At 50.1% G+C, this 57671-nt stretch carries 51 protein-coding genes and 3 pseudogenes (1 of these 54 running past the window's edge); 43 read left to right on the top strand and 11 right to left on the bottom strand.

Annotation, left to right across the window (positions count from 1 at the left end; all coding sequences use genetic code 11):
- The 5 genes from TY10_RS06715 to TY10_RS06695 form a co-directional block, all read left to right on the top strand.
- Positions 1-75, top strand: the 3' end of a protein-coding gene (locus TY10_RS06715) for a TIGR01457 family HAD-type hydrolase (protein WP_042161862.1). 744 nt of this gene lie to the left of the window's left edge; only the last 75 of its 819 coding nucleotides appear in the window; its start codon lies off the left edge, out of view; it ends in the stop codon at positions 73-75.
- A 38-nt stretch (positions 76-113) separates the two neighbouring features.
- Positions 114-929: an Fpg/Nei family DNA glycosylase gene (locus TY10_RS06710; RefSeq protein ID WP_042161861.1), complete on the top strand. Its 816-nt coding sequence runs from the start codon at positions 114-116 to the stop codon at positions 927-929.
- Between the two features lie 3 nt (positions 930-932).
- The gene (locus TY10_RS06705) at positions 933-1772 is read left to right on the top strand and encodes a deoxyribonuclease IV (protein ID WP_042161860.1); all 840 of its coding nucleotides are present in this window, start codon (positions 933-935) and stop codon (positions 1770-1772) included.
- Positions 1769-2104 (top strand): cyclic-phosphate processing receiver domain-containing protein, encoded by a 336-nt coding sequence (locus tag TY10_RS06700; RefSeq protein ID WP_042161859.1) that lies wholly within the window; start codon positions 1769-1771, stop codon positions 2102-2104. The genes TY10_RS06705 and TY10_RS06700 overlap by 4 nt, the downstream gene beginning before the upstream one ends.
- 95 nt (positions 2105-2199) lie before the next feature.
- Complete coding sequence (locus tag TY10_RS06695; protein ID WP_052350409.1) at positions 2200-3216, top strand: SAM-dependent methyltransferase; 1017 nt, start codon at positions 2200-2202, stop codon at positions 3214-3216.
- A 938-nt stretch (positions 3217-4154) separates the two neighbouring features.
- Here the strand turns inward: TY10_RS06695 and TY10_RS06690 are convergent.
- The 4 genes and pseudogenes from TY10_RS06690 to TY10_RS06680 form a co-directional block, all read right to left on the bottom strand.
- Positions 4155-5264 carry a saccharopine dehydrogenase family protein gene (locus TY10_RS06690; RefSeq protein ID WP_042161857.1) on the bottom strand — a complete coding sequence of 370 codons (1110 nt, stop codon included), beginning with the start codon at positions 5262-5264 and terminating at the stop codon, positions 4155-4157.
- Positions 5265-5285: 21 nt separating this feature from the next.
- Complete coding sequence (locus TY10_RS32005; RefSeq protein ID WP_063510422.1) at positions 5286-6359, bottom strand: MFS transporter; 1074 nt, start codon at positions 6357-6359, stop codon at positions 5286-5288.
- Between the two features lie 115 nt (positions 6360-6474).
- Positions 6475-6651 (bottom strand): annotated as a pseudogene (locus TY10_RS32475) (MFS transporter); the annotation flags it as partial.
- Between the two features lie 130 nt (positions 6652-6781).
- Complete coding sequence (locus tag TY10_RS06680; RefSeq protein WP_042161855.1) at positions 6782-7228, bottom strand: MarR family winged helix-turn-helix transcriptional regulator; 447 nt, start codon at positions 7226-7228, stop codon at positions 6782-6784.
- Between the two features lie 264 nt (positions 7229-7492).
- Between TY10_RS06680 and TY10_RS28720 the strand changes: the two genes are divergently transcribed.
- From TY10_RS28720 to TY10_RS06635, 9 genes are all read left to right on the top strand, one after another.
- Positions 7493-9124 carry a serine/threonine-protein kinase gene (locus TY10_RS28720; RefSeq protein WP_052350408.1) on the top strand — a complete coding sequence of 544 codons (1632 nt, stop codon included), beginning with the start codon at positions 7493-7495 and terminating at the stop codon, positions 9122-9124.
- Between the two features lie 161 nt (positions 9125-9285).
- Positions 9286-9984, top strand: a complete 699-nt coding sequence (locus TY10_RS06670; RefSeq protein ID WP_042161853.1) for a response regulator transcription factor — start codon at positions 9286-9288, stop codon at positions 9982-9984.
- Positions 9981-11336 (top strand): HAMP domain-containing sensor histidine kinase, encoded by a 1356-nt coding sequence (locus tag TY10_RS06665; protein WP_042161850.1) that lies wholly within the window; start codon positions 9981-9983, stop codon positions 11334-11336. Before TY10_RS06670 ends, TY10_RS06665 begins: the two co-directional genes overlap by 4 nt.
- 15 nt (positions 11337-11351) lie before the next feature.
- Positions 11352-12212, top strand: a complete 861-nt coding sequence (locus TY10_RS06660; protein WP_042161849.1) for a carbon-nitrogen hydrolase family protein — start codon at positions 11352-11354, stop codon at positions 12210-12212.
- A 25-nt stretch (positions 12213-12237) separates the two neighbouring features.
- Positions 12238-12906 (top strand): GNAT family N-acetyltransferase, encoded by a 669-nt coding sequence (locus TY10_RS06655; RefSeq protein WP_042161847.1) that lies wholly within the window; start codon positions 12238-12240, stop codon positions 12904-12906.
- A gap of 25 nt (positions 12907-12931) precedes the next feature.
- On the top strand, positions 12932-13606 hold the full coding sequence (locus TY10_RS06650; protein WP_042161845.1) for a GNAT family N-acetyltransferase: 675 nt from the start codon (positions 12932-12934) through the stop codon (positions 13604-13606).
- On the top strand, positions 13603-14385 hold the full coding sequence (locus TY10_RS06645; protein ID WP_042161843.1) for an MBL fold metallo-hydrolase: 783 nt from the start codon (positions 13603-13605) through the stop codon (positions 14383-14385). Before TY10_RS06650 ends, TY10_RS06645 begins: the two co-directional genes overlap by 4 nt.
- A 419-nt stretch (positions 14386-14804) precedes the next feature.
- Entirely contained in the window at positions 14805-16898 is a 2094-nt protein-coding gene (locus tag TY10_RS29380) for a peptidase G2 autoproteolytic cleavage domain-containing protein (protein WP_238327485.1), read from the top strand.
- A 459-nt stretch (positions 16899-17357) separates the two neighbouring features.
- The gene (locus TY10_RS06635; protein WP_042161841.1) at positions 17358-19361 is read left to right on the top strand and encodes an endonuclease MutS2; all 2004 of its coding nucleotides are present in this window, start codon (positions 17358-17360) and stop codon (positions 19359-19361) included.
- Positions 19362-19402: 41 nt separating this feature from the next.
- Here the strand turns inward: TY10_RS06635 and TY10_RS06630 are convergent, their stop codons facing one another.
- Entirely contained in the window at positions 19403-20047 is a 645-nt protein-coding gene (locus TY10_RS06630) for a thiamine diphosphokinase (RefSeq protein ID WP_042161840.1), read from the bottom strand.
- Between the two features lie 220 nt (positions 20048-20267).
- Here TY10_RS06630 and TY10_RS06625 point away from each other — a divergent pair, with 220 nt between their 5' ends.
- Genes TY10_RS06625 through TY10_RS06615 form a run of 3 tightly spaced genes read left to right on the top strand, consistent with a single transcriptional unit; the run spans position 20268 to position 22219 of the window.
- Complete coding sequence (locus TY10_RS06625) at positions 20268-20954, top strand: trimeric intracellular cation channel family protein (protein WP_042161838.1); 687 nt, start codon at positions 20268-20270, stop codon at positions 20952-20954.
- A complete protein-coding gene (locus TY10_RS06620) occupies positions 20951-21460 on the top strand; it encodes a low molecular weight protein-tyrosine-phosphatase (RefSeq protein WP_042161835.1) in 510 nt (169 codons plus the stop codon). The genes TY10_RS06625 and TY10_RS06620 overlap by 4 nt, the downstream gene beginning before the upstream one ends.
- 27 nt (positions 21461-21487) lie before the next feature.
- The gene (locus tag TY10_RS06615; protein ID WP_042161833.1) at positions 21488-22219 is read left to right on the top strand and encodes a class I SAM-dependent methyltransferase; all 732 of its coding nucleotides are present in this window, start codon (positions 21488-21490) and stop codon (positions 22217-22219) included.
- Positions 22220-22283: 64 nt separating this feature from the next.
- On the opposite strand, the gene TY10_RS06610 is transcribed toward TY10_RS06615, so the two are convergent.
- Both TY10_RS06610 and TY10_RS06605 read right to left on the bottom strand, forming a co-directional pair.
- The gene (locus TY10_RS06610; protein ID WP_042161831.1) at positions 22284-22700 is read right to left on the bottom strand and encodes a cupredoxin domain-containing protein; all 417 of its coding nucleotides are present in this window, start codon (positions 22698-22700) and stop codon (positions 22284-22286) included.
- Positions 22701-24256: 1556 nt separating this feature from the next.
- Entirely contained in the window at positions 24257-24994 is a 738-nt protein-coding gene (locus TY10_RS06605; protein WP_042161830.1) for an alpha/beta hydrolase, read from the bottom strand.
- Positions 24995-25272: 278 nt separating this feature from the next.
- Between TY10_RS06605 and pdhA the strand changes: the two genes are divergently transcribed.
- The 11 genes and pseudogenes from pdhA to TY10_RS06550 all read left to right on the top strand — a co-directional run bounded on the left by pdhA (position 25273) and on the right by TY10_RS06550 (position 37994).
- Complete coding sequence (gene pdhA, locus TY10_RS06600) at positions 25273-26352, top strand: pyruvate dehydrogenase (acetyl-transferring) E1 component subunit alpha (RefSeq protein ID WP_042161828.1); 1080 nt, start codon at positions 25273-25275, stop codon at positions 26350-26352.
- Between the two features lie 56 nt (positions 26353-26408).
- Positions 26409-27386, top strand: a complete 978-nt coding sequence (locus TY10_RS06595) for an alpha-ketoacid dehydrogenase subunit beta (protein WP_042161826.1) — start codon at positions 26409-26411, stop codon at positions 27384-27386.
- An 88-nt stretch (positions 27387-27474) separates the two neighbouring features.
- Positions 27475-28804: pseudogene (locus TY10_RS06590) on the top strand (dihydrolipoamide acetyltransferase family protein).
- A gap of 3 nt (positions 28805-28807) precedes the next feature.
- A complete protein-coding gene (gene lpdA / locus TY10_RS06585) occupies positions 28808-30223 on the top strand; it encodes a dihydrolipoyl dehydrogenase (RefSeq protein ID WP_042161824.1) in 1416 nt (471 codons plus the stop codon).
- A gap of 118 nt (positions 30224-30341) precedes the next feature.
- Positions 30342-30830: an acyl-CoA thioesterase gene (locus TY10_RS06580; RefSeq protein ID WP_042161823.1), complete on the top strand. Its 489-nt coding sequence runs from the start codon at positions 30342-30344 to the stop codon at positions 30828-30830.
- Between the two features lie 75 nt (positions 30831-30905).
- Positions 30906-31865 (top strand): thymidylate synthase, encoded by a 960-nt coding sequence (locus TY10_RS06575; RefSeq protein ID WP_155985744.1) that lies wholly within the window; start codon positions 30906-30908, stop codon positions 31863-31865.
- A 21-nt stretch (positions 31866-31886) separates the two neighbouring features.
- Positions 31887-32390, top strand: coding sequence for a dihydrofolate reductase (locus TY10_RS06570; RefSeq protein ID WP_042161819.1), 504 nt, complete (start codon positions 31887-31889; stop codon positions 32388-32390).
- Between the two features lie 186 nt (positions 32391-32576).
- Positions 32577-34062, top strand: a pseudogene (locus tag TY10_RS06565) (glutamate synthase subunit beta).
- 97 nt (positions 34063-34159) lie between these two features.
- Positions 34160-34483, top strand: a complete 324-nt coding sequence (locus TY10_RS06560) for a hypothetical protein (protein WP_042161817.1) — start codon at positions 34160-34162, stop codon at positions 34481-34483.
- 50 nt (positions 34484-34533) lie between these two features.
- The gene (locus TY10_RS28710; protein WP_052350406.1) at positions 34534-35679 is read left to right on the top strand and encodes a hypothetical protein; all 1146 of its coding nucleotides are present in this window, start codon (positions 34534-34536) and stop codon (positions 35677-35679) included.
- Entirely contained in the window at positions 35676-37994 is a 2319-nt protein-coding gene (locus TY10_RS06550; protein WP_042161815.1) for a type IA DNA topoisomerase, read from the top strand. The genes TY10_RS28710 and TY10_RS06550 overlap by 4 nt, the downstream gene beginning before the upstream one ends.
- 53 nt (positions 37995-38047) lie before the next feature.
- Here TY10_RS06550 and TY10_RS06545 read toward each other — a convergent pair whose 3' ends face one another.
- Positions 38048-38788 carry an HAD family hydrolase gene (locus tag TY10_RS06545; RefSeq protein ID WP_042161813.1) on the bottom strand — a complete coding sequence of 247 codons (741 nt, stop codon included), beginning with the start codon at positions 38786-38788 and terminating at the stop codon, positions 38048-38050.
- 138 nt (positions 38789-38926) lie between these two features.
- Between TY10_RS06545 and TY10_RS30305 the strand changes: the two genes are divergently transcribed.
- Entirely contained in the window at positions 38927-39067 is a 141-nt protein-coding gene (locus TY10_RS30305; RefSeq protein WP_155985737.1) for a hypothetical protein, read from the top strand.
- A gap of 41 nt (positions 39068-39108) precedes the next feature.
- Here TY10_RS30305 and TY10_RS06540 read toward each other — a convergent pair whose 3' ends face one another.
- Positions 39109-39333 (bottom strand): hypothetical protein, encoded by a 225-nt coding sequence (locus TY10_RS06540; protein ID WP_042161810.1) that lies wholly within the window; start codon positions 39331-39333, stop codon positions 39109-39111.
- Between the two features lie 161 nt (positions 39334-39494).
- Here TY10_RS06540 and TY10_RS06535 point away from each other — a divergent pair, with 161 nt between their 5' ends.
- The 10 genes from TY10_RS06535 (at position 39495) to TY10_RS06490 (ending at position 49475) form a co-directional block, all read left to right on the top strand.
- Positions 39495-40220, top strand: a complete 726-nt coding sequence (locus TY10_RS06535; RefSeq protein WP_042161808.1) for a phosphonate ABC transporter ATP-binding protein — start codon at positions 39495-39497, stop codon at positions 40218-40220.
- 80 nt (positions 40221-40300) lie between these two features.
- The gene (locus TY10_RS06530; protein WP_042161806.1) at positions 40301-40912 is read left to right on the top strand and encodes a DUF3298 and DUF4163 domain-containing protein; all 612 of its coding nucleotides are present in this window, start codon (positions 40301-40303) and stop codon (positions 40910-40912) included.
- A gap of 56 nt (positions 40913-40968) precedes the next feature.
- Positions 40969-41268 carry a hypothetical protein gene (locus TY10_RS06525; protein WP_042161804.1) on the top strand — a complete coding sequence of 100 codons (300 nt, stop codon included), beginning with the start codon at positions 40969-40971 and terminating at the stop codon, positions 41266-41268.
- A gap of 82 nt (positions 41269-41350) precedes the next feature.
- A complete protein-coding gene (locus TY10_RS06520) occupies positions 41351-42967 on the top strand; it encodes an amino acid permease (RefSeq protein ID WP_042161802.1) in 1617 nt (538 codons plus the stop codon).
- A gap of 311 nt (positions 42968-43278) precedes the next feature.
- Complete coding sequence (locus TY10_RS06515) at positions 43279-43959, top strand: MOSC domain-containing protein (protein ID WP_238327482.1); 681 nt, start codon at positions 43279-43281, stop codon at positions 43957-43959.
- A 38-nt stretch (positions 43960-43997) separates the two neighbouring features.
- Entirely contained in the window at positions 43998-45008 is a 1011-nt protein-coding gene (locus tag TY10_RS06510) for a phosphotransferase (RefSeq protein ID WP_042161800.1), read from the top strand.
- Between the two features lie 41 nt (positions 45009-45049).
- The gene (locus TY10_RS06505) at positions 45050-45973 is read left to right on the top strand and encodes a polysaccharide deacetylase family protein (protein ID WP_042161798.1); all 924 of its coding nucleotides are present in this window, start codon (positions 45050-45052) and stop codon (positions 45971-45973) included.
- A gap of 79 nt (positions 45974-46052) precedes the next feature.
- Positions 46053-47012, top strand: a complete 960-nt coding sequence (locus TY10_RS06500; protein WP_042161796.1) for an AAA family ATPase — start codon at positions 46053-46055, stop codon at positions 47010-47012.
- A gap of 9 nt (positions 47013-47021) precedes the next feature.
- Positions 47022-48134, top strand: a complete 1113-nt coding sequence (locus tag TY10_RS06495; protein ID WP_042161794.1) for a DUF58 domain-containing protein — start codon at positions 47022-47024, stop codon at positions 48132-48134.
- A gap of 57 nt (positions 48135-48191) precedes the next feature.
- A complete protein-coding gene (locus tag TY10_RS06490; protein WP_042161793.1) occupies positions 48192-49475 on the top strand; it encodes a DUF4129 domain-containing protein in 1284 nt (427 codons plus the stop codon).
- A 12-nt stretch (positions 49476-49487) separates the two neighbouring features.
- On the opposite strand, the gene TY10_RS06485 is transcribed toward TY10_RS06490, so the two are convergent.
- Positions 49488-50465 carry a YpdA family putative bacillithiol disulfide reductase gene (locus tag TY10_RS06485; RefSeq protein WP_042161790.1) on the bottom strand — a complete coding sequence of 326 codons (978 nt, stop codon included), beginning with the start codon at positions 50463-50465 and terminating at the stop codon, positions 49488-49490.
- A 142-nt stretch (positions 50466-50607) separates the two neighbouring features.
- Between TY10_RS06485 and TY10_RS06480 the strand changes: the two genes are divergently transcribed.
- The 3 genes from TY10_RS06480 to TY10_RS06470 all read left to right on the top strand — a co-directional run bounded on the left by TY10_RS06480 (position 50608) and on the right by TY10_RS06470 (position 54779).
- The gene (locus TY10_RS06480; protein WP_042161789.1) at positions 50608-51141 is read left to right on the top strand and encodes a hypothetical protein; all 534 of its coding nucleotides are present in this window, start codon (positions 50608-50610) and stop codon (positions 51139-51141) included.
- Between the two features lie 71 nt (positions 51142-51212).
- Positions 51213-52961 carry an ABC transporter ATP-binding protein gene (locus tag TY10_RS06475; RefSeq protein ID WP_052350405.1) on the top strand — a complete coding sequence of 583 codons (1749 nt, stop codon included), beginning with the start codon at positions 51213-51215 and terminating at the stop codon, positions 52959-52961.
- Positions 52962-52973: 12 nt separating this feature from the next.
- Entirely contained in the window at positions 52974-54779 is a 1806-nt protein-coding gene (locus tag TY10_RS06470) for an ABC transporter ATP-binding protein (protein ID WP_042161787.1), read from the top strand.
- Here the strand turns inward: TY10_RS06470 and xerS are convergent.
- Positions 54776-55873: a tyrosine recombinase XerS gene (gene xerS, locus TY10_RS06465; protein WP_042161785.1), complete on the bottom strand. Its 1098-nt coding sequence runs from the start codon at positions 55871-55873 to the stop codon at positions 54776-54778. The two genes, TY10_RS06470 and xerS, sit on opposite strands and share 4 nt — an antisense overlap.
- A gap of 252 nt (positions 55874-56125) precedes the next feature.
- Between xerS and sleB the strand changes: the two genes are divergently transcribed.
- On the top strand, positions 56126-56788 hold the full coding sequence (gene sleB, locus TY10_RS06460; protein WP_238327481.1) for a spore cortex-lytic enzyme: 663 nt from the start codon (positions 56126-56128) through the stop codon (positions 56786-56788).
- The last annotated feature ends 883 nt before the right edge of the window (positions 56789-57671 follow it).

The raw sequence follows: 57671 nt of genomic DNA, 5'->3' as shown, positions 1-57671 counted from the left end.
GGCTGCAAGCCGGATGCGATTTGTGCAAATTTAGATGAGCTGATTTCGTATATTTCCGGTTCAACCGGGAGATAAGAGAAGGAAGCGAACGGACAGGAAGGAAGCGAGCTGCAATGCCGGAATTACCGGAAATGGAAACCTATCGACTATTGCTCTCGGAGCGTTTGGCCGGTGCTCAAATTATCGGAACGGAAGTAACGAGAGAGCAGTCCGTTCATATGACAGCAGAACAGTTTGACAATGCGCTGATCGGCAGAACGATATGGTTCGTTGAACGCCGGGGCAAGCATTTATTATTTCATCTCGACAACGGCAAACGGTTGCTTCTGCATCTAATGCTGGGCGGATGGATGTTTTATGGTACCGACGAGGAACGTCCGGAGCGCACCGTACAGGTGACGATCAAGTTTACGACGGGCAATCTTTATTTTATCGGGCTGCGCTTAGGCTATTTGAAGCTGATGTCGGTCAAAGAAGTCGATACGGAGCTGGCAAAGCTGGGTCCTGATCCATTTGATAAAAGACTTACGCTGGAGCGCTTCAAGGGGCTTTTCGCCAAAAAACGCGGCAACATTAAAACGGCTTTAGTCGACCAGCATGTAATCGCCGGTATCGGCAATTGCTATGCCGACGAGATCGTATTTGCCGCCGGACTTCGGCCGGATGCAAAAATTCCCTCTATCGAGCAAGTGACTTGGGAACGGCTGTATGAAGCGATGCATAGAGTGCTAATGGAAGGGCAGGCTCGCGGCGGTTATATGGATGATCCATTTACTTCGGGAGATGAGCTTACCGGCGGCTTTAATGGACATATGAAGGTGTATGATCGCGCGGGCGAGCCATGTCTGCAATGCGGCAGTCCTATCGAACAGATCGAAGTTTCGTCGCGCAAAGCTTTCTTGTGCCCGAATTGTCAGAAGGAACAATAAAGGATGGTCCGCGTTGGCCGGCATTTAAGCATTAGAGGCGGTTATGCCGCTGCTGCGAAAGAAGCTTATAGCGGCGGCATGCAGTGCTTTCAGTATTTTCCGAAAAATCCGCGCAGTCTGACGATTAAGCGATTCGACCGCAATGATGCGGCGCGCTGCGCTGATTATTGCCGGGAGCATGATCTGAAATCGATTGCCCATACGCCGTATCCGACAAATCTGGCGGCTGAGGGAGAAGCAGCACGGCAGCGGGTCGTGGAATCGTTGTTGAATGATCTCGATATTGCCGATACATGCGGTTCTGTCGGTGTAGTCGTTCACTTCGGAATCTATAAAGGCGCAGAACCGCTGCAAGGCTATCAATCGATTATCCATACCCTTAACGATGTTACCTCCCGATGGAATGGCAGAGCAAAGCTGCTGATTGAAATTCAGTCCGGCGAGCATGCGTTCATGGGAACGACGTTTGAGGAATTGGCGCAGATTCGCAAGCTATGCCAGCGTCCAGAACAGCTCGCTTACTGTCTGGATACCTGTCATATGTTCGCCAGCGGCATGTGGCAAGGAGCGCGGGACGAGAAATGGCTGGCAGCTGGGGAGCGTCTGGAAGTGTTGGGCGACGTAGCTGCCGTTCATTTCAACGATTCGCTGTTTCCATTGGGCTCTAGAAGAGATCGTCATGCGCCGGTCGGCAAAGGGTATATTGGAGAAGAAGCGATGAAATGGATGCTGACGCTTCCGCAATTGATTGATGTGCCATTTGTTCTGGAAACGCCTCCAGATGAGGACGGAAGCTACGAAACGCAACTGAATCTGATGCGCGAATGGGGGAGTCAATCATGATTCATGTTTACTTGGATGATTACAGAACCTGCCCGCCAGGCTTTGTCCTGGCCCGCAACGCGGAGGAATGCAAGCTGCTGATCGATTCGGAGTCGATCGGCATTTTGTCATTGGATTATGATTTGGGCTGGAACGAGCCTACAGGCTACGAGGTCGTGCGCTATTTGGTCGAAACGGGAAAATATCCCGAGCAAGTCTATTTGCATACGTCCAGCGCGGCCGGAAGAATGCAGATGTATCATATGCTTTCCTCGAATGCGCCGATAGAGCTGAAGCTGCATAACGGTCCGATGCCATCGTCGTTGTTGGAGGAAATTGCAAAAAGATCTTAAATGGAACTGCCGCACCGCCCGCAGCTTTCGCAGTGCGGTGTTTTGCAGTATGACGGCGGTCGGAAGGTCGGTCGATCACAGATGGAGGTGTTGGCGTGAGCCAATGGATTGGCACGGCTAACCAAGGGTATTCACCCTATGCAATAGAAGAGCTTCGGCGGCTGCTGCCGGAAGTGAAAGTTTCGCAGCTAATCGCCGGAGAGATTTTTAGATTTGATACGGTGCTTACGCAGGAGGAGACGGTCGCAACGATTCAGAACAATCGTCCGACCTTCCTCCGGCATATGCAGCCGATAGACCACAGCATTCCCGTTCAAGGCGATGCGGATGATTTGCAGGCGCTATCGGAATATATCCGCGGGGCGGAGTCTATTTTGTCGGACAAGCGTGTATCGATTCACGTGAGAAAAGCGAAAACGACGAGCTTTTCCTATTCGACAGCCGATACGAAAGGTGCGCTTGATGCCGTTCTGGGGGAGCTGAACGCAGAATTGGTGTTTCAGCAGCCGGATTTCATTATCGCAATCTTCGCGGGCGAGAATACGATCGACGTAGGAATCGGCAAGCCGTCGGACATGCTGTCCGATTGGCCTGGCGGCGCTGTTCGTTTTCAACGGGAGGAAGGGCAAATCTCCCGTGCCAAATTCAAGCTTTTGGAAGCGGAGCGGGAGTTTGGACTCGATTATTCGTCATATCGCCGCGCGTTAGATGTCGGCGCAGCTCCCGGCGGCTGGACATCGCTGCTGTTGGAGCGTGGATTGCAAGTAACTGCTATTGATCCCGGCGACATGCACCCGTCGCTTCAGGGTCATCCGTCACTCACTTATTTGAAAAAGAACGCTTCCGACGTAAAATTTGGGCCAGGAACGTTCGACCTTCTCGTCTGCGACATGAGCTGGAGCCCAATGCAAATGTGCAGGCTTGTGCTGGATCTGGAGCCGGCGCTTGCACGTCATGCAACAGCTGTCATTACCGTGAAGCTGATGCACCGCAAGCCGCTGCAGACGATCCGCGAGGTGAAGGAAAGACTGTCTACCTCGTTCATCATTGAGCAGTCCCGGCAGCTGTTTCACAACCGGGAAGAGATTACGCTGCATTTGATTAAGAAATAATGCGGTTTGAATAGAGAAATTGGAGGGGCGGACATTGATGTCCGTCTTTTTTGATTGTTTAGGGTGTGTTTGAGAATTCTGAGGGTAGAAAATATTGCCGAATTTTCGTTCCATGCAAGTCGCGTTTGTGAAGGCGTACCCGGGGGTACGTCAAGCAAACGGAACGAAGCAGGGGGCGGAAAGGCGGTGAAAGGTGCCACTGAACGGGTTTTCAGACACGCCCTAGATTTATTGTGCGCTTGCAGGGCACACGTTATCAGCTTCCAGCGAACCTGCTTCGCTATTAGCGAATCGGCATTCGCTGTTGACAGCTGAAATGCAGGAGAATGAAGGACGGCGAGTCTCCAGCGAACCTGCTTCGCTAAATAACGAAGCGATATTCGCTGGAGACAGATAAAATAGCCGCAAAATGATGGATGGAGAGTCAACAACGAACTTGATTTCGCTATCCGAGAACCTAAGTTCACGAATAGCGAAGAAGGGTTCGCTATAGTACTTTGTGTGCTCAAAGTCGCGTGTTTAGCGAATTTAGCTTCGTTAAACAGCGAAGCAGGTTCGTTGTATGTTTATAACTAGTATTATGGGGGTTAGCTGATGACTGAAGCTGTTAGGTGCTGTTTTTGGCGGGAATAGTTTAATACTTGTCGCGGTTAGCAATAGACAGTTGTTGCCGAAGTCTTAGTAGACATGAACTGTAATCATACGTTGCCGTAGCAGCAGCCATCGAACTGTAGTCATGCGTTGCCGTAGCAGTAGCATCCATTGAGCTGTAAATCATACGTAGCCGTAGCAATAGTGAACATTGAACTTTAAACATACATTGCCGTAGCAATAGTGGTCATCGAACGGTAATCACAGGTTGCCGCAGTCCTAGCAATCAGTAAACTGTAATCAACAGTTGCTACTGCTGTTTATAGGAGTTACAGCTCTTCCTTAGTTTAATTAATTCCATTAAATGTCATTCTCTTCCGGTTGTTCACTTTAACTTCAAAGTGAAATTCATCTTGTATAGCCGGCAGCAGCGTGTCTAGTTGGATCAGCTCATGGCTGTGATACACCCCCGCAGGATAACAGTTCTCGTTCAGCAGCAGCTCTGCGATCGCGGCTCCAGTTTTACCTGTGATTTGCGCTTCATTGTGGCCATGGAGCAGACATTCTACATGTACAGCCTCTCCGGACTTGCTTCCCCAAACCTCAACCTTCGCCGCATATTTATCCGAACCAATCCGCAGCTTTCGGAACATGACAACTGCGAATCGGCGAGTGGATGGCAGCCGTAATAACCGGGTCAAGCCAATGCTTTTCAAGACCGCAAGCAAATCGGTGACTAGGGAAGAGTCAAAGCAAAGGCGTGTTGTAACCGACGGCAAGTGCAATGTCCGCATGAGAGCATGCTGATCGGAAAAGTTGAAGCGGTACGCTTTTTTCCAGCCTATATCAGCTCCTAAATCCGTTCGTTTGCCATCTGTGAAGCTTTTGACCATGGTTTTGCGTCCGTCCCGTACAATCTCGAAATCCTCAGCCAGATTATCGATTGTCCATTCAATTGCGGCTTGGCCATGACGGTCTCCCAGCCCCAGCATGATCGTAATATCAACGGAATCGGCATGGTCCAACTCCAGCATAGCTCGGGCTGTCATAAGATTCGTCAATCCTGGGGCGAGCCCGATGCTCAAAACAGCCGTTGACCCAGAAGCCGCTGCCATCTCGTTCAACCCTTCCACTTGAGATAGAAAAGCATCTTTTGCGGATAAATCTATGTAGTGGATACCGAGACTTAAGCATAGCCGAACAAAAGTATCGTCCTGTTGATCCAGACACATAACGACCAGCTTGAATGGCTGCAACTGCTCTGGATCGATAGAATTATTCATCTGGATTTGCATCGGAAGAACGCGCCCTCCGGTAGAACGGCTAAACGCAGCAGCCTTTTCTATACTTCTCCCGGCCGCATAGACCTTTCCTGGATAACTTGCGGCCAATGCTTTGCTTATTATTTGTCCTACATGCCCGTAGCCTCCGACAACGAGTATTTGATCTTTCATCATAATTTCCTCCTGGAAGTAAAGTTAGTCAACTATGTTGCGATGAGATAAAGGTATTGAACGTTTCGCCGCTTGTTGCCTTGTGTTCCAAATAATTAATGTCATTAATATAATGCACAGACCGATGAGTATGATCATAACCAAATGGAAAAGCGTCCAATTCCGCTCTCCTATTGAAGAACCCTTTACAGTACCAAGTCCTATTGAGGCCCCGATGACCAGACCTAGATTGCGTGTTAAGGCGATCAAGCCCCCAACTGAACCAATATGCTCTTTTGCCGTATGGCTCATGATGAAGTTCATGTTTGGAGAGGCGATAAGCGCCATTCCCAACCCGCAAAGCGCAAGTCCGGCAATAGCGGATATCATTGGAAAATCTGCTAAAGTCACTGCGAGTACTGCTATTCCGCTGCCCATACTCAATAGCCCAATGAGCAGGAGTCGGCGCGAGCCAATACAGTCGGACCAACGACCTGCGATTGGGCCTGCAATAGCGAGACATGCCGGATAGATGGTCATCAGCAGTCCTATGAATGAAGATGAATAGCCAGATAAGCCGTAGAAAAAGAAGGGAAGACTGACGACAATGGTATTCGCCGCCATGAATGTTACCGTGCTAATCAGCAATCCAATAGACACGGCAGGAGTAGCGAAGACACGGATGGGAAGAAAGGGGGCGGGATGCTTTCGCTCCCACAAGAATAAGGCGATTAAAGCGGCCAGACCGGTACCTCCCGTATAAAAGAATGAAGCTCTCAGTATGCCGTTCTCCATTCCGCTGCGAGATAGCCCTGCAACAAGCAATCCAATTGCGCTCATGAACAACATCGCTCCCGTGACATCGAAGGAACTATTACGGTCTGCTCTATGGTGCAATAAAGGGATGAAACGAAAGGCCAGCAACGAGGCGATGGCTACAAACGGAATTTGAATTAAGAAAAGCCAGTGCCAGCTCAAGCTCTGACCAATGAGGCCGCCAGCAGCAGGTCCTGCCATTCCGCCTATCGCAACTGCCCCGCTGATGATACCGAGCGCCTGTCCGCGTTTCTCCGCAGGCATCAGCTTTGCAACCAATGCCATATTGGTGGCTTGGAACATAGCTGCTCCGATAGCCTGGATAAAGCGGAATGCAAGCAGTGAGTAGATGCTGGGGGCAGAAGGCTATAAGCAGCGAGCTTAATGTAAACAGGCCGAGTCCGGCATTGTGAATGAGGGCAGAGCCAAATCGGTCTCCGAGCTTGCCCATCAGCGGCAGCAGCATAGTAATGACTAACAAGTAGCCTGTCGTAATCCATTGCACCGTATCAAGCCGACTATTGAAGCTATAGGCAAAATGGGGAAGGGATACATTCACGATCCCAGCCGTAAAATGAGAAAGGAAGGCGCCCATCGCAATCGCGATCATTAGTTGTCGTCCGGAAGCCACAGGCAGCAGGGAGTCAGGTGTAACCATGGTGGGCATAACCTCGCTTCTTTTTCGAAAAAATAGTATAGTATCTAAACTAAATAGGTAAAAAAAATTAATGATCCAGCGCAAATATAAATTTATCTATCGTTTTTGCGAAAACCGCAATTTCTTCCGGACTCATTTGCGTCTGTAATTGATTGTAAAATGCTTGATGTAGCTCTTCATGCATCGTATAGGCGGCCTTTCCTTGAACAGTTAGCGATATTAGCGTACTTCTATGATCTGTAGGATGCATGGAACGGACGACTAACGTTTTCGATTCCAGACGGGCAATCAACTGGGTTACGGCGCCCTTCGTAATGCCAAGACGGGCCGCCAGCTCGCTCATCAGCACGCTGCCTTCCGGGCCGATCGCATCAATCGTATGCATTTCGCTGGGCGTTAGCGGCCCAATGCCCTCAAAGGTACGGGGCTGGCGCTCCAGCTTGCGGAGCTGCAAAATCAAACGGCCAAAGCTGTGGGTGAGCGACGGGGCTTCGTGTTTATTATTGTTGTCCATGGAGTTAGTATAGTAACTAAACTTACAGTTGTCAAACGGTCATTATTTCCTGCTGGGTGAAGCGCAACATGTTGCGATTCAATAGACAGTCGGCACTGCATTTTCAAACAAAAAATGCAACTGGAAAACGATCCCTCCATCATGTTAAAATCAATTTATATGAGCGCGGGAAAGCATCCCGATTTGCAGTTGCCTACTTCTATGAAGAGGGCCCTACTGTGAATCGGGATTTTTTTGTGGCCAAAAATAGGAGGATCACGAAGCATGGAAAAAGACTGGAGTAAGATAGACGCAGGCATACTGTTGAACGATAGATACCGCTTGCTGGAAAAGCTGGGCAGCGGGGGGATGGGAGCGGTATATGCAGCTGAGGATACCAAGCTTCATGGCAAGCTGCGAGCGGTAAAAGTTACGGCTGCTTCGGCGAGCTGGAATGGCAGTCAGCAAAGCTCCAATGCAGAAGAAGCCTGGATGCTTGCCCGGCTCAACCATCCTAATCTTCCGCTAATCGTCGATTGCTTCACGATTCCGGAGTGGCATGCAGATGTGATCATTATGGACTACATACAAGGGGAGACCGTTAAGCGCCGATTTGAACGGAACGGGCAAAGACTGCCATTCTCCGAGGTGCTCGACATAGCGATACAGCTAGGCTCGGCCCTTTCGTATTTGCACCGGCAGACACCGCAGATCATTCATCGCGATTTGAAGCCGACCAATGTGATGCTGGAGGAGAACGGGCATGTCCGGTTAATTGATTTTGGCATTGCACGTCAATTCAAGAACGGATCAACACAGGATACAGCATTGCTCGGAACGCCCGGCTTTAATGCGCCTGAGCAGGCCAGCCCTAATGGACAAAGCGGTCCCCGAACCGATATTTATGGACTGGGCGCGATGCTCTATTATTTATTAAGCGGCGGGACTTATTTCCCTTCAGGCCGGCATGTGAGCCGCCTTGATCCTATGATGCAGCTTCAGCCGGATGTTCCGGCTGCCTTCAAATCGCTTTTAGGAAAAATGACGCAGGAAAAGGAAGAAAACCGGCCGCTTTCCATGTCCGAGGTAGAAGCCGCTTTAATTCGGCTGCGAACGGATGATTATGATCAGGATAGAGGCAGTCTTCCACACTTCTATTCCGTGTTGCAAAGTCCAATGACGCAGTCAAATCGGCAAGTACGAGCCGCATTCGTCTCGTTATCTCCGGGAGCGGGTGCGACCTTCGCATCCATTACGACTGCGAAGCTGCTAGCGGGAAAGGGAATTGCCGTTACGGCGGTAGAATTCCCATCCGCTCAGCCAGAATGGCTGACGCTGCTTGATGTGGGCACAAAGCAACAGGCAAATGAAAAATCCGGCGGTTTTATGGAATGGCATACGGGGCCGGTACGCTGGCTGGCGCAGCGCGGGCCCTTTTTCCAAGCGCAGCATGGTGAACTGGAAAGACAGCTATGGCAAGAAGCCGAGACAGGCATTACGCTGCTGGACATGGGCAGTTTGACGGGGATTGGAGAAGTGGAGGGCTGGAGATTGCTGGAGTCCTGCCAATTCGTGTATGTTGTAGCCGATCCTTATCCTTCAAGATGGAGCAATGAAACATTACAACGGCTGTACCGGCTGAAAGTTGAGCTCGAAGCACGGGGAGACAAGCTGCTCTGGCTTGCGAATAAGTCTGTCCGCTTCAATCGGCGCTTGGAATGGATAGCGATGCTGCCGGACAATCCGCAAGCGGTTATACCGCTTCTGCCGCAGGAACGATGGCTTCAAGTGCTATGGTCCGGCCGCTGGGCAACGGAAGATACAGCTCTTCGCAAGCCTCTGGAGAAAGCGCTAAAACCGGTACTATCCGGCCTTGAAAGGGTGCTCCATACAACACAAAAGAAATCCGTGTTATAATTATACGGGTGACCTACGGTCCTACTTGGCCGGGGTGCTGCGAACTATTAGTATGGTGGGCAACTGGTTACCTCCGGGCTGCTTGCATTTGAATATTAGCTTCATTATGATGAAGAAAAAAAGAGTCTATAGGACAATTAGGGAAGCAGGTGAACATCGAGATGAGCGATCGCGTATTAGTTGTCGAAGATGAAGCGGGGATTGCCCGCGTATTACAGCTGGAGCTAGAGCATGAAGGTTATACGGTCGGCTCAGCGGCAGACGGCAGAACCGGTTACGAAATGGCTTCGTCCGGTGATTGGGAGCTCGTGCTGCTGGATGTTATGCTGCCAGAGCTGAACGGTATCGAGGTGCTCAGAAGGCTGAGGCAGGCGGGAAACCCGGTGCCGGTTATTTTGCTGACGGCGAGGGATACCGTTCCCGACAAGGTGAGCGGCTTCGAGCATGGCGCCAATGATTATATTACGAAGCCTTTTGCAATGGAGGAGCTTCTGGCGCGCGTCCGCAACATTTTACGCATATTCCAGCAGTATCCGAAGGAGTCCGAAGGTTCAGACCAGATTAAAGTAGGCGACTTGACGATTGAGCTTCGCACCCGTAAGGTGTACCGCAAAGAAATCGTGATCGAGCTGACGCCGCGGGAATTCGAGCTTCTCGTCTATCTGGTTGAGAATAAAAATGTGGAAAAATCCCGTGAGGACATTTTATCTGAAGTATGGGGCTATGATTTTATTGGCGAGACGAATCTTGTCGATGTGTACATCCGTTATTTGCGTCAAAAGCTGGACAAGGGGTACCGGCATAAGCTGATTCATACCGTTCGCGGAGTAGGTTATATGATTAAGGAGCCAGATGCATGACGCTGCGCAAAAGGTTTACACTGTTTACGATCTTTTGGCTCATCTTCATCCTGATTTTATTTAATATTTTCGTCTATTTCTACGTGATTAAGATAACGACGGAAAGCGAAGAACGGGTAATCGGAAATAAAGTGAACCTCATGTTGGAAAATCCGCTCATTCAGCATGGAAAAGGGATCTATGATCCCGATTTGCTGAGTGAGTATTATAATGTAAATGAAATGATCCGGATCGTGCAGCCGGATAATAAGGTTGTTAACATAACTGGCTCGGACCCGGTACTGCTTAACTTGCCTGTATCGTTTCAGCGGCAGCATGATACCGGAATGATCTCCAAAGGCAACGAGCGTATTCTCTATATGCGCGTTCCAATCTTCAACGGTCCCGATATCGTGGCGATGCTGGAAGTGAATCGGGTGCTTAACGAGCTTGATGACTATTTGCAAATATTAGTGGCTGCATTAACTGTTACGAGTGTTGGCGCCATTTTATTTGCGATCTTCGGTACGTACTGGTTCACCTCGCGCCTAACCGCGCCAATGCAGCAGATGGTCAATACGATGCGTGAAATCGACCGAAGCGGCAAGCTTCGTAAAATTGAGACGTCCAGCCAAGAGGAATCGGCAGAGCTGCAGCAGCTCGTTCGGGCGTTCAATCAAATGATCGAACGGCTGGACCGGACCTTTGCCCGGCAAAAGCAGTTTGTTGCCGATGCGTCCCATGAGCTGAAAACGCCGCTTACGGTCATCAGCAGCTATGCGGGCATGCTGAAACGGTGGGGCCGTGATGATGAGAACATCCGGAATGAAGCGATCGAAGCGATTGATCGCGAGACGACGAGGCTGCAGAGCTTGACGAAGTCGATGCTTATGCTCGCAGAAGCGGAGCAGGAGGATTGGCTGCGCCAAGAGCTGTTCGACGTGGTACATGTGGTGAACGAATTGGCCGGCATGCTGCAGACGACGTTCCAGCGCCCGATTCGGGTGAAGGCGATGTCCAAAGTCGTAAGGATGTACGGCGATAAAGATAAAATTAGACAGCTGCTTGTCATTCTGCTCGATAATGCGATCAAATACAGCAAGGACCCTATCGAGGTGTCCGTATCGCTGATGAAGAACATCGTTAAAATCGAAGTGAAGGATAAGGGGATCGGCATTCCGGAAAACGAGATTCCGCATATGTTCGAGCGATTCTATCGTGTAGACGGCGCAAGGAGCAGGGCAACAGGCGGTGTTGGCCTTGGCCTGTCCATCGCGAAGCGGATTGTTGACTTGCATGAAGGCAAAATCGATGTATTCAGCTTGCCGGATCTCGGAACGACGATTGCCATTCAGTTCAAGCAGCGGAAGTAAAGGGGAACGGGATTCATGAAATATCGGGTAGCTTCAGTGCAATATCAACTGGCGGATATTAGCTCCTTCGAGCAGTTCGCCGAGCAAGTTACGCACTATGTGCGGAATGCTTCGGAATATGGAACGCAGTTTCTATTGTTTCCGGAATTTTTGACGACACAGCTGCTGTCAATCGGGGATGAGGACGGTCAAGCACTGCCGGTCGGCAGACTGCCCGAGTTTACGGATCGCTATGAGCTGCTGTTCCAGTCGCTCGCTTCTGAATACAATATGTATATTGTCGGGGGCACGCATGTTGTGGAAGCTGGAGAGGGCAGATGGCAAAATACGGCGCATCTGTTCCATCCCAGCGGCAAGATCGACCGGCAGCCGAAAATCCATCTGACACCTACAGAGGTTTCAGAATGGAATATGACGCCGGGCGACGGCCTGCAGGTGTTTGAGACGGAATTCGGAACGATCGGCATGTTGACCTGCTACGATATTGAATTTCCGGAAATCGTCCGTATGGCGAGAGCCAAAGGGGCGGACGTTATTTTCTGCCCATCCTGCACGGATGACAGACATGGCTTCTATCGTGTTCGTTATTGCTGCCATGCGCGTGCAGTGGAAAATCAAATCTATATCGTAACGACAGGTACGGTTGGAGCGCTGCGCAAGGTTGATTTCATGCGCGCGAACTTCGGGCAAGCGGCAATTATTGCGCCGAATGATATACCATTCCCGCCAGCCGGTATCTTGAGCGAAGGCATAATTAACGACGATATGCTTGTCGTTGCGGATCTGGATCTGCAATTGCTGGAGGATGTGCGTGCAGGCGGTTCGGTAACGACTTGGCGCGACCGTCGCACTGATCTCTATTCCGATTGGTCCTAGAGTCAGCGCGAAGGAGGACAATGAGATGCGTAAAAGCTTCTATGTATTTAACGGGACACCTGTTAAAGCGGTGATTCGCCAGTACACGGAGCGGGACTTCGAGGCTATGATCGACGTGCAGCGGGAAAGCTTTCCTCCCCCGTATCCCGAGGAGCTCTGGTGGAGCAGGGATCAGATGATCGAGCATGTTAGCCGATTTCCGCAAGGTGCTTTGTGCGCCGAAATAGACGGACGCATTGTTGGCTCCATGACCGGGTTAATGGTTGACATGAAGGATTATGGCCATGATCACAGCTGGGAAACGATAACGGATAACGGTTATATCCGCAATCATAATCCGAACGGGGATACTCTGTACGTCGCTGACATTTGCGTCATACCGGAATACCGGAAGACTGGTATCGGGAAGTGGCTGATGCAGTCCATGTATGAGACGGTTGTGCATCTTGGTCTAAGCAGGTTGCTTGGCGCAGGCCGGATGCCTGGTTACCATCTGCATGCTGCCGAGCTTACGCCAGATCAATATGTCGACCGGGTTATGGCAGGCGAGCTTCAGGATCCGGTCATCAATTTCTTGCTGCGCTGCGGCAGGACGCCAGTTGGCATTGCCGCCAATTATTTGGATGATGAGCAATCCGGCAATTATGCCGTACTTATGGAATGGAGAAATCCGTTTACTACATATTCGGAATAAGGAACATCAGAGAGGAGCTTAAGTTATGATCTACCATCGTATTACCTCGATCGAGGACCCTTATTTTGCAGAGCTTCACAAGCTGCTGGGACGTATTTTTCCGCCGGAGGAAGTTCTCGCTTATGAGCTCTGGAAGGAGCCTTTGGAGGACCCGGCCATTCATGTCTATGTCGCTGTGGAGAACGGTGAGGTTGTAGGTTCGACCGAATACCGCTATTACCCCGACCTTCGCGTCGCAATGACGGACTTTACGATTATTGGCGAGCATTCCAAAGGGATCGGCCGTTTTCTGATGCGCAGCAGGGAGAAGGATCTGGCCCGGCTTGCAGAGCAATCCGGAACAGAACCCATCGGCATGTTTGCGGAAATCTACAATCCTTATGGCAGCGAAGAGCAGCATGGCTTTGGCGGTGTGACGCCGATGAGCCCTTTCGTGCGCCGCGAGGTGCTCTCACATATGGGCTATAAACAATTGGCAATCAACTATGTTCACCCGTCCTGGGATCATGAGGGTCGAGCGGTTGAGGGCTTGAATCTCAGCTTCCTGCCGGCTGACGAAGACCGGACTTCCATTCCGGCTGCACTTGTAGTCGCATTTCTGGAAGGTTACTATTCGGCACTGCCTAACAAGCCAGAGGCTTGGCTGGCGATGATGGAACAGCTCCGTGGAATGGAGCAAGTCGAGCTGCTGCCAATATGACGAAGCTGATTTTCCGCGGTACGGGCGATTCGATGGGCGTGCCTCGTGTATACTGCGATTGCGAGGTTTGCTCGGAAGCGAGAGCGGAAGACGGCGGTGTAAACCGCAGATTTCGTTCGCTGGTTCAGATTGAGGACGCCGACAGCGGAACGACGCTGATCGATTGCGGTCCTGACTGGGGTAAACAAATGGAGTCGGCAGGCTTGCGGACAGTTGATCAAATATTGCTCACCCATGCCCATTTCGACCATATCGGCGGGCTTGTGGAATGGGCGGATGCATGCAGATGGCTGGGTAAAACCGGGCAAGCCTTTGCTCCGGCAGAGGTTATTGCGGAAATCAACGAGCGTTTTCCGTGGCTTCATCGTCAAATTCAGTTCACTGCAAACGACGAACCGATGCAGCTTGGGGAATGGCAGATTTCCTGTTGGCGGGTAAACCATGGCAAGAACGGTTATTCTTACGCCTATCGATTCGATCATCTGTCGAAGGCATACAGCTGGGCGTATTGCTCGGATGCGATCGGCATGACGGAGGAACAGCAGAAGCCGCTTTACGGCCTCGATTTGCTCGTGCTTGGAACCAGCTTCTATAAAGAAGATTTTGCTTATGAGACGAGATCGGTCTACGATGTTACCGAGGCGCTGGAGCTTATAAAGCTCTGGACACCGGGATCCGTTTATTTTACGCATATGTCTCATGATATCGATTTAAGAAAGCAGTATCAGTTGCCAGACTGCGCAAGGTTCGCGAAGACGGGCCAATCTATAGCTCTGTGAGAATATACCTTAGAATGATCGTTGGTTAAGAGGTTAACCAGCGGCTGTTTTAAGGTTTTTTAATTGAGGTCAGCAAATATCCGGTTAGGTTAAGATGAGATTTTTCCAGGCTATGATCCCATGACAGTATGAATATCTTAAGCCGTTAGGCTGAAAAACAGTTTATTCGCACACTTCTGAATATGATGTCACAGACATTTAGGAGGTGGCGGGAATCAATGGGCTGTCCTGAATCGAAGAAAAAATCTAGCAAGCATAAATTGAAAAAGAAAAAGTTAAGGCGGTTTCATCCTCATAAACGTTTTAGATGCTGCAAGGTAATTAGAGCAAGATCCTGTACTTCGATTAAAGCTTCTAAGAAGCAGCTTCAATTATTACAAAGCGCATTAACTGAATGGAGTGCCATAGTTCCGTTAGCAATGTCTGGAGAACAGGCTGCAGTCGAACAACAGAATGAAATGATGTCTACCATCAATGAGTGGATTCAACGTCATTGTTCGAATAGAAGCGAGCATGCGATACGATCATCCATTATTGAATTGATGCTTAGACAATCCAATCTATTTAATACGATTAATGTTGCAATGGCTGTTACGATGAACGTCTTCATCATCATGGTAGGAGCAGCTATTACGAGAATGGAAACGATTGAAACGAAGATTAATGAAATCTATGTATTGGTTCTGAATATTAAAAACCAACTGGATATCATCATTTCAGAAGGAGTTTCTGGACCGCAAGGGCCTGCCGGACCGCCTGGAGCGCCTGGAGCGACAGGGCCGCAAGGGCCGCAAGGGCCTCCCCTTGTCATAGGCTGTAACGCTGTCGCGCTGGGAGCCTGCTCATTTGCTGAAGGAAGAAATACACTGACGACTATAAACGCGGAAGCCTCTCACGTAGAAGGTGAAGGAACGCTGGCAGATGGTCATGGCGCTCATGCCGAAGGCGGCATGACGGTAGCAAACGGAGAGTTTTCTCATGCAGAGGGGAATCAGTCAGTCTCTAACGGGAATAACAGTCATGCAGAAGGCAACAGCACCTCAGCCATTGGCAATAACTCTCACGCGGAGGGCAGCAATTCTACAGCTAGTGCCGATGGCGCCCATGCCGAAGGGAATAACACTACAGCAAGTGGTATCGGCGCTCATGCCGAAGGGAACAACACGTTAGCCAGCGGCGGCGGCGCTCATGCGGAAGGAGACACCACGACAGCCAGCGGCGGCAATGCTCATGCGGAAGGTGCCAGAACGACAGCCAGCGGCAGTAATGCTCATACAGAAGGAGCCGATACAGTAGCCAGCAATCTTAATGCCCATGCGGAGGGAGGAGGAGCAAAGGCAACAGGCAGCAATTCCCACGCTGAAGGCTTTAACACACAAGCAACGATGGACGCTGCGCACGCTGAAGGCTCGTTCACGCAGGCGACTGGAAATTCCTCTCATGCAGAAGGCACCGGAACAGTGGCAAGCGGAGCAGATGGGCATGCAGAAGGTCGAGGCTCACAAGCAACGGGTCTGGCTTCTCACGCTGAAGGTATGAACTGCCAGGCCAACGGAGACTTCTCCCATACAGAAGGAGAAGGAACGATTGCGAATGGTTTCCGTGGTCACGCTGAAGGGCTTGGTACACAAGCGAATGGTGTAAATTCTCATGCACAAGGAAATGGAACAACAGCTGGCGGGGAAAACTCGTTTTCACTCGGCTTTAACACGCAAGCAACGGGAAGCGAGTCTACAGCGGCGGGGGCATTTACTCTTGCATCGGGTATGCGCTCCCATGCTTCAGGGAACGGTACGATAGCGAGCGGCGATAACTCTGTCACATTCGGGGCAGGTACCGTCGCTGACGCAATAAACTCATTTGCCGGGGGAAGCAATACCAATACGGGTGGTTTAACTGGCGCTTATATTATGGGCGAGAACGGCACGGCACGGTTTCCGAACTCATTCCATATTGCGAACGGTTTGGCTGTTGGTCCAACTTTGAACTCGATTGTGCTGGATGGACCTAACGGCAATGTATTTCTCGACGGAGCTGTCGTAAGTCCGACAGCGGCAGATTACGCGGAAATGTTCGAGACGGTCAGCGGGGAAGCAATCGATGCCGGTTATTTTGTTACCCTTGAAGGAGAGAAGATACGGCTTGCGACTGCTGAGGATCAGTATGTGCTTGGCATCATTAGCGCAACGCCAGCTATGATCGGCGATGCTTGCGAGTTGCAGTGGCAGGATATGTTCCTCCGAGATGATTTTGGCAGAATGCTTATCGATGAGCAAGGACAACGGATGATTAACCCGCTTTATGATGGGGAAATGGATTACACGCCTCGCAGAGAAAGACCTGAATGGGCAGTAGTTGGGCTGTTGGGCAAACTTATCGTTCACGATGACGGCAGTTGCATGGTCAATGGCTATTGCTGGCCGAATGAGGATGGCATTGCCACTGCTTCGGAAGCCGGCTACCGTGTCATGAAACGGATAAGCGAGTCTTTGATTCGGGTGCTTTTCAAATGATTGCTGTTGACTTTATCCATTTAATTGTATTAGAGTAAGGGAGAAATTGATTTGTCATTTGGAAGGGGAAATTTTAATGATTACAGGTGTTCTTAACTCCTAAATTGGATAAATCGGATTTAATCCGGCTAAGCGATGCTTCATTAGGCTTGTTCAATTCATATGAATTGGCATGCTTATATTGCTTTGTCCCATGTTAAATTCCGGTACCAAGGGTTAAGAACATGTGGATTCCGCCTAAATGACATTAGTCAGCGGCCCAATCACCGTGCTCTTTCGAGCACGGTTTTTTTCATTTGCAAATACGGAACGGGATAGGCCTAGAGTAGAAAAAGGCTATATTTCCGTCTTATCATTTGCATCTAACGGGAGAGCTGACAAATGGAACAGGAATGGAGCGCATAGCGTTCTGTTCCTGTTTTTTTGTTTGTAGATGAAAAAAGGAGCTGAAATGTACAAATGAACGAAGCGACATGGAAACGACTGGAGTATGACAAAATAAAGGAAAAGCTAATCGGCTATACGGTATCGCCTGGCGGCAAAATGCTGGCAGAAAAGCTGGAACCTAGCAATCAGCGCAATCGGGTAATGGCGTGGCTAACCGAGACGCAGGAGGCAGCCGATCTGCTGGCGACGGGGGCAAGCGTTCCGCTGTCGTCCATGGAAGGCATCGATCCGTTTCTGGCGCTGCTCGGCAAAGGAAGAGTCTACAACGAAACAGAGCTGGAACAGCTGCTCATCTGGCTCGTATCGATTGCACAGATGAAGCGCTACATGGACAGCAAGCGGCAGACGGCGCCGACAATTGCCAGCTACGCTGATTCCATGAGGGATTGCCCGGAGCTGCGGAGCGAGCTGGAACGCTGCATCCGGTTCGGCCGGTTGACGGACCAAGCCAGCCCCGGTCTGGCATCGGTACGCCGTCAGATCATCGTTGTCGAAGACAAAATCGAACGCAAGCTCCAAGGTGCTCTATCCAAATACAAATCAGCGCTTCAGGAGTCGTTCATTAGTAAGCGAAGCGGGCGCTCCGTTATCGCAATCAAGCGCGAGCTTCGCAAGCAGGTGCCGGGAACGGTATGGGATGAATCGGCAAGCGGCCAGACGCTTTATGTCGAGCCGATTGATGTAGCTGATTTGCAAAGCGAGCTTCAAAGCTGGGCCGCTGAGGAGGAGCGAGAGCGGACCGTTATTTTATCCGGATTATCGGATCTGGCGGATGCGCATGTACAGCAATTGAAGGGCAACCGGGAGGCGATGGCAACCTTTGATTTTATTATGGCGAGAGGCAAGCTGTCACGATCCTATGATGGACGGAAAACGACGCTTAGCGACCATCCCGTCATTCGGCTCGTTGAAGCCCGCCATCCTCTGCTTGGCAGCAATGTGGAACCGCTGACCGTCGAGCTTGGTCTGCGCTGGAAGCAATTGATTATTACCGGACCTAATACGGGCGGAAAAACAGTCGCTTTGAAGACGATCGGCTTGCTGGCGGCGATGGTTCAATCCGGTCTGCTTGCACCGGCAGGGGAAGACAGCCGATTCGGGCTGTTTAAGGGGATTATTGCTGATGTCGGGGACGGGCAAAGCGTTGAGCAGTCGCTCAGCACGTTTTCTTCTCATCTGGCTGTGTTGAAGCAAATGCTGGATTCAGCGGGAGAACGATCACTGCTCCTGCTGGATGAGATGGCTGCTGGAACCGATCCAAGCGAAGGAATCGCGCTTTCAATAGCGGTACTGGAAGAGTTGTTGCAGCGCAAATCGCTTGTTGCGGCAACCACACATTTTAACGAGATCAAAACCTTCGCTTCGCGAACAGCGGGCTGCATGAATGCAAAAATGGCATTTGACGCGGAGACGCTGCGGCCTCTCTATCGTCTGGAACTGGGGGAAGCGGGAGACAGTCATGCTTTTGCCATTGCCAGACGCTGCGGGCTGCCCGAGCATGTGCTTCAAAGGGCAGAACAGCTGACAGTCAGCCGTCCTTCCGCTGTGGGTATTCTAGCTGGAAACTCAACGGATGAAATATTGTCTTCGCCCAAGCAGATGCAGGAGCAGGAGTTAAAGCCTTATTTTAGCCTAGAGGAGGTAGCGGCAGAGTCTTCAATAGGAGCAGCAGAGACAAAGGCAGAGGCAGAGGCAACAGAGGAAGCAGTGGCTCTGAAAAAGAAAGAGCTGGAGGTCGGCGATGCCGTATGGATCTATCCGCTCAAACGCATCGGCATCGTCTACCGTGCCGCAGACGCTCGCGGAGAAGTGATTGTCCAAGTGCAAGGCGAGAAAATGAAGTTCAACCGGAAGCGCCTCAAGCTGTCTATATCGAAAGAAAAGCTGTATCCCGGCGAGGATTATGATATGGATATCGTGTTTGAGACGAAGGAGAACCGCAAGATCCGCAAGCAGCTTCGCCGCAAGCATGTTGAGGGGCTGAAGATTGAGACCAAGGGAGAAGATTTGGTGTAACTAGCTCCAATTAAAAAGACTAGGGAGTCGAGAACCGCTCCCTAGTCTTTGCTTTGTATGATGAGCAATATGCCTTCCGCAAAACGAATCGTACCGCTGTCGTCAAGTATGACGTTGCTGATACCGAGCGATTGACCGATTTGAAGTGTGGCGTCAGCAAGCGGGTACTGAAAGCCCGTTAAGTAAATGCCCGTCACTTGCTGGCTCAACGGGAGCAGAGATACATGCGCATAATTGCCTTTGTTCAAGGAAAGTGTCTGAGGTCCCTGCGCCAATCGAATTTGGTTATGCTCATCGATAATGGAGGCAGCGACCTCTTGCTCCAGTGCAAGGGATAGAAGATGAACGTTCGCAAGCGAGTGGTCGAATCTCGTCCCAAGAGCGCCGATAAGCGCAATTTCCGACGGCTGCTGCTCCAAAGCCCGACGGAATGCCATTTCGGTATCGGTAAAATCTTTATCAATAGGGTCGCAGTCGATAAGTGCTTTGCTATGTAGGCGGATTTCCGCTAATTCATCCCCGGTAACGGAATCGAAATCGCCAATGGCGATATCTGGCGTAAATCCATTTCGGATGAGGAAGAGAGCACCGCTGTCCGCGCCGATCAAATAATCTTGAGGCTGGACCAGCTTCGTCGCCCAGTCGCCTAACCGGCCCCCGGTAAAAATCAATATACGTTGTTTCATAATAGGTAAACCGTCCTTTCGTTCGAACGAAGGCTATGCTTTTTACAATTACTTTTGTCAGTATAAGCCTACAGCCGCTTCCGCACAATGCTATTTATAGCTGCAAAGCGCCGTGTCTGCAAGGAAGGTTGTCCCCAATTAGGTGGAAAATGTCGATTTGCGTCAAACTTGTCATTGCGAAACCGAATAACCGCGGCTAAAATGGGGAATGACACAACCGATGCGCCACTCGGGCGATCGGGATACGGAAGCGGAGGAGTATCAGTTGGAAGTTGATATTTTTGGCGTATTCAGCATCATCGGGACGGTAGCTTTTGCAGTCAGCGGCGCCGTTGTCGCGATGGAGGAGGAATACGACATCTTGGGCGTATTCGTGCTAGGCCTCGTTACAGCATTTGGAGGAGGCGTCGTGCGCAATTTGCTGATAGGCATGCCCGTAACGATGTTGTGGAGCCAGGGCCATTTGTTCAAAATCGCCATTATTGCGATGACGATTGCTTTTCTGCTTCCGGCAAGATGGATTCTAACCTGGCGAAAAAGCGAGGCTTTTTTCGATGCGATTGGACTTGCAGCCTTTGCGATTCAAGGTGCGCTCTACGCAACGCAAATGCAGCATCCGATTAGCGCCGTGCTGGTCGCTGCCATGCTGACAGGCATTGGGGGAGGCATTATCCGCGATGTGCTGGCCGGACGAAAGCCGCTCGTTCTGAAAGATGAGATTTATGCGGTCTGGGCGATGCTGGCAGGTCTGGCAATCGGAAAAGGCTGGTTCCACACGACTGTGGATCTATTATTCCTATTCGTCATAATCATTACACTTCGTATGTTATCGGTTCATTACAAATGGAAGCTTCCTAGAAGGTCGCTAACGAAAAAAATCATTCAGAAGGAAGGTAGCGCATCATGACAGATCAGGCGCGCGTACTATTCGTATGCCTTGGCAATATATGCCGGTCACCGATGGCGGAAGCGGTATTCCGCAATATGGTTGAACAAGCGGGGCTGGAGCAGGTCATTGCGATTGATTCGGCGGGAACTGGGGATTGGCATATTGGACATCCGCCGCATGAAGGAACACGCAAACTGCTAGACAGCAAAGGTATTTCCTACAGCGGAATGAAAGCACGGCAATTTACAAAAAGCGACCGTGAGCAATTCGACTATATCGTGTGCATGGATACGAAAAACGAGAAAGATGTCCTTCAAGTGTTGGGGCAAAGTGCTGCGGTGAATGATGCGTCTGCTGCTGATAGCGGCGCACGCATATTCACGTTCATGAGTTTGCTGCCGGAATCCAATATAGCGGACGTTCCCGATCCCTATTATACGGGCAATTTCGATGAGGTCTATCAGTTGGTGGAGCAAGGCAGTGCCAAACTTTTAGAGCGAGTTCGTTCTGACCTGTCGGTGTAGCCGGATTTTCGAACGGGAGGCAAACTCGTGAAACAAAACAAATACGACGATGACGTTTTTTTCCAGAAGTATGCTCAGATGGAACGATCTCAAAAAGGGCTTGCTGGAGCAGGGGAATGGCAAGCGCTGCAAAAAATGCTTCCAGACTTCGAAGGCAAACGTGTACTTGACTTGGGCTGCGGCTATGGCTGGCATTGCCGGTACGCGCTTGAGCAAGGAGCATCATACGTCGTTGGCGTGGACATTTCCGAGAAGATGCTGCAGACAGCGCGGAAGATGACGGACGAGGGTAATGTTCAATATCTTTGTCTTTCAATTGAAGAGATAGATTTCGAGCCGTCGTCGTTTGATGCAGTCATAAGCTCGCTTGCTTTTCATTACTTAGCATCCTTTGACGGGATTTGCCGCAGCGTTCACCGCTGCTTGGCTGCCGGCGGAAATTTTGTATTCTCAGTGGAGCATCCAGTATTTACTGCTAACGCCAAACAGGATTGGCATTATGATGAGCAGGGAGAACGGCAGCATTGGCCGATCGACCAGTATTTTACCGAGGGGCATCGGGAAACAGAGTTTTTGGGCGAAAATGTCTTAAAGTATCATACAACGTTGACGACCTACGTCAGCACGCTTATCAAGACTGGGTTTGAAATTACGGGATTGGTAGAGCCCCAGCCTCTAAGAGAGCTGCGGGATGTCCCTGGCATGCAGGATGAATGGAGACGTCCGATGATGCTCCTGATATCAGCGCGTAAAAAATAAAAAGGAGGTCTCGGCGGTTATGTTTGCGCTGCGAGATCTCCTTTTTATTTGGGGAGGAATTTGGCTAGGACACGATAATTTTGCCCTTCATTTCCTCGTGGCCGGAGCCGCATTGGATCGAGCATCTGAATTCATAGGTGCCGGCTTTATCTACCGTAAAGTTTGCCGTTTCGCCGTCCTTGATATTAACCTTCAGGTCCGGAATTTCGAGACCGTGGTTGCCGCTTTTATTTTTAAGAGTCAGCTTGACGTTGTCGCCGACCTTTAATTTGATATCAGTCTGATCAAACTTCCAGTTCTCAGCGTTGATGGTAATGTTTTGTGTGCCGCCTGCGGCGCCACCGCCGTTGCCTGCATTTCCGCCAGCAGCTCCGCCACCGTTGTTGGGCTGATTGTTGTTGGTGCTTTTACCGCAGCCGCCAAGTACGAGCATGACTGCGATTATGGCGATCAGGGCAACCGAATACCATTTCTTATTCATCTTGTTTCCTCCTGTGATAGGTTATGTAAGGCTGCAAGTACGAACGGCCAAATTGGGCATCCGTGCAGTTCCTTAGTCAGTATTACATTTCCCTAATACTTCTCAAATTAACCCTGCGGTCCATTGGCAGCATGGAAGCGGGTAATAGGTGGAGCTTGATGATGGTAGTTGTCCGTCATATAGCCCTAGCAATTAGCGAACCAGCTGCCATATGGTCACGGTTAAAGCGTTTAACGAACCAGCTTCGCAAAAGAGTGAAGCAAAGTTCGCTGTAGGATAACTTTTCGGTGTCGCCAGAGGCTACAGCGAACTACACTTCGCTATTGGTGAACCCAGCTTCTCCAATAGCGAAATTCTCTTCGCTAATGCTCGATAGTCGCCCATTTCCGCCTGTTTTGAGTAACATTTGGTGAACCGGTCTTCGCTATATTGCGAAGTAGGTTCGCTGTCTAACTTATTAAAAGCTAAAGGGCGATGTTATGGCCTAAGAACGCTAATCCCCAACACCAAGCGAACAGACAGATAACAGTATTTGTCTGCGCATGGCCGAGCAATCAGCTTCAAGATTTAAAATTCAAAATTCAAAATTCAAAATTCAAGATGCTAGAAGCTAGAAGCTAAAAGCTAAAAGCTAAAAGCTAAAAGCTAAAAGCCAGAAGCAGGATTCAAGATTCAAGATGCTAGAAGCATTGAAGAATCCACTGCATGCAATTAGCAATTAGCGAATCTGCTTCGCAAAATAGCGAAGCAAAATTCGTTATACGATAGCTATGCGGTGTCGCCTGAGGCTACAGCGAACTAAACTTCGTAATTGGTGAACGCAGCTTCTCGAACAGCGAAATTCTCTTCGCTAATGCTCGATAGTCGCCCGATTCCGCCTGTTTTGAGTAACATTTTGCGAACTGGTCTTCGCTATATTGCGAAGCAGGTTCGCTGTTCACTAACGTTAGCAGCACAGGGGATATGGAAGATGAGGCGGTAAAGGTAATGTGGGATGAAGAATGGTTCATTATCGGCAATATGGTTAGGTGTGTGCGGTGAAATTGATCTTGGTGTGTGGTTCGTCAGGAGTAATTGAGGGAAGTGATTCGAGTTCTTGTCGGCATGTTGAAGGTTCGGGCCCTAACCTCGTATAAGCTAGGTGCTTGATAACAAAGAATCCAATATGAGCTAAAGTGGTAGCGATATCTTGGTACAGCATGCTAAAGAGTGAGTGAGCGGAGTGATTCGAGTTCATGCTGACTTTTCGAAGGTTCGATCCATTATCATCGTGTTAGCGATGGAGGAAATGGAATCAAGAACGGCAGCATGGACCGAAGCGCGCAGCGACCTCATGAACTTAAGCACTAGCAATCCAATGAACTTGAAGCACGTAGCGATCCCATGAACTCAAGCACGCAGCAATCCAATGAACTTGAAGCACGTAGCGATCCCATGAACTCAAGCACGCAGCGATCTCAATGAACTGAAGCACGCGCAACGCCCTCATGCACCGCAACTAGCTCTGCCAAAAAACGCCGCGAAAGTCATCAGACTCCCGCGGCACCATCGCTCTACTACTCTTTTTCCAAAAAATACATCAGAGCATCCGGAATCTCCTGCTGCCAGAAGCCCCATTGATGCATACCGTTCATTTCCGCATAAGAGAGCTTTGCCCCTCGCTCCGTAAGCAGCTTGCGTGCATGGCGGTTGATCTCCACGAAATTCATCGGCCCCCGATCCGTCTCATACGCAGTTTCCTGCAGCCCTACGATCATATACAGCTCCAGCTGCCCAAGATCGGTCTGACTCTCCATAATTTCGCGGGAGCGGTCGTAATAAGCCCCTGAAAGCGACATAATCCGTGTAAAAAGATGCGGGTATGTGAGTGCCAGGTGGAAGGAGACGGTCCCGCCCAAGGAGTCGCCGGCCAGTACCCGTTGATCCGGATCACGGCGTACCGGATACTTGCCTTCAATAAATGGAAGCATTTCTTCACCGAAAAACTTTACATAATCGGCATGCCGCTCGCCGTCCGGGGAATACTCGGAAGTGCGGTGCGCCTTGTCGACATCGACGCCAACGATGATGAACGGCTCGATGCCTTCATCAAGAATAAGCCGGTTGGCAGTCGTCGCAATGCGTCCAAAGTTGAAAAAATCTTCGCCATCCTGACAATAGACGACCGGATAGCTTAGCAATTCGTTATAGCCGGGAGGGAGGTACACGCGCAAATTGCGCTCGCCCTCCGGCAAATAACGGCTGGCTATGGTCTCTTTTAATACGGTGCGTTTTAAATATCGTTCATCTGTCATCACTGAATCCCCCATGAATTGAATGGAATTGCCGGCTTGTGGGTAAACAATAGTAAGGTACCCCGCCGAAAAAATGATAGCGCTTATTGTATTATGCTGTTATACCGAATATTCAACTCTGTTACATATACAATTTCTTAATATAATCTGTTGAGAAAGCGAAAAAACAGCGGTTTTTTTGTTTTTTGCTTTGACCATTTTCGATAAACAGGTTTATAATAATTCTATAACAGAGCACTGTAATATTCAAATAATAATGACTGAGGTGAGCGTTCAAAATGAGCAAACTGCTTAGCAAACTGCCATATGAAGTTCAAACGGAACCCGTAAAACCGTTGTCCGTGTTGTCGCTCGACGGTGACGTAGTAAATCCGGACCTGATGCCGGAGCTTTCTGACGAGCAATTGAAAGAAATTATGTACCGCATGGTATTTACGCGTACTTGGGATGAGCGCGCTGTAAACTTGGGCCGTCAAGGACGCCTTGGCTTCTATGCGCCGGTATCCGGACAAGAAGCTTCCATGATCGGCAGTGAGTATGCCGTTAATAAAGATGATTTTATCTGCCCGGGCTATCGTGATATTCCACAGCTCGTATGGCATGGACTGCCAATGTACCAAGCATTCTTGTATTCCCGTGGCCACCAGCACGGCGGACAAATTCCTGAGGACGTACACGTTCTGATGCCGCAAATTATTATCGGCGCACAAGTGCTGCACGCAGCTGGCGTTGCAATGGCATTCAAAAAACGTGGCGAGAAGCGCGTTGCGATTACGTATACAGGCGACGGCGGTTCATCCGAAGGCGATTTCTACGAGAGCTTGAACTTTGCTGGCGCATTTAAGCTGCCAGTTATTTATGTGGTTCAAAACAACCGTTTTGCGATCACAACACCTTACGAGAAGCAAACAGCTGCACTGTCTGTTGCCCATAAGTCGGTAGCCGCAGGTATCAAAGGCGTGCAAGTAGACGGCATGGACGTTCTTGCTGTTATTAAAGCCGTATCCGAAGCAGCTGAGCGCGGCCGCAATGGCGAAGGCGCTACGCTGATCGAGCTGCTGACATACCGTTTCCGTCCGCATTCGCTGTCCGATGATACGACGAAATACCGGACGAAAGAAGAAGAAGCGGAATGGACGCTGAAAGATCCGCTTATTCGTTTTGGCAAATATTTGGAGAAAAAAGGCCTCTGGACGGAAGAAGATACGAACCGCGTGAAAGAGGAAGCGAAAGCTACCGTTAACGAGCAAATCAAGAAAGCGGAAGCGACTGAGAAAATGACGGTTTCCGGCTTGATCGACTCGATGTTCGAATCGACGCCTCAGCATCTGGAAGAGCAAAAGGCTGACTTTCAATAATTAAACGCTGAAATGGGATTTTGCACAAAGCAAAATTGAGGGAGGATCTGACGATAATGGCTCAAATGAATATGCTGGAAGCGATCCGCGACGCATTGCGCGTGGAGCTGAAACGTGACGAGAACGTGCTTATCTTCGGTGAGGACGTAGGTAAAGTCGGCGGGGTATTCCGCGTAACGGAAGGTTTGCAAGAAGAATTCGGCGAGGAGCGCGTATTCGATACGCCGCTTGCAGAATCCGCTATTGGCGGCTTGGCGGTAGGCATGGGTATTCAAGGCTTCCGTCCAGTCGCTGAAATTCAATTCGTCGGTTTCATTTATGAAGCGATGGACCAAATGTTTATTCAAGCGGCACGTATGCGTTACCGTTCGGGCGGCCGCTACAATTCGCCAATCGTATTCCGTACGCCATTCGGCGGCGGTGTAAAAGCGGCTGAATTGCATACAGATTCCCTGGAAGGCTTGGCTGTTCAAACGCCGGGCATCAAGGTTGTTATTCCTTCGAACCCTTACGATGCTAAAGGTCTTATGATCGCAGCTATTCGTGATAATGATCCAGTGTTTTTCATGGAGCATTTGAACTTGTACCGTGCATTCCGCGCAGAAGTGCCAGAAGGCGAGTACACAATTGAAATCGGTAAAGCTAACGTTGTCCGCGAAGGCAGCGACGTAACGATTATCGCTTACGGCATGATGGTTCATACTGCAGTTAAAGCAGCAGAAGAACTGGAGAAAACAGGCGTGAAGGCAGAAGTTATCGACCTTCGCTCGCTCGTTCCGCTCGATATCGATACAATCGTAGCTTCCATTAAGAAAACAAACCGCGCTATCGTTGTACAAGAAGCACAAAAAACTTCCGGCATTGCAGCTGAAGTAATTGCGCAAATCAATGAAAAAGCGATTTTGCACTTGGAAGCGCCAGTGCTCCGCGTTGCTGGTCCAGATACTGTGTATCCATTCGCGCAAATCGAAGATACATGGCTTCCTACACCAGCCCGCATCGTTGCAGCGGTTAACAAAGTAATGACGTTCTAATTGCGGCAAATTGCCTCTGTGGAGGCGCAATTATATACCTATATACAACAGATATGATTTTGGCAAATACGTAAAGGAGGTACTCAACGTGGCGAAATTTGAATACCGGTTTCCAGAACTGGGCGAAGGTCTGCATGAGGGCGAAATTATCAAAGTGCACATCAAGCCAGGCGATAAGGTAACGGATGACGACATTATTATGGAAGTACAAAACGATAAGGCGATTGTTGAAGTACCGTGTCCAGTAAACGGAACGGTTCTCGAGGTGCTTGTGAAAGATGGACAAGTGTGCCATATCGGCGAAATCGTCGCTTTGATCGATGCGGAGGGCGACCTGCCTGAGCAAGAGGCTCCTGCAGCAGAAGCTGCACCGCCAGCGGCAGCACCAGCTGCGGCTCCAGCTGTTGAAGCAGCAGCGCCTGCACCGGCTCCTGAAGCTCAAGCAGCACCAGCTGCTGCGGCAGCGCCAAAAGCAACAGGCGGACTCGTTCTTGCAACGCCAAGCGTTCGCAAATTTGCCCGTGAGCAAGGCGTTGACCTGACAACGGTCAGCGGAACTGGCAAAAACGGCCGCATCACACGTGAAGATGTAACAAACGGCGGAGCAGCAGCTCCAGCGGCAGTGGAAGCTTCCGCGCCGGCAGCTTCGCAAGAAGCGGCAGCTCCAGCAGCGAAAGAGGCAGCAGCGGCTCCAACAGCAGCTGGCACGCCTTACCGTCCGGAAGAGCGCGTACCATTCAAAGGCATCCGCAAAGCGATTGCCAATGCTATGGTTAAATCGGTGTATACCGCTCCACACGTTACGATTATGGATGAGGTTGACGTAACTGAGCTGGTTGCACTTCGTGCGAAATACAAACCTTATGCTGAGAAAAAATGGCGCTAAGCTTACTTACCTGCCTTTCATCGTGAAAGCATTGGTTGCGGCTTGTCGTCAATTCCCGATCATGAACTCGACTTTGGACGAAGCAAATCAAGAAATCGTCTACCGTCAATATTACAATATCGGTATTGCAACAGATACGGACAACGGTCTTATCGTTCCGGTTATCGAGGATGCTGACCGTAAAAATATTTGGATGGTTGCCGACTCCATCCGCGATCTTGCTGTTCGCGGCCGCGACGGCAAACTGAAACCAAACGAGCTGAGAGGCAGCACGATCTCCATCTCCAACATCGGTTCTGCTGGCGGCATGTTCTTCACGCCGGTTATCAATTTCCCTGAAGTTGCGATCCTGGGTACAGGCCGCATCTCGGAGAAACCGGTTGTACGCAATGGCGAAATCGTAGCGGCTCCTGTTATGGCATTGTCCCTGAGCTTCGATCACCGTCTGATCGATGGCGCAACGGCACAAAACTTTATGAACTACATTAAACAGCTGCTGGCACAGCCAGAGCTATTCATCATGGAGGTGTAAGTCATGGTAGTAGGAGATGCTTCATTAGATATTGATACTCTAGTCATCGGTGCAGGTCCTGGCGGTTACGTTGCTGCAATTCGCGCAGCTCAATTGGGCAAAAGCGTTCTTGTTGTAGACAAAGAATACGTCGGCGGCGTTTGCTTGAACGTGGGCTGTATTCCTTCCAAAGCCTTGATCTCTGCTTCTCATCAATACGAATCCGTTAACCATGCGTCGGCTTTCGGTATTTCCGCTAGCGACGTTAAAGTTGACTGGAGCAAAGTGCAAGAATTCAAAAACGGCATCGTTAAAAAATTGACTGGCGGCGTTGCTTCCTTGCTGAAAGCAAACAAAGTCCAATATTTCAACGGTGAAGTGATGTTCATCAACGAAAACGAAGCACGCGTCTTCAACGATCAAGAAGCGCCGCGCTACCGTTTCAAAAACTGTATCATTGCAACAGGTTCCCGTCCGATCGAACTGAAAGCATTCCCTTTCAGCAAACGGATCGTATCCTCGACAGGCGCGCTGTCGCTGCCTGAAATTCCGAAAAGCCTGATCGTTATCGGCGGCGGCTACATCGGTATCGAGCTTGGCCAAATGTACTCGAAATTCGGCACGAAAGTGACGGTTATCGAGGGTGGAGACACCATTCTCCCTGGCTTCGACAAAGATATGTCCTCGATCGTTGCGAAGAAGCTTAAAGGCACTAACGTAGACATCGTTACCGGCGCTATGGCACAAGGTGCAGAGCAAACCGATAACGACGTAACTTTGACTTATAAAGTTGGCGACAAAGAAGAAAAAGTAACGGCTGACTACCTGCTCGTTACCGTTGGACGCCGTCCAAATACCGATGGCGACCTCGGTCTGGAACTGGCTAACGTAAAAGTTAGCGAGCGCGGACTGGTTGAAGTTGACGGTCAATGCCGTACAAGCAACCCTAACATCTTCGCAATCGGCGACATCATTGCAGGACCTGCTCTTGCGCACAAAGCGATGTACGAAGGCCGCGTTGCTGCTGAAGCAATTGCAGGACTGCCTAGCGTTATCGACTACAAATGCGTACCAGCAGTTTGCTTCTCCGATCCGGAATGCGCAAGCGTGGGCTACTCCGAGAAAGAAGCGAAAGAAAAAGGCCATGAGACGAAAGTCGGCAAATTCCCATTTGCAATCAATGGCCGTGCGATGTCCCTTAACGCAAACGAAGGCTTCGTGAAAATCGTTGCCGACAAAAACACGGGTCTCGTGCTCGGCGCGCAAATTATCGGTACAGAAGCTTCCAACATGATTGCTGAGCTGGGTCTTGCAATCGAGATGGGCGCTACGCTGGAAGATATCGCGCTGACCATTCACGCGCATCCAACGCTTGGTGAAATCGTGCTTGACGCTGCTGAAGTAGCGCTGGGTCACCCGATCCACACGGTTGTAAAATAATTCAATAGTTACATGCGGCTATGCCGCAATGGGGAGGCTTCGCGGCTGTTTCAGCACGCGAGCCTCCTTTTGCATCTATGCATATACTAACGAAAGCGAAACCAAAGGGGCGGAGCCAATGGAGAAGGCCGGGAAAAAAGCGAAGGAATCCAGAACGGTGATGACGCAAATTATTTTTCCGCTGGATACAAATCACCATGATACGATGTTTGGCGGTAAAGTGATGGAGTATATGGATAAAGTGGCCGCTATCTCGGCCATGCGCCATGCCCGCATGCAGGTCGTAACGGCTTCGACAGACAGCCTGGATTTCGTGGCACCCATTAAGGTAGGCGAGGTGATCGAGATCGAGGCATACGTAACAAGAACAAACCATAGTTCGATGGAAGTTTACGTATCCGTGCAATCCGAAAATTTGTTTTCCGGCCATAAGACGACAACGGTTACCGCTTTCTTTACGTTTGTAGCTCTGGATGATTACGGTAAGCCCGCGCAGGTGGCGCCGATTATCCCGGAGACGGAGGAGGAATGCAGCCTGTACGAGAGCGCCCCGGAGCGTTACATGCTGCGTAAGAAAAGAATCAGACAACGAAATCTTACCGTCTAGTGGCTCGAATTGGACGTGACATGATAGAATAGAAGGACGATAGCTTTTTAGCAGGGGGATAAAGAGATGGGAAATATATCGACTAGCGAGAACGAATATTTGCAGCTTCTACGGCATGTGCTCAAGGATGGAGCGAGGAAGGAAGACCGCACGGGAACGGGAACGATCTCGGTATTCGGCTATCAAATGCGCTTTAACTTGCAGGAAGGCTTTCCGCTTCTGACGACGAAGCGCGTACCTTTCAAACTTATCGTCAGCGAGCTGCTGTGGTTTATTAAAGGCGATACAAACATCCGATATTTATTGCAGCACAACAATAACATTTGGAATGAATGGGCGTTCAAGAAGTGGGTGGAGAACGCAGATTACAGTGGTCCTGATATGACTGATTTTGGTCTTCGCTCCCAAACCGATGAAGCGTTTAACGCGTTGTATGAGGAGCAGATGACGGCATTCAAGTCAAGGATCTTGACCGATGATGCCTTCGCTGCCCAATACGGCGAGCTAGGCAATGTATACGGCAAACAATGGCGTGAATGGCAGACGACACGCGGAGACAGTGTCGATCAGTTGAAGGACGTTATCCGCACGATCAAAAGCAATCCCGATTCCAGACGGCTGATCGTTTCCGCGTGGAATCCGGAGGATGTGCCGACCAACATGGCACTGCCGCCATGCCATACGATGTTTCAGTTCTACGTATCGGAAGGCAAGCTCTCTTGCCAGCTCTATCAGCGCAGCGGCGACATTTTCCTAGGTATCCCGTTCAATATTGCAAGCTACGCGCTTCTGACGCATCTCATTGCACATGAATGCGGCCTGGAGGTTGGGGATTTCATCCACACGCTGGGTGATGCTCACATTTATTTGAACCATATAGAGCAAATTAATACGCAATTGGAACGGGAACCTCGTGAGCTTCCGCAATTAAAGATTGATCCGTCTGCGGGATCGATTTTCGACATTGGGGTAGAGCATTTATCCGTTGAGAACTATACGCCGCATCCGTCGATCAAAGCGCCAGTAGCGGTGTAAGAGAAGGGGAGGGGAAACGACATGTCTATTACGATGATCGCGGCGATGGACCGCAACCGTACAATTGGCTTCGGCAATCGGCTGCCATGGAAGCTGCCGGCGGAAATGGCTTATTTCAAAAAAATGACGACGGGCAAGACGGTTGTGATGGGCCGCAAAACGTTTGAATCGCTGCGGAGCAAACCGCTCCCCAACCGTCGTAATATCGTCTTAACGAGGCAGGAGCAGGCTTCCTTCGAAGGCTGCGAGACGGTGCGTTCGGTGCAAGAAGCAATTGACCGTTTTGGCGGTGAAGAGTTAATGATTATCGGCGGAGCTGAAATTTACGCGCAATTTTTACCTGTTGCAGACAAGCTTTTGCTGACTGAGGTGCAGACCTCCGTTCCGGAGGGAGATGCTTATTTCCCGGCATTTTCTCTGGGGGAGTGGACGCTCGTTCATCAGGAGCCGGTGGCCAGCGATGACGCTAATGCTTACCCATTTACTTTCCAAACCTTTACACGTTCGGGACAGAATGGCTTGTAATACGAACGTTATGTCATAAAGTGCAAATGATTGTACGGATAATCCATATGCGGTTTCAAGCTGGAATGATACGATTTTTAGAAACACTAGGAATCAAATTGCTGTTGAATAATAATCGTATTCCCGATATAGTTTGAGAGAGAAAACCGCATAGCTAAGGGAATAACGGATGGAGGAAATGCGAGCATGTCTACACCTACAGGATTTATGGAATATAAGCGCGAGCTCCCGGTTGACCGCGATCCGCTGGAACGGATCAAGGATTGGGATGAATTTCATAAGCATATGTCGAATGAGCAGCTCCGGACGCAAGGCGCGCGCTGCATGGATTGCGGTACGCCATACTGCCATACAGGTATGGAGCTCGCTGGCTCAACCTCCGGATGCCCAGTTAATAACCTAATCCCGGAATGGAATAATCTAATCTATCGCGGCTTGTGGCGTGAAGCGCTCGACCGATTGCACAAAACGAATAATTTCCCAGAGTTCACCGGCCGTGTATGTCCGGCTCCGTGTGAGGGCTCATGTACAGTTGGTCTGATCGGAGATGCCGTTACGATTAAGACGATCGAGCAAGCGATTATCGATCGCGGTTTTGATGAGGGCTGGGTCGTTCCGCAGCCTCCAAAAAATGCGTACAGGCAAACGTGTAGCTGTCGTTGGCTCTGGTCCTGCAGGCATGGCTTGCGCGGCTCAACTGAACAAAGCAGGCCACTCCGTAACGGTGTATGAGCGTGCAGACCGTATCGGCGGATTGCTGACTTATGGTATTCCAACGATGAAGCTGGACAAAAAAGTTGTTCAACGCCGCGTAGATTTGATGGCAGAAGAAGGCGTTGACTTTGTAACGAATACCGAAATCGGCAAAGACATTACAGCGACAGAATTGAAAGAGCAGTTCGATGCTGTTGTACTTTGCGGGGGCGCAACGAAAGCGCGTGAAGTGGATATCGAAGGCCGTGACCTGCAAGGCGTTCACCTGGCAATGGATTATTTGAACGGTACAATTAAGAGCTATCTGGACTCCAATCTGGAGGACGGCAACTATATTTCGGCGAAAGACAAGCATGTTATCGTAATCGGCGGCGGCGACACCGGTACAGACTGTGTTGCTACAGCTCTGCGTCATGGCTGCAAATCGATCACGCAATTCGGTACGCATGCTAAAGCTCCGCTAGAGCGTGACAGAGTGAATAACCCGTGGCCGCAATTCCCGAACGTGTACACGCTGGATTATGCACAAGAAGAAGCCAAAGCGCTGTACGGCGAAGATCCGCGTGCGTTCTCGGTGCTGACTAAGAAGTTCGTTGGCGAGAATGGCGTTTTGAAAGAACTGCACACGGTTCAAATCGAGCGTACGGTCGATGAAACCGGCCGCAAAATTTATAAAGAGATTCCAGGTACTGAAAAAGTATGGCCTGCTGATCTCGTATTTATCGCTGTTGGCTTCGAGGGTCCTGAGAACACGCTGATTAATCAGCTTGGCCTGGATCAAGACCGCCGTTCGAACGTAAAAGCCGCATATGGCAAATACACGACGAACGTGGACAAAGTGTTTGCAGCAGGCGATATGCGCCGCGGCCAAAGCTTGGTCGTCTGGGCGATTAACGAGGGTCGTGAAGCGGCTCGCGAGGTTGACAAATATTTAATGGGCTCCAGCCAGTTGCCTTAATCGTGAACCTGCATTAGTATAATTAATAGCATGAAATGATAAGAAGCGCCTTCGGGCGCTTTTTGTTGCTGTAAGGGAAACAGGAGGCTATTCATTCATGATTAAGTATGGTTTAGACCGTGTGACCGAATTGAAATTTAAAACGTATGACGTATCGATGGAGAAAAGGGACGGCGGCCAGTGGATTGACATCACGCTTCGTTTCGAACTGGACGAGGGTACGCCTGCACCCGATGATTTGATCGATTTGAGCGGGCTGGTAATTACGACGCTGAGCGGCGCTATCGCACAAATCGTACCGCAGGATGAAGATATCGATTGCGAATATCAGTTTACGACATTCGAGAAAGAACAAATACGGACATTTATCCAAAGTGCTGAAATCCAGCTTCAGATTGCAAATCTATCTACCCCAATGTAAGGAAAGTTGTGGTAAAATCGGTATGAGATGACGTGAAGGAGCGATTCGTCATGACTGCCGAGAAAGACTACGTATTGTCGCCCTCGGATGTGAGCAGCATCAGACGTTACGTACAGCATAAATATGCTGCAATGCCGCAGGAGAAAAAGGCGGAGATTATCGCCGACGCCATAAATCGCACGATACATAGACAGCTGCCGGCGTTCGATGATGAGGTGAAACGGAGCCTGACGGCTTCTTTGATACGTCAAATTGTCGTTGAACGGCAAATGCCGGTACGCACGGATGATATATTTGAAGCTTGCTTGAACTTGAATCGGGAAGAGGCTTCCGTACGGGAGCCTCTTCGGAAATGGATTGAGCAGCAGGCGAGCGCTAGCCTGTCTCCAGATAGGTTCGACTCGTTAATGGACGAGCTGGCCTCCCCGGAGCCTTTGCATGGCCGTCGAAGCCATGTCGCTTGGGAACGTCTCAAGTCGATGTTGGGCGATATGGAAGCTTTGTCCGTACAATCCGGCTCCGGCGCGTTGGCAGAAGTTATTAATCTTCCTATGCCAAATAAAAAGCTGATGCCGGCCACTCGTATTCGGCCAGCCGTCTACGCTTTGCTTTGCCTGCTGCTTTTTGGTGCTACCTTGGCCTATGGATGGTCGGCTGCATCCAGCAGATCGGCTGGCAAAACAGCCGAGCAGCCTAGCGAGCCTGCAGTACCCTTAGTCAAGCCGGTGATAGACGGCTTGCCAGCGGAGCTTCGTTACACCGAAGTAGATCAGAAGAAGCTCGCGGTATATTTAAAAGGAAAATCGTCCGTGCTGGCGGAGCAGCCCTATTTGGGGGCCATTATTACGGCAGCTGAGCAATTTGATATTCATCCGCTAATTCTGTTCGCTATAACGGGACAAGAGCAAGCGTTCGTTCCGACAACGAATAAACAGGCGAAGCAAATTGCCAATAATCCCTTTAATGTGTTTCATAGCTGGCAGGAGTATAATACAACCATTGATGATTCGGCAACGATTGCCGCTAGAACGATATTTAATTTAAGTAAAGGACGTCCCGCGGATGTCGACCCGTTCACATGGATCAATCGCAAATATGCGGAGGATCCGGGCTGGTCCAAAGGGGTCCGAACGATTTTTGGAACGATGAAGCGTCACTTGGAGACGCCAAGCCAAAGTAAAGAGGCGATGGATTGAAAACGTTAATCATAGCAGAGAAACCGGATATGGGCCGGACGATTGCATCGGTTATTGAACCGAAAGCAGCCAACCGCAGAACGTACCTGGAGGGCGAACGCTATATCATTACGTGGGCGATCGGTCACTTGGTTGCATTGGCCGAACCTGATCAATATGACGCCCGTTATAAGAAATGGACTGACCAGGACTTGCCAATCATTCCCCAGTCCTTCAAGCTGTGGCCGAACCCACGGACGAAGGATCAATTAAAGCAGATTGGCGAGCTGGCAAAGCGATGCGGCAAGCTGGTTAACGCCTGCGATGCGGGGCGTGAAGGCCAGCTTATTTTCCACTATATCCGTCAATATTTGAAGCTGTCGCAGCCGACTGACCGGTTATGGATTTCGGATTTGACACCTGAGACGATCCGTAAAGGCTTCGATTCGCTGCGCAGCGACTACGATTACGAGCCGCTGACGAAAGCAGCGCGGGCACGAAGTGAAGCAGATTGGCTGATCGGAATGAACGCCTCTAGAGCGTTTACGATTCGCCACAAGGCGTTGTTGTCGGTTGGCCGCGTTCAGACGCCGGTACTGGCGCTGCTTTATGACCGTCATAAGGAAATTACCGCCTTTAAGTCGGATACGTATTTCGTCGTGAAAGCTTCATTCGATCAAGAAGGCTTCCTCTATTCCGGTATCTGGCAAGGGGATCGGTTGACGGTTAAAGAAAAAGCGGAGGCATTGGCAGCGAAGACAAAGGACAAGCCTGGTGTTATTGCCGATTATCAAGTGGCAGAGTCGAAGGAGTATCCTTGCCGGTTGTACGATTTGACGCTGCTTCAACGGGAAGCGAACGGCAAACATGGTTACTCTGCCAAGAAAACACTGGATATCGCACAAGCTCTTTACGAGAAGCATAAGGTCATCTCTTACCCGAGAACGAATTCCAACTATGTGACAGAAGAGAATCTTCCGGTCATGCAGAAGGTGCTTTCTATGCTTCAAGGCACAGAAACGTATAAAGAGCTGGCAGGGGGAGCGGATCGCAGCCGAGTGCATAAGGGCAATAAAGCGGTATGCAATCCGTCTAAGGTTGAAGATCACCACGCCATTATGCCAACGCCCAAGCGGGCTTCCGGGCTGAGCCAGGAGGAGCAAAATATTTACGATATGATCGTAAGGCGGTTTCTATCTCATTACTATCCGCCTGCGGTATATAAGAACCATACGGTAATGACCTTGGTAGAGGGAGAAACTTTCCGCACCAAGGCGAAGGAGCAGCTGGAGCCGGGCTGGAAAGTCGTGCAGCAGCAGGATGCCGCCTCATCCAACCGCAAAAGCAAGCGTAAAGGAAACGACGACTCATCCGGAGCAGACGAAGAGGAGCTGGAGACGGACCAGCCCTTCATACTGAAGCCGGAGAAGCCTGTTCATTGCGTGAAGGCGGAAGCGACGGAAAAAGAAACACAGCCGCCAAAGGCTTTTACGGAAGGTACACTGCTGAAAGCGATGGAAGGTGCGGGCAAGTCGATGGAGGATGACGAGCTGCGCGAAGCAATGAGAGATACCGGTCTCGGGACACCAGCGACAAGGGCAGCAACGATCGAGAGATTAAAGTATGTCGGCTACATTCATTTAGCTGGCAAACGTCTGGATATCACGCCTAAAGGCTGCGCCGCGATTGAACTAATCCGTGGTGCCGGCGTTGAGCTTCTTGCTTCTCCAGAAATGACAGGCAGATGGGAGCAGCGTCTTCACCAAATTTCCAAAGGCGAAGCTTCCGACGACCAGTTCATTGCTAAAGTTAAGCAGTTTGCGACGATGGTCGTGGATAAGGTACGGCAGCAGCCTCCTGCAGCTCCTGGTACATTCGAGGAGCGCACTTCGGCGGGCAGCGGCAAGCGAGGTGCCAAGGAGCGCAGTGGCGGCAGCAGGTCCAGTCAAAGCTCGAGAGGGACTAAGGGTGAGGGCAGCTCCAGAACAACTAGAGCAGCGTCGGCTGCTTCTTCGGCAACTGCCAAGAAGACAACGTCGGCAGCGCCTGCTAGCCGAACGGCGGTTGGCTCATGTCCGAGAGAGGGCTGCGGCGGCACGATTATTGAAGGCAATCGCGGCTACGGCTGCAGCTCATATCGCGAAGGGTGCAAATTTGTGATCTGGAAGGATCAGCAAGGTAAATCCGTGTCCCTCACGATGGTGAGATCCTTGCTGGAGAAAGGTTCGACCAGCGTGCTTGCTTTCAAGCAAGCTAATGGTGAAAGCATAAAGGGGAGACTGGTATTAACCGACCGAAATAATGGAACGGTTGTCCAGCAGTCGAACGAAAAGTAGTCCTAATAAACAAAGAACCGATTCGGGATTGTGGTCCTCGATCGGTTCTTTGTTTATGTCTGGCGGGAGATATAGCCTTCAATAGCGGTTGGTACTTCGACAAGCTTGTCCAGTGTAAGGAAAGCGCCCTTCGGCTGGACATCAATCTGAACAACGTTGTAATGCCATTCCGACTCCGTCTTCATATGAATGGCGTGAATGCCTGCTGTTAGGGCAGGGACGACATCAGTACGAATGGAATTGCCGATCATCCAGGTATGTGCGCGGTCAAAATCGCCATCCGCCAATATATGCTCAAGCGCCTCGCTGTTTTTATGCTGCCGAATATAAATTCGCGGGCCAAAGTAGCTCTCCAGCTGCATTTTTTCGATTTTACGGCGTTGAATGACGATTTCTCCGCCTGTATATAAATGAAGCTCATGACCGCTTCCTGCAAGGGAATCCAACGTCTCTTGCATATTCGGATAAGGCTCGGTGTCATGTTCGTAAACACTTAGTCCCAGCTTCCATAAAAAATCTTGTTCTTTGGCGGAACGCTTGCGTCCGGTTGTATTGCTGAAATGAACGTAAGTATCTACGAAAGATTGAGGGAAATGCTCGCTTTTAAATCCAAATACAGAAATACCTGCAATATCGATCTCGATCTGCTTCGCCCGGATGGCCTCGGCGTTGACGCCCCCATGCCCTTGGAACCAAGTCGATAGCGCATCGACAAACTGATCAATAACGAGGTAGAAGTATTTGTTGCAATGGATAAGCGTATCATCCAAATCGAAGAATATATGCTGCTTCATCTTGTAGCACGGCTCCTTTATGACAGTGATTGTCGTATCAACAATCTACCCTAAAGGAAGGGTTTCGTCAAATGAAACCGGATGATTCGATTACATAAAATATGTCATTCATCCTCATAATGAGTGATGGAGGTGAAGATGATGCCATTCAATAAAAGTGATAAAAAAGAGAACCAGCGTAACCAATCGAGCTACAAAGAAGAAGCAGCCAGCACAAAGCTCAATAAATCGGCTAACCGGCCTCCCAGCCTTAACGGAATAAACAAGCAGTTGCCGTAATGACCGCAGCGGGGGCGGCGAAAGACGGCAACCGCCTCCGTTCAGGCATATTTCACTTGTGAAGCAGTTAATTGGTTCTTAATAAAAATAATGCGGCGGCGGATATAGAAGTCAAGGCTGTCGCCTTTCAAGTCTTTGGGCGAGATCACCTCCTCCGAGCGGTTGTCGATAATCGTTAACTTTCCGTCCGAATAGAACTTGAAAGTCAAGTCCCGACGCGGCCAAACTTTTTCCTCATACCGAAAGTTCTCGCAAGTGCTCTTCATGGTGATCCAGCCTCCTTAGTAATCAATTGGACGATTCACACGAACAGAACATTTGTTCTGTTTCCATTATAGCAAACATTTGTTCGGGTGGAAACTATTTTTTGTTTCCCTTAAACTAGATTTATAGACTCAGCTTGTGAGTGACGGAGGGGCGCGAACGAATGATAAATATAATTAATCTTTCCAAAGTAATACCGGGAGGACCTAAAGTGCTGAATAAGATCAGCTTCGAGGCTTATCCCGGCCAATTTATTGCCATAAAAGGAGCGAGCGGCAGCGGCAAGTCCATGCTGTTGAAGTGTCTGGCTCTGCAGGAAAAATGGACGAGCGGAACCTATCGTTTTGACGGTGTGGACGTATTGAAGCAAGGTTTCACGGGGAAAATGAAGGTAAAGCGTGAAATCGCTTACCTGGAAGAAAAGCCTCAGCTGTTTCAAACGAAAACGGGACTAAAAAACGTCATTATCGGTTCTGTAACTCAAACGCCCGCATGGCGCAGGTGGACAGGCATGATGCGCAACGATGACTATATGGGTGCAATGGATACGATTGAAAAGCTGGGACTTCTGGATAAAGCACATCAGCAAGCGCAAAAAATGAGCGGCGGCGAACGCCAGCGTATCGCCATTGCCCGGGCGCTAGTCCATGGAGCGAAGGTAATCGCAGCAGACGAGCCGGTGGCCGGCCTTGATCCGCATACAGCGGACCGCGTTCTTGGCGATTTGAAGCGACTTTGCCAGGAGCAGGGCGTTATCGTCATTGCGGTCATGCATCAGGGAGATTGGGCCGAACGATATGCCGACCGGATACTTGGTTTGAATAACGGGGAGCTTGTACTCGACATTAGAGGCAGGCGGCTGACCGAACGGGAGAAAATGATGCTGTAATTTGCCAATTGCATGGCATGAGCTTTGACATCTGCCGCATAGAATACACCATCTACTTAAATGGGGCAGGTGTCGAATGAATGGCATTTCAATCTCCGGTAGTCGTACAATCTTCACGGGCCGCTTTTCCAAAAGCAGTATTATGGCTCCCTTACGTGAGCGGCGGACCCAATGAAGCAGCGACGAAGCAAATTAACGAAACGATTCGGCTTGGCGCTCAACAGCTGGTTGCCGATCAGGGCTCGCTGGATGATCCCCGGTCTGAGATGCAAGGCTTTTATGAAGTAAAGACCAACGAGAAAGATATATTAAGCCTGTCGCTGTACAATTATGCTTATACTGGCGGTGCGCATGGCTTGACCCTGCAGAAGCCGCTGACATTCCGCGTATCGACGGGTCATTCCTATAAGCTCAGCGAGCTGTTTAAGCCGGGAAGCGCTTATGTTAGCCGGTTGTCTGAACTGGTAAAAGGGCAAATAGCAGCGAGAGATATCAGTACGCTGGAACCGTTTAAGTCAATCCGGGCGGATCAGGACTTTTATATCGCCGATCGTGCGCTCGTTATTTTTTTTGCATTGTACGAGTTAACGCCTTACGCTTACGGTTTTCCGTATTTTCCGATATCGGTATACGAGATTCAGGACATCATCGATGAGAACGGTCCGCTTGGTCCAATGGTGCAGAACAACTAAAGGATCGGATTCTACCGGACCGCCTATAATGCCACATTGCAAAGGGGCTGGTCCGCTTGAGCAAACTTTCTTGGCTCGGAATCATTCTGAACGTACTGCTGGGCCTTATGTTTCCGTACGTTCTGGTCGGAGGCATTGTGCTGATCTACGGCTTTATGTCACCGCCAACCGGAATTCAGCGTATTGAAGGCATCGCCATCTTACTCGTCTTTTTGTTGTCGCTGATCGTGGTTAATGTTACCGTGCTGCGCAAGCTGCCAACGGCTAAAGAACGGTGGTACAGGCTGCTTATTCATGCGATGTGGTTCATAGCAGCTCTAATAGCAAGCTTTATCTGGCTTCGCATCAGTGGATGATGCGAAGCTTTTTCGTTAGCAGCCCTCGTCTGAACATGAACACTGAAGCAGACTCATACATTAGTCGCATGGGGGTGTTGCGATGGTTTTCGTATGGCTAGGCATGCTGCTGTTTGTGATCGTATGCGCGCTTGCAATGGCTATTGCATTCAAGGCGCAGCAAAGCATCCGGGCATCCCATCATAGGAGTATGACCGGCCGTGCCGCGTACATTCAGGCGCAGCAGGATAAGCATGATTTGAATTTATTCGGTATCGCGCAGCAGCTTCGCCGGAGATTCGGCGGGCTTGGCGCATTCGGCTTATCATTCAACGCTCTTGGCGTTATTGGCGCTTCAGTATTGTTTCTTGGACCTGCCCTGCAGAAGGGGGGACCGTCAGTAGCAGCCGTTGGCTTGCCAATTGCTGCGCTGTTTGCGCTTGCAGTAAGCGCCACATTAGCTCAACTGGCTTCAGCTGTACCGACCTCTGGAGGCGTCTATCACTGGGCCTCGGCCATCGGCAGAAGAGTATGGGGCTGGTATGCAGGCTGGTTTCAGCTGGCCGGCAGCCTAGCGATGACTGCACTCATGAATGGGGCCTGCGCATTCGTTCTGGATCAGGCTTTATCGGCTAAATTCGGATACGACAGCCAGTGGTGGACGATCGGCTTGCTCTCGCTTGCCGTGACAGGAACACAGGCTGCGGCCAATCACTGGGGAGTAGCTGCAGTGGCGGGAATCCAACAGTCCGGCGTGTGGCTGCAAATTGGTGTTGTACTGGCCATATTGGCTGGCTTGGCCTATTTATTCTGGCCGGGCGTTTATTCACCTGTTCTTCTTTACACATTCCAGAATGCAAGCTTGGACGGTCATGCCGGGCTGTGGCCTTTCATTGCGGGAATGCTGCTGCTTCAAAAGCTGTTTATCGGGATGGATGCTGCCGCCCATGCAGCGGAAGAAACGCATGACCCGAGAATTCGAATTCCTTGGGCCATCTTCTTATCCACCGTATATAGCTATATTATTGGGTTTGTCCTCTTATTATTCATCCTGCTTGTGTTCCCTGTTGTACTTCCTTCGGGAGAGGGTGGAGGAGGGATGTTTCTGAATGCGGCGCTGCAAGCAGTTGGCGGTTCACCCGTCATCATCTATGCGATCTCAGCCGTACTCTGGTGCAGCGGTTTGGGATCACAGACTGCAAGTTCCCGGTCTATCTTCTGTATGGCTCGTGACAATGCGCTGCCATTCACTCGTATATGGACACGGCTGACGGCAGGTCAGTCGCCGAAAGAAGCTGTTTGGCTGGCCGCAGTACTTAGCATCGGTTTGCTTAGCATTGCCGGATTGATCCGCGGCGCTCAATATCCGCTTGTGTTATACAGCTTTGCGCTGTTGTGTCTCCATGTGTCTTACGCAATTCCAATTGCTTTGCTCCTTAAGCTGAAAGGCAAACACAAGCTGCTTCATGATGCTCCTTGGAGGCTGGGCAATTGGGGAACAGTCGTATACTGGTGTGCTTTTCTATGGCTGACTATAACAGCGGCGATGTCCGTCGCGGCTATCGGTTACTGGGGATTATACGGTGCCGTCTTGCTGTTGGGGCTGGCTGCAGCAGCAGATCGCAAATACCGGCAGCGTCATCTTGCCAAGCTGCAAAGCCGTCTAAAGAGGCCGCGTGGTGAAATCATCCGAATTGAGCGAAAATTCCATCTTCATTAATTTGCGGTTACAGGCGGGGAAATACGTAATGGGAAATTGGAAATGTTCCGATTTCCTATTTCCCGGGGAAGCGCATAAAGTTACAGGATGAATAGCATTTCGACAGCGCGTGATGGATTGATACTAATAGTGTCGAAAGGCGGGCATTGAACCCTTTGATATACTTAATCTAATTTATTGTTAATGATATTAAATAATGAATGAGCAGCCTTTTCCAATAGTGGCGGGCCGGCCTCCATTTCTTTTGCCATCTTCTCCCTTATACGATTATAATAGGGATATGAATTTGTTGACGGAAAGGAGGTCTTCCATTGCTGACGATTGCAGGAAATAGCAGTATCGTATCCTTGAATGTCGGAAAACCGGCAGAAGCACTGCATGGCAGTAAGCCGATAATGACCGGTATTTTCAAAACGCCATCGCAAGCTGCCCATCAATTGAGCGTAACCGGATTGAACGGTGACGGCCAAGCCGATACGGTGCATCATGGCGGACCTGACAAAGCGGTATGCGCTTACTTTGAAGCGCATTATCCCTTCTGGGAGGAGCGATTGGCTACAGCGCTTCCTTACGGTGCGTTTGGGGAAAACTGGACGGTTTCCGGCTGGTCGGAGAATGATCTTTGCATCGGTGATATTATTCAAGCCGGTGAAGTTACTGTTCAAGTGAGTCAGCCACGCCAGCCCTGCTATAAATTAGGGATCAGACACAATCGTCCAGCTCTGACAGCGGAGGTACAGAACACCGGTTATACCGGTTTTTATTTCCGTGTGCTGGAAGAGGGGCAAGTGTCCGCAGGCGTCAACCTTTCTATTCTGGAGCGGCATCCGTCAGGCATTACAATTGCCGAAGCCAACCAGGTTATGTACACTGCGAAGCGGGATCGTGCCGCTCTTGAAGCACTGTTAGCGGTAGATGCGCTGGCAAGCAGCTGGAGAGAGACGTTGAATGCCCGTCTAGAGAAGCTGATTCAAGAACAAGCAGAGAAATAGCAATAAATTGGATTAGCGGAATAGGGAGGCAGCATGATTTGACAGAAGACAGATTTGCCGTCTACATCGATCAGTTCGAGCTAGAGGCAGAATGGTCGATAGTACCCGGAGATAGCGGCATGAATAATACGACCCGAATGATTCAGGCGGGAAATCGCCGTTATGTATTGAGAGAATACAACAATCACCGCGATCGGGGCACGGTTCGGCTGGAGCATGAGCTGCTGCAAGCGCTGCAGAAGCTTGATAAGCCGTTTCAATCACCGGTACCGGTTGCCAAGCGAAATGGCGATACGATTGCGGAGTCGCCGGACGGAACGCTTGCCGCCCTATATATATTTATAGAAGGCTCAAGACCAAATGCTGATAATAAGGCCCATATTCGGTCGCTAGGCCGCGCAGTCGCCGATCTGATGCTTGCGCTAGGCCGCGTATCAGTATCGTATTCAGGACCTTATTCGCCCTATTATGAAATCGAACAGGTTTATGGTGAATTGACAACTGATGTATTGAAATCGCTTGCTGAGAGGCATCCGCAAATTCAAACGGTCGAAGTGAAGCTGTTGGAGCTGCAGAAGCTGAGGGAGCAATCGCGGGACGGGTGGGAACATTTGAAGCTGCTGCCTCGTCAATGGATACACGGAGACGTTAATTTCAGCAACGCGGTGGCGATTGGCGATGAAGTCGTCGGCTTGCTGGATTTTGAGTTTTGTACAGTAGATGTGCGTGCGATGGAGCTTGCGGTTGTAATTACTGATCTCATTGCGGAAGAAGACCAGCTGGCCTGGGAGCAAGTCCGTTGCTTTTGCGATGGCTTTTGCGGCAGTCTTCATCTGACGGAACAAGAAATGATGGCAGTTCCAACGTTAATAAAACTGAGGATGCTCGATGTGTTATTGCACTTTGCAACCCGTCTTGAGGGGCGCTTGGACGATGCTTCCGTATTGGCGGGCATCATTGAACAATGTCATCGGATTTGCAGTTGGACTGGCGGGCATGAACGGGAACTGCAGCAGCTGTTCCTTAACACTCTCGTTCGCCAAACGTAACTTTAATTGGAATAAAATAACTTGTGAAGGAGCGGATGGAAATGAATGTCGCAACAGCACTTGGGTATGGCAGCGATCAGCGGCTGCTCATTATTAATGCGGATGATTACGGCTTGAGCAAATCAGTTAATTCCGGCATTCAGCAGCTGCTTGAGGAACAGGCAGTCAGCTCCGCTACCTTGATGGTGCCGTGCAGAGCTTTCAAGGAAGCCGCACAGTGGAGTGCCAGTCATCCTGAATATGACGTTGGCATCCATTTCACTTTCACAAGCGAGTGGGACTCCTATCGGTGGGGGCCAGTCAATAAAAGTGCGTCTACAGCCTCTTTAGTTACCCCCGATGGTTCCTTTCCGAAAGACAGCAAGACATTTGAGCTGCAGGCGGACCCCGAACAAGTGCGGGAAGAACTCGTTGCCCAGATTGAGACTGCGCTTTCCTACGGCATGAAGCCAACACACGCGGACAATCATATGGGGAGTTTATATGGTCTCGCGACTGGCCGGCATTTTTTGCCGCTAGTATTCGAAGTGTGTGCCAAATACGGACTGCCATTCCGGATGCCGAGATCACTGTCGCTGACTGAAGGTGAAGTTGCACCTCCGGAGCTTGCTGAGCAAGCAAGGCAGTTAGGGCTGCTTGCCGACTCAATGGGGGTCGTAGTGCTTGATTACTTAGCGGGACTGCCGTTCCAGCTTCAATCGGGGGAGACGTACGAGACGCTTCGAACAGATATGCAGCAATTGCTGCACAATCTTAGACCTGGTGTAACGGAGCTTATTATTCATCCGTCGCTCGTGACCGATGAACTGCTAGCCTTCCACGGGCAGCCGGAGAAGCGGGGGATGGAATTTCAGCTGTTTCGTGATAAAGCGATTCAACGAACGATAGCTGACCAAGAAATTCGAGTGATTCATTGGCGTGATCTGCAACAGCTGCAGCGGAAGCAAAGCGGCTGGAAGGGCTAATCAGCAGCCAACAAATATGCAATCGGTTACACGTAGTTAATTCCAATTACTACTCATTCGCTGCAGAGGAGCTGCTTATATGTCATACGGACCGATTAATCAATTAGCTGAACAATTAAAAGCCAATATAGGTAAAGTAATCGTCGGAAAAGAAAACGTGGTTGAACTGTTGTTCATCGCACTCGTGACCTCCGGACACGTATTGCTGGAAGATGTGCCGGGAACAGGCAAGACATTGCTCGCCAAATCAATGGCAAAGTCGCTGCAGCTGCAGTTCCGGCGCGTTCAGTTCACGCCGGACCTGCTGCCTTCTGATCTGACGGGCATTCAGTTCTACAATCAGAGGGAAGGCAGCTTCGAATTTCGTCCAGGCCCTTTATTCACTAATCTGCTGCTTGCCGATGAGATTAACCGGGCAACACCCCGCACACAGTCCAGCTTGCTTGAGTGTATGGAGGAGCGGCAGATCAGTGTCGAGGGCGAAACGAAGAGACTGGACAAGCCGTTTATGGTCATCGCGACGCAAAATCCGGTGGAGCATCAGGGTACGTTCCCGCTTCCGGAAGCGCAACTGGACCGTTTCTTGTTCAAAATCGAAATGGGCTATCCGACAACAGAAGAAGCTGTTCAAATATTAAAGCGCTTCAAGGAAGGCGACCCGCTGGAGAAGCTGGAGCCTATAACGGGCGCAGAGCGGATTGCCGAGGCTCAAAGGCTATACAGCAGCGTGCGTATCGCTGACGACGTGCTTCTCTATATGCTGCAGATTGTTGAACAAACGAGAAAGCGCGACGATGTGCTGATCGGCGTCAGTCCCCGTGGAAGCCAAGCGCTGCTTCGCGCAGCTCAAGTCCATGCGATATTGAGGGGACGTGATTTCGTAACGCCGGATGACGTAAAGGCAATGGCTGCACCAGTTCTAGCGCACCGGCTTGCACTGCGCGGGCTGCAGCGGACGCAGCACAATGCACAGCAAATCGTTCAAGATATTATCCGGCAAACAGCGGTTCCGGCAGAAGCCGGCATTGCGGCCCGATAGGCGAAGTCGATGATCATCTTATGGTTCGGGATCATGGCTATAATCGTATTATTTATACAAGCGAAGCTATTCGGCCGATATGCCTTGCGAAACATCGGGTATACGAGGCATTTTCAGAAGCGCAGCTGTTATCGCGGGGAGCAGCTTGAACTCATTGAGCAGCTTACGAACGAAAAGTGGCTTCCTGTTCCATGGCTGCGGGTGGAATCGCAGCTGTCCGCATCTTTACATTTTCAGCATCAGGAAAATCTCGATGTCAGCAGCGGACAACTATCTCAGAATCATAAAAGCTTCTTTGCACTCATGCCATTTACGAAAATAACGCGAAGACATCGCATAACGGCTGCCAAAAGAGGTTTATATCAATTACAGACCGTTACGCTTACGGGGGGCGACCTGCTTGGTATGGGACAGCAAACAAGGCAAATCCCGCTAGGCGGCGTGCTCGTCGTATATCCGCGGCCCGCGGAGGTTCCCGTGAACGAGCTGCCATCGCATAGCTGGCAAGGGGAGCTTTCGGTTCGACGCTGGATTATCGAAGATCCTTTCGTCATTACCGGTGCCAGGGATTACCGGACAGGGGACGGTTATAAGCAGGTTAACTGGAAAGCGACCGCGCGGGCGGGACGTCTTCAAGTCCATCAATATGACTTTACGGCTGACCGCAAGCTGATGGTTTATTTGAATGTGGAGGATCGCGAAGCGATGTGGCGCTCCGTTACATCAGAAGCGATCATCGAGCGTGGAATCGAAATGGCTGCGGGCGCTGCGCAATCCGTCATTCAATCCGGCATGGAAGCAGGCTTTGGCTGCAATATGCCTATGTTTGGAGGAATGGACAGCACCATACTCGAGCCTCGCGGCGGCAATGGACAGCTTATCGAGCTGCTGGAGGCGATGGCCAGACTGGAACTGACACGGACGGAGCGGTTCATAGAGCTGCTTCAGCGAGAAGCGGATTACGCTTATTCGCAGCGGGACATTCTCATTATTTCCGCTTACTGGAATGCGGAGATGGATATGCAGGCTGAACGTCTGCGCAGCAATGGAAACGCTGTCGTACACTGGATGCTGTCGGACATGACACGCAGCGGGGAAGCGAAGGCAGGTGCATCCGGATGACAACTACATTCAATTCCAAATCAACCGATAGCTTCTATTCTCAAAGGCGGAGTCGAAGTGTTGTTCGTCTTGCCGCTGCTGCTGTTGATTGCCGTTCATGTTCTTTCGGGGCAAGCCGTTCTCTTGTGGCTGCTGACACTTCCGCTTTGTTATGGAATTGGCGCATTTCTCAAACAGGCTTTGAAGTTTAACCGGCTCATCTTCCGGCTGCTCGCGGCGATTGTCGTTGGAGCAGTACACGGCGGTTTTATCGCAGCATGGGATTTAGGGGACAGCGCAGCGGGTACTGCATTTATACTTGCTGCAATGCTGGTGCTTATCAGTATGTTTGCTGTCTTTAGAGGCATCAGCCAAATGATGAGTAGCTGGAGCAGGTTGTTTCCGAATACCGTGATGATCTTTTGCATTTTCGCATTTGTGGTGATCCAGCCCTTCAAGGGGATGCTCCATAGCATTACACCCTACGGGAGCGCATTGACGGTATGTGGCGTTGCAGCTGTCATTCTATTTTTCTTTCTAACGAATGAAAGACTGATTTCAGATGAAGCGGGCAACGAGTTCAGAAGCAGGACGGCTGCAGGGTTTCGCAGACAGAATCGCTGGATGACGGCTCTTGTCGTACTTGTGCTGATCGTGTTCAGCTTGTTCCGTCAATTGCAGCAGCTGCTGGAATCGGCTTTCCGGGCAATCGGCGATGCGATTATGAGGTGGCTGAATCGTCCGACGGAGCCAGTTGAGCCGTCCACAGAGCCTCCTCCGGCTTTGGATCCTGGAATGCAGATGGAACCGACAGAGCCGTCAGCATTTATTTTACTGCTGGAAGCGATATTGCGGATTGCCGGTACCATTCTATCAATCATTCTAATAGGTGCCGTGTTGTTCTTTATTGGACGCGCCTTGTACCGTCTGCTTCGTCAGACGCTGGATCGGCTGCTGGCACATACCAATGAAAGCCGGGAAGCTGAAGGCGGATACGTCGATGAAGTTGAAAGCATTATGTCTTCATCGAAATGGGGCAGAGGCCGCAAGGGCAAAGCGGATAAGGAGCCGGGCTGGAGCGAGCTTCGTACTGGCGCGGATCGTATTCGTTACTTGTATCGGCGGCTCATTAAAGGGCAAATTGAACAGGGCTATGCCTATCAGCCGCATTTGACGCCGCAAGAGACGGCTGCCGACCTGTTGTCGTGGCAAAAAAGGCAGCGGGCAACAGATGAAGAGCAGTCATTGGTGCGGGCTTATGAGGAAGTTCGATACGGGGAGCGGGAGATGGACGCACAATCGGCGGAGCAATTAAAAAAGCGGCTTGATGAATCAAGCCGCAAGTCTTCTAAAAATAAATAAGGGCTTGGTGCGCTAATTGCACTGCTCGACAATATGCTTCGCAATCTTAGTGCCATGATAGCGTCCGGATTCAATGAAGATCTCATTTGCCTCATGCTTGGAGGCTACGACTCCGGCAAGATATAGGCCAGGAACGTTCGTCTCCATCGTCGTCTCATCAAAGAACGGGAAGCCTTCCTCCGCAATTGCTACGCCGGAATGGATTAAGAAATCCCGGTCAGGATGGAAGCCGGTTAGCGCCAGTACAAAGTCATTCGGGATGGAATACCGTTCGTTCGATCCTTGAATGACAACGCTTCGCTTATCGATCTCAACGACTTGGGATTGGAACAGCATCTTAATGCTGCCGTTCTCGACCTTTTTCTCCAGACCCGGACGTACCCAAGGCTTAATGCTGCGGGAATAGGTGTCGCCCCGATAGATGATGGTTACTTTGGCACCGGCGCGCTCCAGCTCTAGAGCGGCGTCGATCGCCGAGTTGCTGCCGCCGATGATCGCGACCTCCATGCCGGTATAGGGATGGGATTCGCGGAAAAAGTGACTAACTTTGTCCAGCTTTTCACCGGGAATGCCCAAGTAGTTCGGATGGTCGAAATATCCTGTTGCGATTACGACATAACGGGCTGCGTATTCGCAGTTATCGCCGAAACGGTTAACGCTATGTACGACAAATCCGCCGTTTCCGCGTTCTACGCGTTGTACAGTCTCATAAGCATGGACCCGCAGCTCGTGTCGGAGTGCAGCGGTCCTGTAATAGTTGATCGCTTCAAGGCGAGACGGCTTTTCATTGGGCGAAGTGAAAGGAATGTCACCGATCTCCAGCCGGTCTGCCGTACTGAAAAAATGCATATACGTGGGATATTGGGCGATCGAATGTACCATATTATTCTTCTCGATGATGAGCGGGCGCAGCCCGATTCGCTGCAGCTCAATGGCGGCTGCTAGTCCGCACGGACCGGCCCCGATAATAATTGCTTCTTCTCGTTCCATTGCGTCAACCTCCAGATAGATGTCCAACCTATTTTACAGCGGAGTGCGGATTTAACGCAAATTTTGGCGTTTGGCTATCTTGTACACCGGATGGATTATTGTATAATAATGTGGAACCGTTTGTACCGAAGGAGGAGCAAGCATGCGACGGCGATTTGTAATAGAAGCAGTAATGGTAGCAACCTACGGGCATCTTCTCGTTCCGAGCCGTCCGATCGACTATGTCGTGCCTTATTCTTCCGTTCTCGAACTTTATGATATGCGCGACGGGTCCGATCCGGTTATGGAAGACCCTGAAGATGATTCCCATGTCCGGTCAAAAATAGCGGAGCTGATCGCTTTTTTCGAAGATCCGCTCAACCGCAAAAAAATTGAGAAAGCAATGCAGCTGCCTTGGCGGGAGAGCTCTCCGCTTATACTGAATGAACGCATTCAATTCACGGTCGTTCATGCGGTTGACAATGCCCATTATGGCGAATATTTCGATCCGATTGAGACGGAATTGCTGCTAACCAGCTCGAAGCTAAGCGTTCCGCTATTGTCGGACCAATTCGAGTTTCAAGATAAACTGATCGAAGCTGAAGTGCCTGTACAGATTTATGACATCGAAGATTTTGAGTTTGCGGTCGAAGAAGGAATATCAACGGCGGATGCCGGATTGTTCAACGATCGTTAACGCTCGAAAGACCTTGGGCCGTTGCGGCTTGGGGTCTTTTTTACTGCTTATTTTGAAAGGGGGATTGTCTCTTGAAGACGCTAATGAGGCTTATGATTTATGTAAGGCCAAGCGCCAGATGGGTAGTTGCCGCTGTCATTATTATGATTCTAGCTACCTTATTCGATTTGATTGCGCCATGGATAATGAAGGAGATATTTGATAAAGGCATTGCCGTCAAAAACATGTCGGTTGTCGTATCGCTGACACTGCTGCTGGCAGGTGTTCAAGCGCTGAAGAGTGTGGGGATGTTCCTGCAAGGCTATTCACAGGAGCTGGTAGGGCAAAACGTTGTATTTAAGCTGAGGGAGGAGCTTTATGCCAAGCTTCAGCGGCTCTCATTCACCTATTATGACAAAGCGCAAACCGGTCAGCTTATGTCGCGAATGACGGGCGATATTGAAGCGGTTAAAAACTTCGTCGGCTTTGGCGCTATGGCCTTGTTTACGGGGTTGCTGACTTTTGTCGGCACGTTTATCTTCATGCTGTGGATGCAATGGCAAGTGACGTTGATCAGCGCTGTGACGATTCCGCTTATTCTGTTTGTTTTGTGGCGCTTTAATCGTAAAGTCGGCCCGGCCTGGTCCAGCATACGGGAGCAGATGGGGAAGCTGACGACTACACTGCAAGAGAACATCTCCGGCATTCGCGTCGTGAAGTCATTCGCTGCCGAGAACTCCGAGAAAGGCAAGTTCGCAGCACGCAACAAGCAGAACTTCGAGACGAATATGGAGCGCGCGAAGCTGGAGGCGAAGTCATTCCCGCTTATGGGTCTGTTCGGCGGCTTGACGTTCGTGCTCATGATCTGGCTTGGTGCAATCTTCGTCGCTCGTGGTGAGATGACCATGGGAACATTCATGGCTTTCCAATGGTATACATGGGGGATGATCTGGCCGCTCAATATGCTCGGCTGGCAGATCAACATTATGCAGCAGGCGGTTAAAGCGGCGCCGCGCGTATTCGAAGTGCTGGATGAGGCTGTTGATATCGAATCGCCGGAGGCGGGACGGGAAACGAAAGGAATGAAGGGGGTTGTGACATTCGATGGTGTCAGCTTCTTCTTTGCCGATCAAGACCGCAAATCTGATGAGCCGATATTGAAAGATATCCATTTTAAAGTGAATCAGGGTGAAGTGATAGCCGTGCTTGGCGCGACGGGTTCAGGCAAGAGCAGTCTAATCGGTCTGCTGTCTCGTTTCTATGATACGTCGAGCGGCCGTGTACTGATCGATGGCACGGATGTGAGAGATTATGAGCTGGACGGTCTTCGCCAGAGCATTGGCATCGTACCGCAAGAAACGTTTCTGTTCTCCGCTACGATCCGGGACAATATTGCTTATGGATACCCGGGTGCTACGCAAGAGCAAATCGAACATGCGGCCGCGAAGGCGCAAATTCATTCGTTTATCGAAGGTCTGCCTCATGGCTACGATACGCTGATCGGTGAGCGGGGGGTAGGGCTATCCGGCGGGCAACGACAACGGGTTGCACTGGCGCGGGCTATTCTTATGGACCCGCCGATTCTCGTCTTGGACGAAGCGACGGCAAGTGTAGATACCGCTACGGAGTCTGCCATTCATGAGGCGCTGCTCGAGGTCATGAAGGGTCGCACAACGTTTATCATTGCCCAGCGGCTGTCATCCATTCAGCATGCGGACCGCATTATCGTGCTGGAGCAAGGCAAGCTTGTCGAGCAGGGAACGCATAGAGAGCTGAGCGAACGCAACGGATTTTTCCGCCAGCTGTTCGAACAGCAGCAGAAGCAGCAAGCTTCTTTATAAGGAGGAATGTAGATGAGTCAAGTAGAGTGGGATGAGGAGGAAGTTGAGGAGAAGCCGTTTAACATGGGCTATATGCGCAAGCTGTTCGGTTATCTGACTCCTTATCGTAAAATATTATCTTTCGTCGTCGTCGTTGTCCTCATTAATATGCTGCTCAGTCTGGCAGAACCGCTGCTGCTTGCTTATCTTATCGATAATGGCATCAAAAATGGCGATTTTAAAGCGATACATATATTCGGAATTTCGCTGCTCGCTATTAAGCTGATCGGCTGGGGCTGCGACTGGATCCGGACCAAATATATCAATTTTACAGGCCAGCGGATATTATTCGATTTGCGTCAACAACTGTTCGATCATTTGCAAAAGCTAAGCTTCCGTTTTTTCGACGGCAGACCAGCCGGCAAAATCATGTCCCGTATTACTAATGATACGAATGCGATCGGAGAGCTTATTAACGGCGGTTTAATTACGACCGTCATGGAAGTTACACATCTGGTCGGTATTATCGTTATTTTGCTGTGGATGGATTGGCAGCTTGCCTTGTTATCATTTATTACGATGCCTTTGCTCTATTTTGTCGTCGGCAGATTGCGGCCGCGTATTGAAGGCGCCTGGACGCGCTCGCGTCAGACAATGTCATCTATTAATGGCAATTTGAACGAGACGATTCAAGGCATTCGCGTCATTCAAGCTTTTTCACGGCAGCAGCAAAACAATGAAAAATTCGGCGTTATCAATACAAGAAATAAGAAAGCCTTCATGCGTGCAGTCACACTGGAATCGATGGTATATCCGTTTGTCGAGATGATCGGCATGATCGGTACTTGCGTCGTCATCTGGTTTGGTGCGACCCGGGTAATGGACGATGTGCTGACTGTAGGTTTTATTATGGCTTTCATCAATTATTTATGGAGATTCTGGGGGCCGCTCAGTGCCTTGTCCAAGGTATACAGCCAGGTTCTGTCGGCTATGGCATCGGCCGAGCGGATATTCGAAATATTGGATACCGATCCTGAAGTGACGAACGCAGCCAATGCGAAGCGTCTGCCCACGGTTCGCGGAGACGTCGCGTTCGAGAACGTATCCTTCCGTTATGCGCCAGACAAACCGGATGTTCTCCATGACGTCAGCTTCAATGTTCGGGCGGGACAACGTGTTGCGCTTGTAGGGCCAACGGGAGCGGGGAAGAGCACGATTGTCAATCTATTAATGAGGTTTTATGATTCAACCGACGGTCAGGTAAGGATTGACGGGATCGATGTCAAGGATGTGACGCTGGAATCGTTGCGGCAGCAGATGGGTATCGTATTGCAGGATTCCTTTATCTTCTCCGGAACGATCGAGCAAAATTTGCGTTACGGAAATGATGGCAGTACCGAGGAGCAAATGATTCAAGCGGCGGAGAGCGTTAGACTCGACCGGGTCGTGGCGGGGCTGCCGAACGGCTATGATACGGAATTAGAGGAGCGCGGCTCCAAGCTGTCTGTGGGACAACGACAGCTGTTAGCTTTTGGACGGGTGCTGCTGTCTGATCCGCGCATTCTTATTCTGGATGAGGCGACCTCCAGCGTCGATACAGAAACCGAGCAGCATATCCAGGAAGCTCTGGAGACGCTGCTCGGCGGCAGAACGGCATTTATAATTGCGCATCGGCTGTCTACAATCAGGGAAGCCGACGTTATACTGGTCGTGCAGGATGGCCGGATTAGCGAGCAGGGATCGCATGACGAGCTGATGCAAAGAGGCGGCACGTATGCCAACCTTGTTCAGACGCAGCAGCAGATGCAGGAAGCGGTCATGTCACAGGCGTTGCTCTAGGAAGTAGCTTCGCTGTTTCTTTTGATCCGGTCAATCGCTTCAGCCATCGTCTTATCGGTCAAATGGGCATAAATTTGCGTCGTTTCCGGTGATGCATGGCCCAATTGCTCTTGCGTCATATAAATATCGTTGCGGAGGTAATAATCCGTCGCGAAGGAATGGCGCAGCTTATGTACGGAGAGATAGGGCTTGCCGAAGCGCTTCGCATATTTAATGACCATCTCCTGAATAGCCCGTTTAGTCATTCTAGAGCCTTCTTTTTTGCCATTCGCAATGGCGAGAAAGAGGGCTTTTTCACGTTTAGGCGCCTTATAGCGGGTATCACGCATTTGCAAATAGGCATTCAGATCATCCGTCGCTTCCTGTCTAAAGTAGACTGGCGTTTTGAACGTATCATCGTTTTTACCTTTGCGGTACACATAACACAGCTTCTTCTTCACATCGATGTCGTCAGTATTGAGATTAACCAGCTCAGATACGCGAAGCCCGGAATGAAGAATTAGACTGATGATGCAAGCATCGCGGGTTTGATTCAGTTTATAAGAATAAAGTGCTTGCTTATTAGCGGCGATATCCTGCTCATAATAATGGCCGATGTAAGCCAGAAACTCTGCGATCTCTTCCTCCTGCAGCAGCTTGCCCTCCAGCTTGGCAGCTGTATCCTTCGGCTTATGTGTCCGTTTGATCGATACCTTAGCCATTACGTTGCGCTTAAGCAGCGGATAAAATTCATCATCCTCAGCAATTTGGCTTAAATAATGAAAAAGCGAGCGCAAGGACGACAGCCGTCTTGTGATCGTCGTTTTCGTATTGTGATGGGTAGGGTGGGTCGCAAGAAACATACGGAAATTATCAATGCTCTCCATATGCAGCCGTTCAAGCTCGATTAATTCGACTTGCTTGACTTCAGATGCGTTTGACAGCCCTTCGGCAATTAGCCACTTCATGAACAACTCATAATCCCGAACGTACTCCAGCAAGGAGGACGGCGATAGATCGGGCAGCTTATAGTTGACGAATTTCTCTACATACCACGGCATGGACGGCAGCTTGCGGTCCAGCTCTTGACGGTCTTTCACTTTTAAAATATTCAAGGGTCATGCACCTCGCTTCTGTTCAAACCTTTCTATATTGTACCAACTGGGTCCGCCTTGGACAATGCGAACAAGCTATTGAGAAGCGGGAAATTCACTTCCAGAAGCTTCTTTAGCAAATAAATGTAATTTATGGTTTAGGGTTACTGGATAAAAGATAATATGTTAAACTCTTAAAATGTTAGCCGAATCCATTAAAATTCCATTAATTCATGATATGAATTATTAAAATTATGAGGAGGAAAATTAAAAATGATAAATAATCGCATAATGCGTAAAAGTATCATATATATATTTGCATTTATTATTGCTATTTCAGTTCCGCTGCAGGCTGTTCAAGCGGCGGCTCCTGCGACGCTGCGCTACGGCGATAGCGGTGTAGACGTGCCGGACTTGCAATTCAGGCTGAAAACGCTCGGCTACTTCACTAATGATGCCGTAACTGAATTTTATGGCAAGCTGACCGAAGATGCCGTACGCCGCTTTCAAGCCGATTATGGCTTGAAGAAGGATGGGATCGCTGGAGAATCCACATGGTCTAGCTTGAAGAAAGTTTCAGCTAATGAACGCGAGTTGAATCTGCTTGCCCGCATCATTTACGCGGAAGCGCGAGGGGAATCCTATAAAGGACAGGTAGCAGTGGCTGCGGTTGTATTGAACCGATTGAGCGCTCCTGGCTTTCCGGATACGATAGAAGGCGTTATTGAGCAGTCTGGTGCGTTTACAGCTGTCGATGACGGCCAATATTATATGCAGCCTGACTCGCAGTCTTATCGGGCGGCTACAGATGCGTTGCGCGGCGAAGACCCTTCCAAAGGCGCGCTGTACTACTTTAATCCAAAAACAGCAACGTCCAAATGGATCTGGTCCCGTCAGCAGATCGTGACGATTGGCAATCATATCTTTGCGAAATAATAGAAGTGGAATGGATATCGGAAAATAAAATGATACTGCCTTGCTTTAACTGGAAGGCAAGTAGAGCTGGAGTCGTCTGACAAGACGGCTCCTTTTGCTGTCTGGGGGGCCTGTGTGCACATGCTGCTCGTATTAACAATTGAGGACAACGTGGCCACTACGCCTATGTTTTTGAGTAACCTGCATGTAGATGGGGCCTTCTTGATATAGAATCAATCCTTTAATTGTAGCTTCCCTAATTTAAAATTAACTTTGTCAACAACTTTACTCAACTCTACCTACACAAACTCAATAGATACCCTAAGCTTGATAGCCTTGTATGCTGTATGTAATCAAAATGCAAAAGTGCAGGCTGATTGGCCCCAAATGGCCCAAACCAGCCTTCAAAATGTAAAAGTACATTTGAAATCGCCCAATTTCGCTCGTTCGGGGCTTTTTAGCTCAATCAAAATGCACATTTGCATTTTGAAGCGATAAATCGTCGAAAAAGCGGCTTCCAACCTGCACTTTTACATTTTGATTGCCGCACCGTGTGGTGCTGTGCCAAACATTGGCAGTCAATTCTCATGATGTTGTCTCGCTAACTTCACTGGGAGTTAGTGTTACTCACATCATTGTATAAGCAGAGACCTGTTTGTTCACTTTTGAGCAGGGTGAGCGGAGCGATTTGAGTTCTGGCTGACTTTGCGCAGATTCAATCCATTATTCATCGTGAAGATGATGAGGTAATGGAATCAAGTACGGCAGACAGAACCAAAACGCGCAGCGATCCCGGTTGTTCACTGTTGAGGAGTGCAGGGTGAGCGGAGCGATTTGAGTTCTGGCTGACTTTGCGCAGATTCAATCTATTATTCATCGTGAAGATGATGAGGTAATGGAATTA

The sequence above is a fragment of the Paenibacillus gorillae genome, assembly GCF_000513275.1.
Lineage (GTDB): Bacteria > Bacillota > Bacilli > Paenibacillales > Paenibacillaceae > Pristimantibacillus > Pristimantibacillus gorillae.
The sequence above is the reverse complement of the archived record's forward strand: the minus strand, read 5'-3'. Positions and strand labels throughout refer to the sequence as shown.

Coding starts and splice junctions, on each gene's coding strand:
- TY10_RS06680 (WP_042161855.1), bottom strand. CDS start 7,228: ATGGACAACAATAATAAACACGAAGCCCCGTCGCTCACCCACAGCTTT.
- TY10_RS06605 (WP_042161830.1), bottom strand. CDS start 24,994: ATGACAGATGAACGATATTTAAAACGCACCGTATTAAAAGAGACCATA.
- TY10_RS32005 (WP_063510422.1), bottom strand. CDS start 6,359: ATGTTCCAAGCCACCAATATGGCATTGGTTGCAAAGCTGATGCCTGCG.
- TY10_RS06500 (WP_042161796.1), top strand. CDS start 46,053: ATGTCATACGGACCGATTAATCAATTAGCTGAACAATTAAAAGCCAAT.
- TY10_RS06705 (WP_042161860.1), top strand. CDS start 933: ATGGTCCGCGTTGGCCGGCATTTAAGCATTAGAGGCGGTTATGCCGCT.
- lpdA (WP_042161824.1), top strand. CDS start 28,808: ATGGTAGTAGGAGATGCTTCATTAGATATTGATACTCTAGTCATCGGT.
- TY10_RS06650 (WP_042161845.1), top strand. CDS start 12,932: ATGATCTACCATCGTATTACCTCGATCGAGGACCCTTATTTTGCAGAG.
- pdhA (WP_042161828.1), top strand. CDS start 25,273: ATGAGCAAACTGCTTAGCAAACTGCCATATGAAGTTCAAACGGAACCC.
- TY10_RS06700 (WP_042161859.1), top strand. CDS start 1,769: ATGATTCATGTTTACTTGGATGATTACAGAACCTGCCCGCCAGGCTTT.
- TY10_RS06505 (WP_042161798.1), top strand. CDS start 45,050: ATGAATGTCGCAACAGCACTTGGGTATGGCAGCGATCAGCGGCTGCTC.
- TY10_RS06535 (WP_042161808.1), top strand. CDS start 39,495: ATGATAAATATAATTAATCTTTCCAAAGTAATACCGGGAGGACCTAAA.
- TY10_RS06710 (WP_042161861.1), top strand. CDS start 114: ATGCCGGAATTACCGGAAATGGAAACCTATCGACTATTGCTCTCGGAG.
- TY10_RS06655 (WP_042161847.1), top strand. CDS start 12,238: ATGCGTAAAAGCTTCTATGTATTTAACGGGACACCTGTTAAAGCGGTG.
- TY10_RS06470 (WP_042161787.1), top strand. CDS start 52,974: ATGAGTCAAGTAGAGTGGGATGAGGAGGAAGTTGAGGAGAAGCCGTTT.
- TY10_RS06485 (WP_042161790.1), bottom strand. CDS start 50,465: ATGGAACGAGAAGAAGCAATTATTATCGGGGCCGGTCCGTGCGGACTA.
- TY10_RS06480 (WP_042161789.1), top strand. CDS start 50,608: ATGCGACGGCGATTTGTAATAGAAGCAGTAATGGTAGCAACCTACGGG.
- sleB (WP_238327481.1), top strand. CDS start 56,126: ATGATAAATAATCGCATAATGCGTAAAAGTATCATATATATATTTGCA.
- TY10_RS06620 (WP_042161835.1), top strand. CDS start 20,951: ATGACAGATCAGGCGCGCGTACTATTCGTATGCCTTGGCAATATATGC.
- TY10_RS06530 (WP_042161806.1), top strand. CDS start 40,301: ATGGCATTTCAATCTCCGGTAGTCGTACAATCTTCACGGGCCGCTTTT.
- TY10_RS06520 (WP_042161802.1), top strand. CDS start 41,351: ATGGTTTTCGTATGGCTAGGCATGCTGCTGTTTGTGATCGTATGCGCG.
- TY10_RS06630 (WP_042161840.1), bottom strand. CDS start 20,047: ATGAAACAACGTATATTGATTTTTACCGGGGGCCGGTTAGGCGACTGG.
- TY10_RS06660 (WP_042161849.1), top strand. CDS start 11,352: ATGAAATATCGGGTAGCTTCAGTGCAATATCAACTGGCGGATATTAGC.
- TY10_RS06610 (WP_042161831.1), bottom strand. CDS start 22,700: ATGAATAAGAAATGGTATTCGGTTGCCCTGATCGCCATAATCGCAGTC.
- TY10_RS06570 (WP_042161819.1), top strand. CDS start 31,887: ATGTCTATTACGATGATCGCGGCGATGGACCGCAACCGTACAATTGGC.
- TY10_RS06690 (WP_042161857.1), bottom strand. CDS start 5,264: ATGATGAAAGATCAAATACTCGTTGTCGGAGGCTACGGGCATGTAGGA.
- TY10_RS06545 (WP_042161813.1), bottom strand. CDS start 38,788: ATGAAGCAGCATATATTCTTCGATTTGGATGATACGCTTATCCATTGC.
- TY10_RS06540 (WP_042161810.1), bottom strand. CDS start 39,333: ATGAAGAGCACTTGCGAGAACTTTCGGTATGAGGAAAAAGTTTGGCCG.
- TY10_RS30305 (WP_155985737.1), top strand. CDS start 38,927: ATGATGCCATTCAATAAAAGTGATAAAAAAGAGAACCAGCGTAACCAA.
- TY10_RS06665 (WP_042161850.1), top strand. CDS start 9,981: ATGACGCTGCGCAAAAGGTTTACACTGTTTACGATCTTTTGGCTCATC.
- TY10_RS28720 (WP_052350408.1), top strand. CDS start 7,493: ATGGAAAAAGACTGGAGTAAGATAGACGCAGGCATACTGTTGAACGAT.
- TY10_RS28710 (WP_052350406.1), top strand. CDS start 34,534: ATGACTGCCGAGAAAGACTACGTATTGTCGCCCTCGGATGTGAGCAGC.
- TY10_RS06560 (WP_042161817.1), top strand. CDS start 34,160: ATGATTAAGTATGGTTTAGACCGTGTGACCGAATTGAAATTTAAAACG.
- TY10_RS29380 (WP_238327485.1), top strand. CDS start 14,805: ATGTCTGGAGAACAGGCTGCAGTCGAACAACAGAATGAAATGATGTCT.
- TY10_RS06635 (WP_042161841.1), top strand. CDS start 17,358: ATGAACGAAGCGACATGGAAACGACTGGAGTATGACAAAATAAAGGAA.
- TY10_RS06495 (WP_042161794.1), top strand. CDS start 47,022: ATGATCATCTTATGGTTCGGGATCATGGCTATAATCGTATTATTTATA.
- TY10_RS06670 (WP_042161853.1), top strand. CDS start 9,286: ATGAGCGATCGCGTATTAGTTGTCGAAGATGAAGCGGGGATTGCCCGC.
- TY10_RS06645 (WP_042161843.1), top strand. CDS start 13,603: ATGACGAAGCTGATTTTCCGCGGTACGGGCGATTCGATGGGCGTGCCT.
- TY10_RS06580 (WP_042161823.1), top strand. CDS start 30,342: ATGGAGAAGGCCGGGAAAAAAGCGAAGGAATCCAGAACGGTGATGACG.
- TY10_RS06595 (WP_042161826.1), top strand. CDS start 26,409: ATGGCTCAAATGAATATGCTGGAAGCGATCCGCGACGCATTGCGCGTG.
- TY10_RS06625 (WP_042161838.1), top strand. CDS start 20,268: ATGCGCCACTCGGGCGATCGGGATACGGAAGCGGAGGAGTATCAGTTG.